The sequence below is a fragment of the Aeromonas sp. sif2433 genome (genome assembly GCF_019218705.1).
Lineage (GTDB): Bacteria > Pseudomonadota > Gammaproteobacteria > Enterobacterales > Aeromonadaceae > Aeromonas > Aeromonas encheleia.
Genome location: NZ_JAHUXD010000010.1, coordinates 57672 through 113943 on the forward strand (window position 1 = coordinate 57672; position 56272 = coordinate 113943).

The 56272-nt window shown below is 63.6% G+C and carries 51 protein-coding genes and 1 riboswitch (2 of these 52 only partly in view); of the genes, 28 read left to right on the forward strand and 23 right to left on the reverse strand.

Annotated features, from left to right (window positions below; translation table 11 throughout):
• The 3 genes from KW825_RS15640 to KW825_RS15650 all read left to right on the forward strand — a co-directional run.
• Positions 1-76: the final stretch of a DUF2956 domain-containing protein gene (locus tag KW825_RS15640; protein ID WP_042654194.1), read on the forward strand. 266 nt of this gene lie to the left of the window's left edge; the window shows 76 of its 342 coding nt (coding positions 267-342); its start codon lies beyond the left edge, outside the window; the stop codon is at positions 74-76.
• Between the two features lie 216 nt (positions 77-292).
• On the forward strand, positions 293-628 hold the full coding sequence (locus tag KW825_RS15645; RefSeq protein WP_042654195.1) for a hypothetical protein: 336 nt from the start codon (positions 293-295) through the stop codon (positions 626-628).
• 113 nt (positions 629-741) lie between these two features.
• Complete coding sequence (locus tag KW825_RS15650; RefSeq protein WP_218329725.1) at positions 742-1608, forward strand: tetratricopeptide repeat protein; 867 nt, start codon at positions 742-744, stop codon at positions 1606-1608.
• Positions 1609-1769: 161 nt separating this feature from the next.
• Here KW825_RS15650 and KW825_RS15655 read toward each other — a convergent pair whose 3' ends face one another.
• Together KW825_RS15655 and fkpA are read right to left on the reverse strand one after the other, a co-directional pair.
• Positions 1770-3173, reverse strand: a complete 1404-nt coding sequence (locus tag KW825_RS15655) for a sigma-54 dependent transcriptional regulator (protein ID WP_218329726.1) — start codon at positions 3171-3173, stop codon at positions 1770-1772.
• A 148-nt stretch (positions 3174-3321) separates the two neighbouring features.
• Positions 3322-4128, reverse strand: a complete 807-nt coding sequence (gene fkpA / locus KW825_RS15660) for an FKBP-type peptidyl-prolyl cis-trans isomerase (protein ID WP_042654197.1) — start codon at positions 4126-4128, stop codon at positions 3322-3324.
• Between the two features lie 119 nt (positions 4129-4247).
• Between fkpA and KW825_RS15665 the strand changes: the two genes are divergently transcribed.
• Positions 4248-5216, forward strand: a complete 969-nt coding sequence (locus KW825_RS15665) for a WD40 repeat domain-containing protein (protein ID WP_218329727.1) — start codon at positions 4248-4250, stop codon at positions 5214-5216.
• Positions 5217-5230: 14 nt separating this feature from the next.
• Positions 5231-5446, forward strand: a complete 216-nt coding sequence (locus KW825_RS15670; protein ID WP_025328072.1) for a SlyX family protein — start codon at positions 5231-5233, stop codon at positions 5444-5446.
• A 66-nt stretch (positions 5447-5512) separates the two neighbouring features.
• Here KW825_RS15670 and KW825_RS15675 read toward each other — a convergent pair whose 3' ends face one another.
• Together KW825_RS15675 and KW825_RS15680 are read right to left on the reverse strand one after the other, a co-directional pair.
• Entirely contained in the window at positions 5513-6154 is a 642-nt protein-coding gene (locus KW825_RS15675) for a peptidylprolyl isomerase (RefSeq protein WP_042654199.1), read from the reverse strand.
• 222 nt (positions 6155-6376) lie between these two features.
• Positions 6377-6583 carry a YheV family putative zinc ribbon protein gene (locus KW825_RS15680; protein ID WP_033130616.1) on the reverse strand — a complete coding sequence of 69 codons (207 nt, stop codon included), beginning with the start codon at positions 6581-6583 and terminating at the stop codon, positions 6377-6379.
• A 39-nt stretch (positions 6584-6622) separates the two neighbouring features.
• On the opposite strand from KW825_RS15680, the gene KW825_RS15685 reads away from it, so the two are divergent.
• The 3 genes from KW825_RS15685 to KW825_RS15695 all read left to right on the forward strand — a co-directional run bounded on the left by KW825_RS15685 (position 6623) and on the right by KW825_RS15695 (position 9405).
• The gene (locus KW825_RS15685; protein WP_218329728.1) at positions 6623-7318 is read left to right on the forward strand and encodes a hypothetical protein; all 696 of its coding nucleotides are present in this window, start codon (positions 6623-6625) and stop codon (positions 7316-7318) included.
• Positions 7319-7461: 143 nt separating this feature from the next.
• Positions 7462-8361 (forward strand): chemotaxis protein, encoded by a 900-nt coding sequence (locus tag KW825_RS15690; RefSeq protein ID WP_218329729.1) that lies wholly within the window; start codon positions 7462-7464, stop codon positions 8359-8361.
• 60 nt (positions 8362-8421) lie between these two features.
• The gene (locus KW825_RS15695) at positions 8422-9405 is read left to right on the forward strand and encodes a hydrolase (RefSeq protein ID WP_218329730.1); all 984 of its coding nucleotides are present in this window, start codon (positions 8422-8424) and stop codon (positions 9403-9405) included.
• Here KW825_RS15695 and KW825_RS15700 read toward each other — a convergent pair.
• Positions 9387-10538, reverse strand: coding sequence for a GGDEF domain-containing protein (locus KW825_RS15700; protein ID WP_218329731.1), 1152 nt, complete (start codon positions 10536-10538; stop codon positions 9387-9389). The genes KW825_RS15695 and KW825_RS15700 overlap by 19 nt on opposite strands.
• Before the next feature lie 89 nt (positions 10539-10627).
• Between KW825_RS15700 and KW825_RS15705 the strand changes: the two genes are divergently transcribed.
• The 3 genes from KW825_RS15705 (at position 10628) to KW825_RS15715 (ending at position 12537) form a co-directional block, all read left to right on the forward strand.
• The gene (locus KW825_RS15705; protein WP_042654203.1) at positions 10628-10870 is read left to right on the forward strand and encodes a YheU family protein; all 243 of its coding nucleotides are present in this window, start codon (positions 10628-10630) and stop codon (positions 10868-10870) included.
• A 251-nt stretch (positions 10871-11121) separates the two neighbouring features.
• The gene (locus KW825_RS15710; protein WP_042654204.1) at positions 11122-11991 is read left to right on the forward strand and encodes a phosphoribulokinase; all 870 of its coding nucleotides are present in this window, start codon (positions 11122-11124) and stop codon (positions 11989-11991) included.
• 15 nt (positions 11992-12006) lie between these two features.
• Positions 12007-12537, forward strand: coding sequence for a DUF4136 domain-containing protein (locus KW825_RS15715; RefSeq protein ID WP_218329732.1), 531 nt, complete (start codon positions 12007-12009; stop codon positions 12535-12537).
• Here KW825_RS15715 and KW825_RS20755 read toward each other — a convergent pair.
• From KW825_RS20755 to KW825_RS15730, 3 genes are read right to left on the reverse strand one after another with little or no spacing between them, the layout of a single operon-like run.
• Positions 12514-12624 carry a Kazal-type serine protease inhibitor domain-containing protein gene (locus KW825_RS20755; protein ID WP_218329791.1) on the reverse strand — a complete coding sequence of 37 codons (111 nt, stop codon included), beginning with the start codon at positions 12622-12624 and terminating at the stop codon, positions 12514-12516. The genes KW825_RS15715 and KW825_RS20755 overlap by 24 nt on opposite strands.
• Entirely contained in the window at positions 12614-12913 is a 300-nt protein-coding gene (locus tag KW825_RS15725; protein WP_042654206.1) for a hypothetical protein, read from the reverse strand. The genes KW825_RS20755 and KW825_RS15725 overlap by 11 nt, the downstream gene beginning before the upstream one ends.
• 48 nt (positions 12914-12961) lie before the next feature.
• Entirely contained in the window at positions 12962-13366 is a 405-nt protein-coding gene (locus KW825_RS15730) for an OsmC family protein (protein ID WP_042654207.1), read from the reverse strand.
• A gap of 358 nt (positions 13367-13724) precedes the next feature.
• On the opposite strand from KW825_RS15730, the gene crp reads away from it, so the two are divergent.
• Both crp and KW825_RS15740 read left to right on the forward strand, forming a co-directional pair.
• Positions 13725-14363: a cAMP-activated global transcriptional regulator CRP gene (gene crp / locus KW825_RS15735; RefSeq protein WP_025328082.1), complete on the forward strand. Its 639-nt coding sequence runs from the start codon at positions 13725-13727 to the stop codon at positions 14361-14363.
• A gap of 128 nt (positions 14364-14491) precedes the next feature.
• The gene (locus KW825_RS15740; protein ID WP_218291769.1) at positions 14492-15292 is read left to right on the forward strand and encodes a putative RNA methyltransferase; all 801 of its coding nucleotides are present in this window, start codon (positions 14492-14494) and stop codon (positions 15290-15292) included.
• Between the two features lie 118 nt (positions 15293-15410).
• On the opposite strand, the gene KW825_RS15745 is transcribed toward KW825_RS15740, so the two are convergent.
• The 6 genes from KW825_RS15745 to KW825_RS15770 form a co-directional block, all read right to left on the reverse strand.
• Positions 15411-17792 carry a M66 family metalloprotease gene (locus tag KW825_RS15745; RefSeq protein ID WP_371315818.1) on the reverse strand — a complete coding sequence of 794 codons (2382 nt, stop codon included), beginning with the start codon at positions 17790-17792 and terminating at the stop codon, positions 15411-15413.
• A 168-nt stretch (positions 17793-17960) separates the two neighbouring features.
• Positions 17961-20630 (reverse strand): carbohydrate-binding protein, encoded by a 2670-nt coding sequence (locus KW825_RS15750; protein ID WP_218329734.1) that lies wholly within the window; start codon positions 20628-20630, stop codon positions 17961-17963.
• 131 nt (positions 20631-20761) lie between these two features.
• On the reverse strand, positions 20762-23362 hold the full coding sequence (locus tag KW825_RS15755) for a glycosyl hydrolase family 18 protein (protein WP_218329735.1): 2601 nt from the start codon (positions 23360-23362) through the stop codon (positions 20762-20764).
• A 110-nt stretch (positions 23363-23472) separates the two neighbouring features.
• Positions 23473-23559, reverse strand: a riboswitch (cyclic di-GMP riboswitch).
• 228 nt (positions 23560-23787) lie between these two features.
• Positions 23788-27261 (reverse strand): PAS domain-containing hybrid sensor histidine kinase/response regulator, encoded by a 3474-nt coding sequence (locus KW825_RS15760; RefSeq protein ID WP_218329736.1) that lies wholly within the window; start codon positions 27259-27261, stop codon positions 23788-23790.
• A gap of 88 nt (positions 27262-27349) precedes the next feature.
• The gene (locus tag KW825_RS15765; protein ID WP_218329737.1) at positions 27350-28492 is read right to left on the reverse strand and encodes a 3-phenylpropionate MFS transporter; all 1143 of its coding nucleotides are present in this window, start codon (positions 28490-28492) and stop codon (positions 27350-27352) included.
• Positions 28493-28762: 270 nt separating this feature from the next.
• On the reverse strand, positions 28763-30856 hold the full coding sequence (locus tag KW825_RS15770) for a TonB-dependent hemoglobin/transferrin/lactoferrin family receptor (protein WP_218329738.1): 2094 nt from the start codon (positions 30854-30856) through the stop codon (positions 28763-28765).
• A gap of 188 nt (positions 30857-31044) precedes the next feature.
• Here KW825_RS15770 and KW825_RS15775 point away from each other — a divergent pair, with 188 nt between their 5' ends.
• The 3 genes from KW825_RS15775 to KW825_RS15785 are packed head-to-tail and all read left to right on the forward strand — an operon-like array spanning position 31045 to position 33046.
• Positions 31045-32022, forward strand: a complete 978-nt coding sequence (locus KW825_RS15775; RefSeq protein ID WP_218329739.1) for a ChaN family lipoprotein — start codon at positions 31045-31047, stop codon at positions 32020-32022.
• Between the two features lie 25 nt (positions 32023-32047).
• Positions 32048-32602 (forward strand): cysteine hydrolase family protein, encoded by a 555-nt coding sequence (locus tag KW825_RS15780; protein ID WP_163137114.1) that lies wholly within the window; start codon positions 32048-32050, stop codon positions 32600-32602.
• A gap of 39 nt (positions 32603-32641) precedes the next feature.
• Entirely contained in the window at positions 32642-33046 is a 405-nt protein-coding gene (locus tag KW825_RS15785) for a hypothetical protein (RefSeq protein WP_042654215.1), read from the forward strand.
• 71 nt (positions 33047-33117) lie between these two features.
• On the opposite strand, the gene hutZ is transcribed toward KW825_RS15785, so the two are convergent.
• Positions 33118-33675 carry a heme utilization protein HutZ gene (gene hutZ, locus KW825_RS15790; protein WP_042654216.1) on the reverse strand — a complete coding sequence of 186 codons (558 nt, stop codon included), beginning with the start codon at positions 33673-33675 and terminating at the stop codon, positions 33118-33120.
• Positions 33672-34184 carry a heme utilization cystosolic carrier protein HutX gene (gene hutX / locus KW825_RS15795; RefSeq protein ID WP_218291762.1) on the reverse strand — a complete coding sequence of 171 codons (513 nt, stop codon included), beginning with the start codon at positions 34182-34184 and terminating at the stop codon, positions 33672-33674. Before hutX ends, hutZ begins: the two co-directional genes overlap by 4 nt.
• 167 nt (positions 34185-34351) lie before the next feature.
• On the opposite strand from hutX, the gene KW825_RS15800 reads away from it, so the two are divergent.
• The 3 genes from KW825_RS15800 to KW825_RS15810 are packed head-to-tail and all read left to right on the forward strand — an operon-like array spanning position 34352 to position 37029.
• The gene (locus tag KW825_RS15800) at positions 34352-35191 is read left to right on the forward strand and encodes a hemin ABC transporter substrate-binding protein (RefSeq protein ID WP_218329740.1); all 840 of its coding nucleotides are present in this window, start codon (positions 34352-34354) and stop codon (positions 35189-35191) included.
• On the forward strand, positions 35188-36219 hold the full coding sequence (locus tag KW825_RS15805; RefSeq protein WP_218329741.1) for an iron ABC transporter permease: 1032 nt from the start codon (positions 35188-35190) through the stop codon (positions 36217-36219). The genes KW825_RS15800 and KW825_RS15805 overlap by 4 nt, the downstream gene beginning before the upstream one ends.
• A gap of 15 nt (positions 36220-36234) precedes the next feature.
• Entirely contained in the window at positions 36235-37029 is a 795-nt protein-coding gene (locus KW825_RS15810; protein ID WP_218329742.1) for a heme ABC transporter ATP-binding protein, read from the forward strand.
• A gap of 131 nt (positions 37030-37160) precedes the next feature.
• On the opposite strand, the gene KW825_RS15815 is transcribed toward KW825_RS15810, so the two are convergent.
• Entirely contained in the window at positions 37161-37769 is a 609-nt protein-coding gene (locus KW825_RS15815) for a YitT family protein (RefSeq protein WP_218329743.1), read from the reverse strand.
• Positions 37770-38074: 305 nt separating this feature from the next.
• Here KW825_RS15815 and KW825_RS15820 point away from each other — a divergent pair, with 305 nt between their 5' ends.
• Together KW825_RS15820 and KW825_RS15825 are read left to right on the forward strand one after the other, a co-directional pair.
• Positions 38075-39418, forward strand: a complete 1344-nt coding sequence (locus tag KW825_RS15820) for a UDP-glucose/GDP-mannose dehydrogenase family protein (RefSeq protein WP_218329744.1) — start codon at positions 38075-38077, stop codon at positions 39416-39418.
• Positions 39415-40413, forward strand: a complete 999-nt coding sequence (locus KW825_RS15825) for an NAD-dependent epimerase (protein WP_218329745.1) — start codon at positions 39415-39417, stop codon at positions 40411-40413. Before KW825_RS15820 ends, KW825_RS15825 begins: the two co-directional genes overlap by 4 nt.
• Before the next feature lie 67 nt (positions 40414-40480).
• On the opposite strand, the gene KW825_RS15830 is transcribed toward KW825_RS15825, so the two are convergent.
• From KW825_RS15830 to KW825_RS15840, 3 genes are all read right to left on the reverse strand, one after another.
• Positions 40481-42160 (reverse strand): glycosyltransferase family 39 protein, encoded by a 1680-nt coding sequence (locus KW825_RS15830; RefSeq protein WP_256353879.1) that lies wholly within the window; start codon positions 42158-42160, stop codon positions 40481-40483.
• Positions 42150-42515 (reverse strand): lipid-A-disaccharide synthase N-terminal domain-containing protein, encoded by a 366-nt coding sequence (locus KW825_RS15835; RefSeq protein WP_218329746.1) that lies wholly within the window; start codon positions 42513-42515, stop codon positions 42150-42152. Before KW825_RS15835 ends, KW825_RS15830 begins: the two co-directional genes overlap by 11 nt.
• Positions 42516-42722: 207 nt before the next feature.
• Entirely contained in the window at positions 42723-43463 is a 741-nt protein-coding gene (locus KW825_RS15840; protein ID WP_218329747.1) for a glycosyltransferase, read from the reverse strand.
• Between the two features lie 393 nt (positions 43464-43856).
• On the opposite strand from KW825_RS15840, the gene KW825_RS15845 reads away from it, so the two are divergent.
• The 4 genes from KW825_RS15845 to KW825_RS15860 all read left to right on the forward strand — a co-directional run bounded on the left by KW825_RS15845 (position 43857) and on the right by KW825_RS15860 (position 48752).
• Complete coding sequence (locus KW825_RS15845) at positions 43857-44663, forward strand: lytic transglycosylase domain-containing protein (protein WP_218329793.1); 807 nt, start codon at positions 43857-43859, stop codon at positions 44661-44663.
• 332 nt (positions 44664-44995) lie between these two features.
• Positions 44996-46663 carry an energy-dependent translational throttle protein EttA gene (gene ettA / locus KW825_RS15850; protein ID WP_042654228.1) on the forward strand — a complete coding sequence of 556 codons (1668 nt, stop codon included), beginning with the start codon at positions 44996-44998 and terminating at the stop codon, positions 46661-46663.
• A gap of 146 nt (positions 46664-46809) precedes the next feature.
• Positions 46810-47145: a hypothetical protein gene (locus KW825_RS15855; protein ID WP_218329748.1), complete on the forward strand. Its 336-nt coding sequence runs from the start codon at positions 46810-46812 to the stop codon at positions 47143-47145.
• Between the two features lie 263 nt (positions 47146-47408).
• The gene (locus KW825_RS15860; protein ID WP_218329749.1) at positions 47409-48752 is read left to right on the forward strand and encodes an NCS2 family permease; all 1344 of its coding nucleotides are present in this window, start codon (positions 47409-47411) and stop codon (positions 48750-48752) included.
• Positions 48753-48827: 75 nt separating this feature from the next.
• Here the strand turns inward: KW825_RS15860 and djlA are convergent, their stop codons facing one another.
• The 3 genes from djlA to KW825_RS15875 are packed head-to-tail and all read right to left on the reverse strand — an operon-like array spanning position 48828 to position 51365.
• Entirely contained in the window at positions 48828-49646 is an 819-nt protein-coding gene (gene djlA / locus KW825_RS15865; protein WP_218329750.1) for a co-chaperone DjlA, read from the reverse strand.
• A 19-nt stretch (positions 49647-49665) separates the two neighbouring features.
• Positions 49666-50340, reverse strand: a complete 675-nt coding sequence (gene murU, locus KW825_RS15870) for an N-acetylmuramate alpha-1-phosphate uridylyltransferase MurU (protein ID WP_218329751.1) — start codon at positions 50338-50340, stop codon at positions 49666-49668.
• Positions 50337-51365 (reverse strand): aminoglycoside phosphotransferase family protein, encoded by a 1029-nt coding sequence (locus KW825_RS15875; RefSeq protein WP_218329752.1) that lies wholly within the window; start codon positions 51363-51365, stop codon positions 50337-50339. The genes murU and KW825_RS15875 overlap by 4 nt, the downstream gene beginning before the upstream one ends.
• A gap of 174 nt (positions 51366-51539) precedes the next feature.
• Here KW825_RS15875 and lptD point away from each other — a divergent pair, with 174 nt between their 5' ends.
• The 3 genes in view from lptD to pdxA are tightly spaced (at most 50 nt apart) and all read left to right on the forward strand, a layout consistent with a single transcriptional unit that may run on beyond the window.
• Positions 51540-53951 carry an LPS assembly protein LptD gene (gene lptD / locus KW825_RS15880; RefSeq protein WP_218329753.1) on the forward strand — a complete coding sequence of 804 codons (2412 nt, stop codon included), beginning with the start codon at positions 51540-51542 and terminating at the stop codon, positions 53949-53951.
• Positions 53952-53981: 30 nt separating this feature from the next.
• Positions 53982-55274 carry a peptidylprolyl isomerase SurA gene (gene surA / locus KW825_RS15885; RefSeq protein ID WP_042654235.1) on the forward strand — a complete coding sequence of 431 codons (1293 nt, stop codon included), beginning with the start codon at positions 53982-53984 and terminating at the stop codon, positions 55272-55274.
• A 50-nt stretch (positions 55275-55324) separates the two neighbouring features.
• Positions 55325-56272 carry the 5' portion of a 4-hydroxythreonine-4-phosphate dehydrogenase PdxA gene (pdxA, locus tag KW825_RS15890; RefSeq protein ID WP_042654326.1) on the forward strand. It continues 48 nt past the right edge of the window, so 948 of the gene's 996 nt are visible here — the first part of the coding sequence; it begins with the start codon at positions 55325-55327; its stop codon lies off the right edge, out of view.

Here is a 56272-nt window from a genome sequence, read left to right on the forward strand (position 1 = left end):
CCAGCATCCCTTGCCCTGGATCCTGTTGCTGCTGAGCTGGCTGGGCTTTGCCGCCGCCTGGTTCTGGCTGCGCTGATCCCACTCCAGGCAAAGGTTTGCCTGGGATCGGCTTCACAGCCTGGGGCCGACAGGCTGGTCATGTCCCGCGCCGGCTGATTAAATCCCGCCTCCCATCGTCCTGGGGCCGCGCTGTCCCTGCCCCGTGCAGCGCCGAGGCCACGCCTGCCTGCCGCCACCGGCAGGACGATGATGCACTCGGCCCCACTCATCCACCGTCTGGAGACCCTCTATCATGAACCCGGCCCCGCTCTATCTGTTGGCCCCCCTGGTACTGTTTATCGTGACCCTGGTGCTCTATCGCATCTCGCCGCTGCGGGCCGTCGCGGCCGGCAGCGCCCGCTGGTTCATCCTGCCCGCCTTCACCCTGTTCATTCTGCTCATCGTCATCAATGGCGCCGCCGATCCGGCCCTGCGCAGCCCGGGCTTTCACTGGCTGATGCCCGGGCTTGGCTTCGCGCTCTGCCTGTTCCCGGCGCTGCCCAAGGCGCTGGTGCCCCGCCTCGCCATCAAGGAGGGCGCCTTCGCCGCCCTCGGTCTGATGCTGATGAGCCTGGCCATGGTGTATTGACAGCAGAAAGTGGTGATATCTGACGGACCAAGAGGCGCCCTGTGACGGGCGCCTCTTGTACAAACAATGGCCTGCAGGCATCTTGGTGGGCGGATAACCGGCAAGGAGGCCAGATGGACAATGCATCCGATTTCATGGCGCAGTGGGATTATCAAGATCCCGCCGCCACCGCCCTGCGTTTTCACGCGCTTCTTCCTGCGGCGCGCGCTGTCGACCTGCAACTCGAGCTGGAGCTGCTCACCCAGATAGCCCGCACCCATTCGCTGCAACGCCAGTTCGACCAGGCCCATCGGCTGCTCGACGAGATAGAACCCCGCCTCACCGATGCCACCCCGCGGGCCCGCCTTCGTACCCTGCTGGAGCGAGGGCGGACGTTCAACTCCGCTGGCGACAAGGCCCGTGCCAGAGCCCTGTTTGAACAGGCCTGGCAGCAGGGAGTGAAGCACGAGGAGCGCTATCTGGCTATCGATGCGGCCCACATGGTGGCCATCGCCGCCCCGCTGGAAGAACAGAGCCGCTGGCATCAGCTGGCGATGGCATTGGCCGAGCGCAGCCAGGACAAGCGGGTGCGCGGCTGGCTCGCCACCCTCTACAACAATCAGGGTTGGACCCTGTTCGAGCTGGGCCGCATTGACGAGGCCATCGTCTGCCAGCAAAAATGCCTGGCCTGGCACGAGCAGCACAACAACCAGGCCAAGGCCTTCATCGCCCGCTGGAGCCTGGCGCGCCTGAGTCGGGCCCAGGACCAACATGAGCGGGCCATGGCCGAGCTGACGCAACTGCGGGACGACATGGCCGCAGCCGGCGTCCCCGAGGATGGCTATGTGTTTGAAGAGCTGGGGGAGAATGCGCTGGCGCTGAATGATCCTGCGGTGACCGAATACTTTGCCCGCGCCTGGTTTCTGCTGTCACAGGATGGCTGGCTGCAGGCCAACGAGGCAGAGCGGCTGGCCAGGCTCAAGCGCCTCGCCAAGCTCTAGCAATAACACAGCGGGGCGGCCAGTTGGCCGCCCCGCACACAAGCGCATCTGCCCAGGATGACGGATGCCATCCCGCCCCCCGCCTCAGGCTATGTTCGCCTCTTCCCAGCCCTGCTTCTTGCGATAGATAGAGGTTGAGCGGCTGATCTTCAATCAGCTCTTCAGAGCTGGTTCGCCTCTTCCCAATTCTGCTTCTTGCGGTAAATGGTGGAGGGACTGATCTCCAGCAGGGCCGCGGCCTTGGGAATGTTGCCATCACAGCTGGCGATGGCCTGCTCTATGGCCTCCTTCTCCACCAGCCAGAGCGGGCGGATGGGGGCATTGAGCGGCGTTGGGGCAGCCGCGTCTGCCTGGGTCGCGGTGACCAGCGGCACCGGGCCGCCCCGGCGGCCGTTGAGGGGCGGCGGCAGTATGTCCGTGCTCACCCACTCCCTGTCGTTGAGCACCACTATGTTGCGCACCACGTTCTGCAGCTCGCGCACGTTGCCCGGCCAGGGGTAATCGAGCAGCACCCGCACCGCATCGCCATCGAAATCCCGGAAGCGCTTGTTCTCCTCCTTGGCATAACGCAGCAGGAGGTCGCGGGCCAGCAGCAGTATGTCCTCGCCGCGCTCGCGCAGCGGCGGCAGGCTGAGGGGGATCACGTGCAGGCGGTAGTAGAGATCCTCCCGAAAACGCCCCGCCTTCACCTCCACCAGGGGATCCCGGTTGGTGGCGCAGACGAAACGCACGTCCACCGTCTCCAGCTTGCCGCTGCCGACCCGCTGCAGGGTGCCGGTCTGGATGAAGCGCAGCAGCTTGCTCTGCAAGTCGAGATCCATCTCGCAGATCTCGTCGAGGAACAGGGTGCCGCCGTCGGCCAGGCTGGCCGCCCCCTTGCGATCCCCCTGGGCGCCGGTGAAGGAGCCCTTCACGTGGCCGAAGATCTCGCTCTCCATCAGATCGTGCGGGATGGCGGCGCAGTTGAGCGCGATGAAGGGTTGCTCCCGGCGCGGGCTGCATTGATGAATGGCCTCGGCACACACCTCCTTGCCGGTCCCGCTCTCGCCGGTGATGAACACGGTCGCCTTGCTCGGCGCCGCGCTCTCGATGATGCGATACACCGCCTGCATCGGCATGGAGGCACCGATGAAGCCGGCGAAGGAGCTGCGCTCGAAGTTCTCCCTGTACTGGGCCACCAGCGAACTCAGCTGCTGATGGGTCAGGGCATTGCGGGCGGTGGCACACAGCCGCTTGCTATCGAACGGCTTGGTCAGGAAGTCGAAGGCCCCGTGGCGCATCGCCTCCACCGCCACGTCCACCGAGCCGTGGGCGGTGATCACCACCACCGAGCAGGGCAGTTGCTGCTCGGTGATCTGCTGCAGGATCTCCATGCCGGACATGTCGGGCAGTTCCAGATCCAGCAGCACCACCGGCGGCGGGCTGGCCAGCAGCTGTGCCAGCGCCTGCTGGCCACAGTCGGCCAGCAGCACCTCATAGCCATCCTGGGCCAGGTACTGTTCATAGACGACAGCCAGACTGCGGGTGTCTTCCACCAGCAGGACGCGAGGTTTGCTTTCAGCCACGGGATCCATCCTTGCGATTGATTTTGTTGTCTATTCTGGGGGTTAGCCGCCACACACTCAAGCCGCGGCCAGCCTCTTTCTCCCGCCGACGGCGAGCGACACAAGTAAAAACGGCTCCCTGAGGAGCCGTTTTTGTGCAGTATCCTGCTTATTTCTTGGTGTTGTCGGCTTCGGCAGCCGGCTTCTCGATGGCCAGCAGCTCGACGTCGAATACCAGCACGGCGTTCGCCGGGATGGAGCCTGCACCGTGCTCGCCATAGGCCAGCTTGGACGGCAGGAAGAACTTGAACTTGGAACCGACCGGCATCAGCTGCACGCCTTCGGTCCAGCCCGGGATCACCTGGTTCAGCGGGAAGGTCGCCGGCTCGCCACGGTCGACGGAGCTGTCGAACTTGGTGCCATCGGTCAGGGTACCGGTGTAGTGCACCTTGACGATGTCGGTGGCCTTCGGCTTGGCGCCGTCACCCATCTTCTCGACCAGGTATTGCAGGCCGGACTCGGTGCTCTTCACGCCTTCTTTCTTGGCGTTGGCGGCCAGGTACTCTTCACCCTTCTTCTGGTTTTCCACGGCATCTTTGTCAGCCTTGGCCTTGGTCAACTCGTTGATCTTGGCGTCGTACTGCTGCAGAACCTTCTGGATCTCCTCGTCAGTCATCTTGGCGTCTTTGCCCAGACCGTCGGTCACCCCTTTGAGGATGACGGAGTTGTCCAGCTTGATGCCAAGCTCCTGCTGGCGCTCCAGCGTATTGGCGATATAACGACCCATGGAGAGGCCAATTGCATAGCCGGATTGCTCTTCAAAGCTCTTGGCTTCAGCCTTGGGGGCCTCTGCCGGCTTGCTGGCTTCTGCCTTGACCTCTGCGGTGTTCGCAGCGGGCTTCTCATCTTTTTGGCAAGCAGTCAGACCTACGGCAACGGCCGCAGCCAACAGGGACACCTTCAGAAAATTGTTCATCAGTTTCTCCAAAACTCTAAATACCGCTCTCGGTTCCTTCGTGAAATGAGAGGTTTATCGTGATAAGCGCCTTATACTAACGCCGTGATCGCAGGTAACGAAAGCATGAGACAGGAAAAATGATCAAAAGTGCCATTTATCTCATCGCTATTTGTCTGATGCTGACAGGTTGCGAACAGAGCCCCCTTCCTAGCCAGCAGATCCGCGTCGCCAACCAGGGCTTGCTGAGTGCGGATCTGACCGCTGACGGCAAGCTGGCCATCGTCTCCAGCCTGAGCCAGGGCACCGTCGTCTGGGACCTGGAACAGGGCAAGGAACTCTGGCGCTGGCGCCAGTCCGATGACCAGAACGACTTCGTCACCCTCACCCGTTTCTCACCGGATGACAGCCATGCCATCACCGCCTCCCAACACCGCTTCGCCATCTGGCGTCTGCAAGATGGCCAGTCCCAAGGCTACTATTCGCTTCCTGAATCCAACCTGAGGGATGCGGCACTCTCGGCGGACGGTCGCCAGGTGCTGATCGGCCGCGAAGATGGCAAGGCCGAGCTGATCGATACCCAGAGCGGGCGCAGGATCCAGTTTCTCGGCCACACCGAGCAGGTCAATACCGTGGATCTCTCCGCCAATGGCCGCTACGCCCTCACCGGCGGCAACGACTACAGCGCCTACCTGTGGGACACCCGCTCCGGGCAAGTAGTGTGGCGCTTCAACCACGGCGGCAGGGTGGTGATGGCCAGGCTAGATCCCGCCGGGCGTTTCGCCTTCACCGCCGACAGCCGCCAGGCCAGCATCTGGGATCTCAAGACCGGCAAGGAGCAGAGCCGGCTGAGATTCGATCACCGCTTCGAGGTCCATACCAGCGCCCGCTTCGCCAACGACGGCAACTGGCTCATCACCGGCGCCCCCTCCCGCCAGCTCTCCCTGTGGCGGGTCAGCGACGGCAGCCTGCTGCAGAGCTGGCGCGTCTCCCCCCATCCCAAGGTGAAACCGCCGAGCGCTGTGGTCTACGGCGTGGCTTTGCGCGACAATAGTCACCTCGTCAGCGCCAGTTCCAGTGGCCTGGCCGAAATCTGGACAATCAAGTAAGGACCAAAAGGCCCATGAGTCAGCAACTTAACGATCGCCTCGAGACCCTGGAAAGCCGTCTCGCCTATGCCGAATACACGGTGGAGCAACTCAATGAGGAGGTGACCACCCAGGGCCGTGAACTCGATCGGCTCAAGCATCAGATCCAGCTGCTGGTGGACAAGCTGCAGAGCGTGCAACCCAGCCAGATCGCCAGCATGGCCGAAGAGACGCCACCGCCCCATTATTGAGCCGCTGCCGGCCCATAAAAAAACCCGCGATAGACGCGGGTTTTTTTATCAAGCCAGAGGCTGAACTCAGTGCTGGTGACCCTTGCCACCGCAACCGCCACCACCGCAGCAACCGCCGTGGCCCTTCTCCTCACCATGGTCGTGACCGTGATCGTGGCCATGGCCACCACCGCAGCAACCGCCGTGGCCATGGTCATCACCATGGTCGTGATCGTGGTCATGGCCATGATCGTGACCGCAGCCACCGGCACCGTGAACGTGGCCGTGGGCCAGCTCTTCGGCGGTCGCGGCACGCACGTCCTGGATCTCGACCTTGAAGCCCAGGGTCACACCGGCCAGCGGATGGTTGCCATCCACCTTGATGAACTCTTCGGAGACCTCGATGACGGTCACCGGACGGTGGCCATCGTCGGTCTCGGCAACAAAAGTATCCCCTTCAGACACTTCCATGCCATCGAACAGCTCGCCGGGCACTTCCTGCACCAGAGTCTCGTCATACTCGCCGTAGGCCTGGCCCGGCGTCAGGGTGACGTCGAACGCCTCGCCCACACTGCGACCTTCCAGCTCGGCTTCGAGGCCGGCGACCAGATAACGGGTACCGTGCAGATACACCAGAGGCTCTTTACCGACAGTGGTGTCGATGACTTCACCGTGTTCGTCGGTGACCGTGTATTCCAGCGTAACCACGCTCAGGGGAGCTACTTTCATGTCAGGGATCCTGCGGATAGAAAAAAACGGGCCCAGAATACCTCAAAAAGGTGGCCAAGCATATGATCTGCCCCGCTCCGGCATGCTGAAAAAGTCAGCAGTCCAAAACGAGCCTCGTCTCACCCCGGGTATATAAGAAGGCCCCTCACTCGGGACTCAACAGCCAGAGCCCAGGTTTGGCCTCGCGGATGGCCTCGCCCACTCCGGCCATCCGGCTCGCCTTTACTCGGGGCGGAACACCCCTATCACCTGCTCGGCCTCGCGGGTGGCCTTGTCTACCTCGGCCTGGGTCTGCACCTGGGTATCCCCACAGTCGACACAGGTCACCTTCTCGACTCCATGCTCCATATACAGCATCATGGTGTCCATCTTGCCGCACGCCGGGCAAACTGCACCGGCAATGAAGCGTTTTTTACGTCTGGTTTCCATTTGCGTTACCTCCAGGCAGCATCATATCAGGATTTTTACATGCATCACGCCATCGAATATCAGCATTTTTCCACGCCTCATCTGCAGGTCGGTGCCCGCAAACGTTCCCCCCTGGGTCAGTTGCTGCGCGTCACCCGGGGAGCGGCGCTGCTGAGACTCGGCTCCCATGAGCTGCTGCTGACGGCGGGCAAGCAGTTCTGGCTGTGCGCCGATGCCCTCGCCGCCTTCACGCCCCTGGCGGGCTGCCGTTACGATCGGTTGACCTGCTCCCTGCGGGTGGCCCAACCCGCCCAGGCGGGCTGGTTGCAGCCTACCCCGCTGATGGATGCCCTGCTGGACAGCCTGGCCAACTGGTCTAGGCCCATCGACTGGCAGGGCGCCCACGGTCATCGCCTGCAGGTCATCCTCGACGAGTTGCAATACTGCCCCATCCAGTCGCAGGCAGACCAACCGCTGCAGGCCGCCTGGCGGGCGCTGGCGAGTGGGCAACCGGATGGCGATGCGGCCTGGCAGGCCTGCCTCGCCCAGCGTGGCATCGAGGATCCCGCCCTGGCGGCCGATGCCCTGCGCCCCCAGTGGCAGTTGCTGCAGGCGGTGCGTCTGCTCAGAAGCGGCAGCAAGCCCGCTCAGGTGCTGGCCAAGCTCGGCTATCGGGATGAGACGGCGCTGGACGGCGCCTGCCAACGCTGGCTCGGACTGGCACTCGACACCCTGTCGCAGCAGCCCGCCCAGTAAGCCGGATGAGGAAACAAATAATGGTGAAAGCGATCCAGTTTCATGGCCGGCGGCCGTTAATAACAGGCAGCTCATCGCTTTCATCATCCTCTATGCTGAATGCCAAGCCGACCGCCACCGTTTAGTTCAACAGGACATCCGCCATGACGAGCAAGGCCAACCAATCCCAGGGCATGTTGCTGTTTCACCTCTCTGCCCGACAATCCTTCGCCATCGGTACCCTCAAGGTGAAGGAGATAGTTCCCTACACCCAGCTCACTGCCATGCCGCACTCGCACCCGACCGTGCTGGGTGCCGCCAGCATGCGCGGCACCACCATACCGGTGATCGACATGGCGATGGCGGTGGGTTACAGGCGCATCGCCAGGGAAGAGATGGCGCAGTGCTTCATCATCATCACCGATTGCCGCCGCACCCTGGTGGGCTTCCTGGTGCGCGGCATCGACAAGATCACCGAGTGCAACTGGCGTGACATAGAGCCGCCGCCCCCCTCCCTCGGCCAGAACGTGTTCGTGACCGGGGTGACCAAGCTGGGCGAGCAGCTGATCCAGCTGCTGGACGTGGAGCTGATTTTGTCCCGGGTCTATCCGGACGATCCCAGCCATCTCTATCCCGTGCTGACCGATGTGCAGCGTGAGCGGCTCAAGCCGATGCGTATCCTGCTGGTGGACGACTCCTCCGTCGCCCGCCGCCAGTTGATGGCGGCCCTCGATTACATCAACATTCCCTACGAGGTGTGCACCAACGGCCGCGATGCCCTCAGCCTGATGCAGGCCAGGGTCGGCCAGGGCAGCCCCATCGACATACTGGTGAGCGACATCGAGATGCCGGGGCTCGACGGTTACGAGCTGGCCTTCGAGGTGCAGAGCGACGCCAAGCTGGCGGAGGCCTACATCATCCTGCACACCTCCCTCTCCAGCGAGATCAGCGTGGAGCGGGCCCATCAGGTCGGGGCCCATGAGGCGCTGACCAAGTTTGAGGCCAACGAACTGATCCAGGCCATGCTGCGCGGCGCCGAACACCACGACCGCCTGCCCGCCTGACCACTGCGGCGAGCAGAGAGCAGAGGCTCGCCGCCCGCTACTTAGAGCCAGAGCCGTCTCATGCTGACAGAAAGCCACTTCCACGCCCCCTGGTGGGCCCGCAATCCCCATCTGCAGACCATATTGCCGAAGTGGCTGCGCCGCACGCCGGCGCGCTTCGTCGCTGAGCGGTTCGAGCTGGCGGATGGCGACTTCGTCGATCTCGCCTGGAGCGGGCCCATCAGCCAGGATGCCCGGCCGCTGCTGGTGCTGTTTCACGGCCTGGAGGGCAGCATCCACTCCCACTATGCCAAGGGGCTGTTTGCCCACCTTCAGCGGCAGGGGGATGAGGCGGTGCTGATGCATTTCCGTGGTTGCAGCGGTGAGCCGAACCGGCTGCTGCGGGCCTATCACTCCGGTGCCATCGAGGATGCGCAGGCGCTGATCGCCGAGCTCGGCCGCCGCTTCCCCGGCAAACCGATGATCGCCATCGGCTACTCCCTGGGTGGCAACATGCTGGTCAATCTGCTGGCGCGCGGCTGCCCGGGCGAATTGACGGCCGCTGTGGTGATCTCGGCGCCGCTGCAGCTGGCCAGCTGCGCCGATCGGGTCAATCAGGGGTTCTCACGGGTGTATCAGCGCTACTTGCTGCGCACCATGCGCGCCAACCTGCAGAGCAAGATCCGCCACCAGGGCGCCGCCGGCGCCCGCTGGCAGCCTGAGCAGGTGAGTCGCATCGCCACCCTGCGCGACTTCGACGAGCAGGTCACCGCCCCCCTGCACGGCTTCGACAGTGCAGATCACTACTACCGGACCTGCTCCGGCCTCAGCCTGCTGGCCCGGATCCCCATCCCGACCCTGGTGCTCCATGCCGCCGACGATCCCTTCATGTCCCAGGCGGTGATCCCGCAACCTGAGCAACTCTCCCCCATGGTGCGCTACGAGCTGAGCCGGCGCGGCGGCCACGTGGGCTTCCTGCACGGCACCCCCTGGCGGCCCCGCTTCTGGCTGGAGGAGCGGATCAGCCTGTGGCTGCGGGAACAGACTCAGGGCGCGAGCCGGTAGCAGTTGCGCCCCTCCCCCTTGGCTTGATAGAGGGCGCCATCCACCCGCTCGAGCAGCATGACCAGGCTCTCTCCCTGGTGCCATTGGGCTATGCCCTGACTCAGGGTGAGATGGGGCGCCACCGCTGACCCCTCATGGGGCAGGGCGCGAGCCGCCAGGGTATGGCGGATGCGCTCGGCGACCCGCTCGCCACCCGCCAGATCCGTGTCTTGCAGCAACACCACAAACTCCTCTCCGCCGTAACGGGCCACCAGATCGCCGGACTCGCGCGCGCTCTCTTCCAGACACTCGGCCACCAGGATCAGACACTCATCGCCGGCCTGGTGACCGTAGTGATCGTTGTAACGTTTGAAGAAATCCACGTCGAGCAGGATCAGCGTGAGCGGCGTCTCCAGGGTCGTGCCTTGTGCGATGGCGTTCTTGCAGACCCGATCGAAGTGACGGCGGTTGGCGAGCCCGGTCAGGGGGTCCCGATTGGCCATGGCATCCAGCTTGCGGGCCAGCACCAGATTCTCGTGCTCCCGCGACACCGCCAGCTCGAACCAGCTGTTGAGCATCCGTCGCCCGGTCTCCAGCACGATCAGCAGCACCCCGACCACAATAAAGTTGAGCATGACGAACTGTTCGGGGCTCCATGAGGCTCGTGCCAACAGAAAAGACAAGGGGGCCGCCGCCAGCGTGTAGAACAGCCGCACATCGCAATAAGAGGCGATGAGGCCAGTCAGCAGCAGCAGGCTGATCATGTTGAAGATAAGGTTGAAGCCCCCCTTCAAGTCGACGATCGAGATGGTATACCCCACCGACGCCCAAGCCATACCCCAGCACAGGCCGCAGACCCACAGAGAGGGTTGCCAGACGGCATGAGGTTGTCGGGAGAGCCATAGCCACCCCATTGGTAGCAGCAGACATACGCAAGCCATGGTGATGAGCTGCCACTCATAGGACCAGGGCAGGGCGTTGACGAGCAACAGGTGAGCATCCCGAAAAATGTAGAAACGGGTCAGCAAGAACAGGATGGCGATCAGATTGATGACCCAGTACCAGCGCAGCCCGGCTTTCAGGGCGCGCCGGCGCGCCTCGTTCAGGTGCTGATCGAAATGACTGGAGAGGCGGCGCTGTTCAGCAGATAGCATAGACACTCCCGCTTTTGGCCACACAAATCCCTTGCGATTGCGGGCGAGACGCAGACAATATCCACACGCGCGTCACTGAAGATGAAACCATGATTATCCCCTGGCAAGAGCTGGATCCAGATACCCTCAACAACCTGCTCGAGCATTTTGTCTTGCAAGAAGGCACCGAATACGGTGAACAAGATGTCAGCCTGGCCGACAAGGTTGATGAGGTCAGACAACAATTACTACAAGGTAGTGCCGTGCTCGTCTACAGCGAGCTGCACGAGAGTGTCAACGTCGTGCCCAAGGCGACCCTGAGCGGTGCACCACGGGAAGACTACCCGGAATAACGCCTATCCTGTTCTCAACCGGGACATGGATGGAGGCAGCCAGCGGAGGCTTGATGTCAAACCGGGAATGATACCCTGCCGACACCGGGAGCGGGCCATGTCCGGCGCAGGCTGCGACAACCCCTGACTCCATTGCCGCGGCCAGGAAGCTGGCCCCGGGCGGCCAATGCCTGCGGCCGGGCATCGAAGGCGCACTTGACCGCACTCCGGCCCTGCCCTTATAACGGAACTCCCAAGGAAGAGAGAACGCTATGTCGGCCAAGCATCCCATCATCGCGGTTACCGGTTCGTCCGGGGCCGGCACCTCCACCTCCACCAATGCCTTCCGATCCATGTTTCATCAGCTGGGTTATCAGGCGGCCGTGGTCGAGGGGGACAGTTTTCATCGCTATACCCGACCCGAGATGGACGTGGCGATCCGCAAGGCGCGCGAGCAGGGGCGCCACATCAGCTATTTCGGCCCCGAGGCCAACGACTTCGGCCTGCTGGAGTCCTTCTTCCAGGAGTACGGCCAGAGCGGCAGCGGCCAGTATCGGCGCTATCTGCACAGCTTCGACGAGGCGGTGCCCTTCAACCAGATGCCGGGCACCTTCACCCCCTGGCAGGATCTGCCGGGGGAGACAGATCTGCTGTTCTATGAGGGCCTGCACGGCGGCGTGGTCACCGGCGAGCACAACGTGGCACGCCACGTGGACTTTCTCATCGGCGTGGTGCCCATCGTCAACCTGGAGTGGATCCAGAAACTCATCCGCGACACCTCGGAGCGCGGCCACTCCCGCGAGGCGGTCACCGACTCCATCGTCCGCTCCATGGATGACTACATCAACTTCATCACGCCGCAGTTCTCCCGCACCCACATCAACTTCCAGCGGGTACCGACCGTCGATACCTCCAACCCCTTCAGCGCCAAGGTGATACCCAGCCTGGACGAGAGTATGCTGGTGATCCGGTTTCGGGGCATCAAGCAGGTGGACTTCCCCTACCTGCTGTCGATGATCGATGGCGCCTTCATGTCCAGGATGAACACCATAGTGGTGCCGGGGGGCAAGATGGGCTTCGCGATGGAGCTGATCCTGCGCCCCCTGATCCAGCAGCTGTTAGAAACCGGCAAGATCACCTGAGCCAAGGAGCTTACGATGCGCGGTGCACTTCTTTCATTCATGTTGGCCAGCCTGCTGGCGGGTTGTAGCACGGGCCCCGCCGCCCCCGCCGTCGAGACGGGCACCATGGTGGTGCGCCCGGCGGACAACTGGCGCTACGGGGCGACGCCGCGCTATGCGCTGGCCGAGCAGTTCCAGTATGCGAGCAACAGTGCGGCGGGCTGGCTGGAGCCGGTGCAGCAGGCCGTCAGCCGGGATCTCAACGGCAAGGGCTGGCAGAGCGTGCCGCTCGATGAGGCCGACGTCTGGGTCGCCATCGGGGTGGCGGGCAGCAAGGACATGAGCGATGGCGAGATATTTTCCCGTCTCGGCATGACACCTGGCCTGCAGGCCGGCGCCGATGCACGCAAGGGCACCCTGGCCATCATGCTGCTCGATCGGCAGACCCAGCAGACGCTGTGGAGCAGCGCCATCCAGCTCGCCAGCGACACCCCCATCGACGACGCGACCCGCCAGCAATTGAGCCAGCAGCTGGCCGAGCAATTATTGGGCGCCCTGCCCCGCTGATGCCGTTCGCCTCATAGCACAACGGCCTGCATGTTGCAGGCCGTTGTTGGCACACACTGGCTGATACCGATGACGGTTACTTGAGATCGCAGCTGAGCAGCGTCACGCCTTTTTGCACCAGGGTGGCATGCTTGTCCTGATGGGAGAAGGTGGTCACCCCATCGGAATAGCTGGCGGTATCTTTGGCCGACTCGATGCGACCCAGCTTGTGATACACCCCGGCGTAAGGGAACTGCACCATGTCGGCCTGGGCATCATAGGTGATGGCCAACATCTCTTCCCCACACTGATACTGACTGTATTGATACTGGGTCGGCTGCGGCATGCTGCAGGCGGCCAGTCCGAACAGGGGAAGCAACATTATCATCTTTTTCATCGCACTTTCCTTATGTCATGGCGTTATCGACGGGACAAACTACAACTATCAAGCTTCAAGAATTTGATAACTATGAGTAATTTCGACCGCTTTTTCCAACATCAGGGAAACTGAGCAGTACTTTTCCATCGACAGGTCGACCGCGCGGGCCACCTGCTTCTCGGCCAGCCCCTTGCCGGTCACGACGAAGTTGAGATGGATCTTCTCGAATACCCTGGGCACCGACTCGGCCCGTTCCCCGGCAAGCTCCACGTGGCAGGCGGTCACGGACTGACGGGCCTTCTCCAGAATGGAGACCACATCGATGGAGCTGCAACCACCGACCGCCAGCAGGATCATCTCCATCGGGCTGGCACCTTCGCCCGGGTTGGCGCCGTCCAGAGTCACCTGATGACCGGACTCGCTCTCGCCCACAAACTTCATGCCTTCCACCCAGCTGACCTTGGCTTTCATCTCACATTTCCTCTCAATGACAACGGTTCTAACGCTCATAGCATACCTCAGCCAGGGTCCGAGTGGCACAGTCGATTCTCTTGCACAGGGTCAGATCTCTCGTCAGATCGCAGCTTGCGCCGAAAGCTCGACAGACCCTGTCGTAAATAGATCGAAATCAACATCCAGCCCCCTCATCTTGCCTAGAATGACCGGGATGGCGCAGCAGAACGAAGCAAGGGCGACGGGCAAAAGTCCCCAAAGCCTTGTCAGCACAGACAAAGGCTCTTATCCTACTGCGACCCAAACAAGGAATGGCAAGACTGGCAACTTGCCTGGACGCACGAGTCCATAAAAAAGACACTACAGAGGAAGTCTCATGATCATTGGCAAACCGCAAAGCGATCCCACCCTGGAGTGGTTCTTGTCGCATTGCCACATTCATAAGTATCCCGCCAAGAGCACCCTGATCCACGCCGGTGAGAAAGCGGAAACCCTCTACTACATCGTCAAGGGAACAGTCGCAGTCCTGATCAAGGATGACGAGGGCAAGGAGATGATCCTGTCCTACCTGAATCAGGGGGATTTCCTGGGCGAGATGGGGATGTTCGAAGAGAACGAGAATCCGGAACGTTCCGCCTGGGTACGTGCCAAGGGAGCCTGTGAAGTCGCCGAGATCTCCTACAAGAAATTCCGCCAGCTGATCCAGGTCAACCCGGATATCCTGCTGCGCCTCTCCGGCCAGATGGCCAAGCGCCTGCAGCACACCAGCCAGAAAGTCGGCAACCTCGCCTTCCTGGACGTGACCGGCCGGATCGCCCAGACCCTGCTCAACCTGGCCAAGCAGCCGGATGCCATGACCCACCCGGATGGCATGCAGATCAAGATCACCCGCCAGGAGATCGGCCAGATCGTCGGTTGCTCTCGCGAAACCGTCGGCCGCATCCTCAAGATGCTGGAGGAGCAGGAGCTCATCTCCGCCCACGGCAAGACCATAGTGGTGTTTGGTACCCGCTGATCGGATCCAAGGCTCCGTCCAGAGCCGTCAGATAAAAGGCTGCCACGGCAGCCTTTTTCGATCATCTTCCCCTATAATCCCGAACGCCCTCCCGTTTCATGGCCTTCGCCAAGAGAGTACCTACGCCTATGCATCTTCAATGCCCCCTGTGCCGCAGCCCCCTGCATCTTCACGAAGCCTCCCGCGGGGTCTATTGCGACAACAAACACCATTTTGACCCGGCGCCCGAGGGTTATCTCGACCTCATCCCCGGCAAGAAGGATCCCAAGGACAGCGACAGCCGCATGCTGATGCGGGCCAAGCGCCACTTCCTGGAACAGGGCCACCAGCTGCCGCTGATCGAGGCGATGAGCGCCCTGCTGGCACCGCTCGGCACTCATGAGCTGATCCACCTCGGCTGCGGCGAAGGCTATTACTGCCGCGCCCTGGCCGAGCGCCTGCCCGGCTGGCGCTTCGGCGGGATCGATCTCGCCAAGAACGCCATCTTCGCCGCCAACAAGGCGCAGCCGGACGGCCACTTCGTCATCGCCGATCCGGCCCGCGCCCCACTGCAAGCCGGCACGGCCCAGGTCCTGCTGGTCAACGATCTCAAGGTCAAGACCGAGCAGCTGGTCAGCTGGCTGGCACCGGGCGGCTACCTGCTCTACCTGCAGCCGGGCCCCCGCCACCAGTGGCAGCTGAGGGTCAGCCTCAACCCGGTGAGCATGGAGCACCCCCTCAGCTGGCCGACCCTGGCGGGCCTCAACCCGGTTGAGCAGCAGCGCTGCCAGTTCTCCATGACCATGGATCAGGGCCTGCGCGGCCACATCCTGGAAACCAGCCGCCTCGGCTGGCGGGCCGGCGGTGAGCAGCGTCACGCCTTCACCCACCAGGGACCGGATGAGCTGGAACAGGATGTGTTGCTGGGCCTGTGGCAGAAGCCGCTCTAAGCGCATCCCCTCCCCCATGAAAAAAGGCCCTGACGGGCCTTTTTTATTTCACGGGCATGCACATCGACAGCGCCGCTGACACAGGCAGCTCCCCACGGGAACGAGGAGAGATACGCCCTTACTCGAGGGGACGCCCGTTGACGGTGAAGGTGAGCGCCTCGCCCACCGCCGGGATCGACGCCTGATCCAGCACCTGGCCGGCGCAGAGCACGGCGGCGCTGCTCGGCTCGCTGGCCGTGGGCAGGTTGACGTGGAACTTGTTCATCACGCCGCCATTGAGGCGGTGATTGGCCAGCCGGAAGCGCAGCAGGCCATCGCGGGTCTCCACCTGCAGCTGGCAATCGCGCTCCGCCACCCGCCCCGTGTCATCGCCATAACTGAAGCCATAGGCGCCGTGCAGCGCCGGATAGAGGTAGCTGGGCAAGAGCCCGCGCGGATCGTAATAGCCCACCAGGGTGGTCACCGGCACCCCGAACGCCTGCGGCTTGCGCGGCACCCGCAGATCCACCAGCGGCCCCTCGTTCCAGCGGCTGCCGTCCGAGGTGTAGCTCTTCTTGAAGCCGCGGGAGACGGTGATCTGCTGACCGTTGATGAAGAGGGTGCTGTTGTAGGCGGCGCCGTGCTCGACGGTCAGGATGCGCCCCGCATTCCCGGCCGCCGCGGGCGGCATCTGGATGTTGCGCGTCCAGTTGCCATCCCCCATGGCGACCCTGACCAGATCGTACTCCGCCAGCAGGGCCGTCAGCTTAGCCTCGCTCAAGTCGCTGACCGGCGCGGTGATCTGCTCCAGCAGATCGACCCTGTGCTGGTAGGGCTCCATCCTGGCCGTGGCGGCATTCCACTTGCTGAACCCGGTCGGCGAGCCGGCATCGAACACCGCCTTGCTCTCGAGGAAGCGCTGGATGATGGCGGCCGAGTTCGGGCTGTAGAGGGTGAAGCGGTTGAAGCTGGAGAAGGGCGCCCCGCCCGCCATGGCGTCGAGGCCGAACGGGTGCTCGTCGAAGGGGGCCTGGCACTGACCGTCGAGGCAGGTGCTCTGGCCGGTGCGGGTGGCCCCGAAGTTGGGGATGAAGCGGTTGCGATCCCCATCCCAGCCCCAACTCGAGTTGACCGCCTCCGCGCTGCGGTGCACCGAGCCCAGGAAGCCGCCGACATAGTGGCCGAGGCCATAGTTGTGACCCACCTCGTGGCTGAATTCGTTGCCGAGCGAGCTGTCCAGGGTGACGATGCCGCCCCCGCCCGAGCCACCGTGCACCTGCACCCCGTTGGCGTACTTGCCACGGCTGTTGTGGGCCGCCAGCTGCGCCACCACATAGGGATGACTGCTCTCCCCCTCGCCGGCGGTGCTGTTGATGCCGTAGTTGGCGTTGTCGATGCCCAGAGAGATGAGCTCCTTGCCGATGCGCTGGCGCATGGTGCCCTCGTGCCAGCCGCCCTGGCCGGGATCGAAATCGGTGAGCAGGGTGCCATCCGGCAGCATGACTTCAGGCAGCGACAGCGGGGCATACTGGCTGACGATCAGCCGGCTGGTCGGCACCGTCTGGAAGTACTCGCGATGGGCCTCGGGATCCTTGGCGAAGGCAAACTGGTCGCGCGGTGTGGTCAGCATGCCGAGGTCTATGGTGTGAATGATCAGCTCACTCGGGGCCCCGATCTGCAGATCCGTTAGCTCGCCACTGAGGGCCCCCTGGCTGAGTTGCAAGGCCAGGCCTGGCCGGATCCAGTCGGCGGGCAGCACGGCGCTCCAGGCGTCGCTCGCATAGCGGATGCCGTTGTTCTCAAGCTCCCCGTCCCGGATCCACTGGCCCCCGACGAATTTGAACTGCAGGGTCTGGCCACGGGAGAGCGTCACCTGGCGACCGCTGTAGTAGACGGTCGAGTTGTAGCCGGCATTGGAGCGGGTACGCACCATCTTGCCCTCCAGCGCCGCCCCGCCCGGCAGCCGCATCTCTTTGACCCACTGGCCGTCGGCGGTCTGGATCTCCACCAGGGCATGTTGCCCCAACCGCTCGAGCAGCAAGGCCCCGGCCGGATCGCTCAGCCGGGCCAGCTCGGCGCTGCTGCGAATGACATTGGTGGTGCCGGCCCCAGGGGTGAAGTCGACCCCCTCCTCCGGCGAGCCGTCGAGGTAATAGGCCGTCTTCGGCAACTGCTCAGGCGGATTGAGGGCCAGGGTGCCGAGCGTTTGCCCCGCGCCATCTCGCGCCGTCACCGTCATCGGCACGCCGCTCTCGGCTTGCAGGGGTCTGACCAGCAGCAGGCTCTTGCGCTGGGCCGTCAGCCTTGGCTGGTTGTCCCCCTCGACGGCATGGGCCGGCAGGATCTGGCTCTGGGCAAACTGCACCTGCGCCGCCAGCGTGCCTTGCAGATCGTTGAGCGCGGGCTGGGTATTGAATAGCTGAACCGTGGGTGCCTGAACGGTAGGAGCCTGAACCGCGGCCAGCAGGGGGCCGCTCGCCAGCGTCGTCATGATCAGGCTGGCTATGTGGGTTATTTTCATTGTCGTGGTGCTCATTGTGATGGGGCATGTCCACATGCCCTGTTGTAGGAATCTTGCAAGCGAAGGGGTCACCCGCCACATCCGTGCCCCGTGCGGGAGCGGCCTGAGGGCGCTCTTGCCGGGATGCCACGGTGGGGAAAGGGGTATGCGACGCACACCCCCTGGGGATCAGGGGCAGCTGGCCGCCCCCAGATCTTGCCAGACAGCGTGCCGGCCGGGCTCGTTGCCCTTGGTCCAGTACCTGGCTTTCCATTTGCGGCCGTTGTGGGTGCTGAGCTCTCCCCCGCCGTAGGCCACGCCGGCATCCCAGCCGAGCTGTACCTGGCTGAGCAGCGCCCACTGATCGGCGGCGCGGCGTGGTTCGTTGCCCTGGGTCCAGTACTTGGCCTGCCACACCAACTGGTTGTGGCTAACCCTGTCGCCGCCGTTGTAAACCTTGCCGCTCTGCCAGGCGGGCCAGTTGGCCGCGTCTGGATCGGTGCCGTTGCACTCGCCGCCACCGCCGAGCGGCGTCACGGTGAGGCGGGTCTGACCCTGGGCATCCAGGGCGCCATCGGTCACGGTCACAGCCAGGTCATAATCCGTGTTGGCCGTCACGCTCGGGGCCGTGACCACCAGGGTCGCACTGTTCTGACCGGTCGCGGTGAGGCCGGCCGGCACAGTCCACTGGTAGCTGAGCGCATCACCGTTGGGATCTGTGGCGCTGGCGGTAAGGCTCAGCTGCTGGCCCGCCTGCACCGAGGCGGGTGCCAGCGCGGCCAGCACGGGCGGCAGGTTAGGCGGCGGCGCCTGGTGGCTCACCACCATGCGATCCACGGCCGCCAGCCCCTGCTCGTCGGTGACGCGCAGCTCGAACGCCAGCTGGGTATCCTGAGCGACTGTGCCCAGGCTCAGCCTGGCTTGCGCCTGCTCGGCATCCCTCAGCGACGCCTGCGGACCGGCGACCTGCTGCCAGTGGTAGCGCAGGGCACCGTTCTCCGGATCCCTGGAGGCGGCGCCGTCGAGCACCAGCTCGGCCGGGCCCCTGGTGCTCAGATCGCCGCCGGCGTTGGCCAGGGGCGGCAGATTGATCGCAGGTGGCGGCAGCTCGGGTTCGTCATTGCGCTCGCTCACCCCGGCATCGCCGGCCGCTATCCTCGCCTCTATGGTCTGGTGCATGGTGCGCCACTGGCTGGCGAAGAAGACCCCCTCGAAGCGGCCTCCGGTCATGAGGTTGCTCTCCCGATAAGGCTCGTCTCCCGTGTGCCACAACCCCAGGTTGTGGCCCAGCTCGTGGCTCAGGGTGATCGACTGACCATAGACGGCATGGTTGCCAGGGCAGGCGCTCCGGTAGCCCGCGCGCGGCGCACCGCTGTCGGCGCCCATGCCGATGGAGGAGGCCCCTCCCATGCTGCTGCACACCCTGGCGTCATCCTTGTAGGCGCGCAGCACATAGAGGTTGGAGAAGACCCGATCCGCATTCGGGATCCAGCCCTCGTTAAATGGGGCCTCCTTCTCCGAGCGGTCGGCCTCGTTGGACTGGCCATTGCCATTCTTGTCCCACTCGTGCACCAGCACGCCGTTGTCTACCCAGCTGAGGCTGATGTTGTAGGGGGCATAGCGGCGGCTCATGTCCGCCATGATGGTGGCGCCGTCGTCCCACAGGTGGCTCTGGCGCTCGCCGGGGAAGGCGATATAGCTGTAGGAGACGCTGACCTCCTTGGGGGCTGTGATGAACAGCCGCACCTGCTCCACCAGCCGATAGTCTGCCAGGATCTCGAGCCAGGTCTCCCCCGCCGCCAGCCCCTGCAGTTGCAGCCGATCCTGGGTCTCGCCCTGCACCAGCTGCAGGCTCGCCAGCGCGGGGTTGGCGATGCGATAACTCAGGGTCACCGGCTGCGGGCCCGGCACCTTGCCGATCAACAGCGCCTCCGGCTCGCCCCGGCTGCTGAGCAGCTTCTGCTTCATGTCAGAGCCCAAGCCCGGGTCGAAGGCCAGCTTGTTGGCAGGATCGGGCAGCACCTGGGCATAGGGGTTCGCCTCCCGCGTCTGCTGCCCCTCGGCCGTCAACCAGAGCTCGTTCTCCTCGTTGGCACGAAAGCCCTGTTCGCTCGGGCCGGAGACATAGGTCAGGCGGAACTCATAGTCCCGATCGGCCCGCAGCTTGATGGGGGCGGTCGGGGTCAACTGCTTGCCTGAACCGAGCAGGACGCCGCCCTCGTAGGCGAGTTCGCCGCTCTCCTTGTCGGTGAGACGCAGGCTGAACTGACGGTTGTTGCCGCCCCAGAGCCCCTCCTGCACCCTGAACAGGGTGATCTCCAGCGCATCCCCACTCAGGGGATGCCCGGACGAGGCCACCTTGATGTCCCGGCTCAGGCTCTGGCCGGGACCAAGCTTCAATATGCCCGCGGCCATGGGGGTCTCCTGCCAGAGGGTACCCAACTGCTGGGTTTCGCTCGGGATGGCCACGGCGGGATCATAGACGGTGACGGGCAATGAAAACGTGGTGGTGCCTGCCCCCACACCCACATAACCATTCCCATCGGGCAAGCCGTTATCGCGCACCTCGTACTTGGCCAGATAGTTGCCGACCTGCTGGGTGTTCACTGTGCCGAGCTGCTTGATACGGGCGCTGAGATCGCCATCGTTCTCGTCCCAGGCGGTCATGTGGGGGGCGAAGGTCGCCCCGAGCGGCAGTTGCAGGGCGAAGTTATTGACCCAGGCCTGCTGGTTGTAGATCCGTGGTGGCGCCTGATCCATGCGCCACTCCCCGGTGATGGAATTCTGTTGTGCCATAGCGCCGGTTCCCACGGCCAGCATGGCGAGCGCCAGGCTGTTCATTTTTCTTGTTTTTATCATTGCATACATCCTTCAATTTCGACCGCAGCGCACCCTGGTGCCTGCGGCGCAACGCAGCCGATCCGCCGATGGCGAACCGCATCCTCGTTGCGATGGGAAAAAGGGGCGCGCGGCGCGCGCCCCTTTGTGGATCAAGGGCAGCTGGCTGCGCCCTGATCCAGCCAGACATCGTGCTTGCCGGGCTCATTGCCTTTGGTCCAGTACTGGGCCTTCCACTTGTGACCGTTGTGGGTGGTCAGGTCGCCGGCGTTGTAGGCCACGCCGGCATCCCAGCCGAGCTGTACCTGGCTGATCAGCTTCCACTGATCCGCGGTGCGGCTAGGTTCATTGCCCTGGGTCCAGTACTTGGCCTGCCACACCAGCTGGTTGTGGCTCACCTTCTCCCCCCCGTTGTAGGTGGTCGCGGCCTTCCAGGCGGGCCAGTTGACCGCGTCCGGATCGGTGGCATTGCACTCGCCGCCCCCGCTGACCGGGGTCACGGTGAGGCGGGTCTGACCCTGGCTGTCCAGGGCGCCGTCGGTCACAGTGACGATCAGCTCGTAATCCGTGTTGGCCGTCACGCTCGGGGCCGTCACCACCAGGGTCTTGCTGTTCTGGCCACTGGCGCTGAGACCGGCCGGCACAGTCCACTGATAGCTCAGGCTGTCACCGTTGGGATCGGTGGCGCTGGCGCTGATGCTCACCTGCTTGCCCGCCTGCACCGAGACCTTGTCCTGCACCGTTACCACGGGTGGCAGGTTCGGCTGCGGCGCCTTGTTGGTCAGCACCACCTGATCGCTGGCCTTGAGGCCCTGATCGTCGGTGACGGTCAGCTCAAACACCTGGTTGATGTCGGCGCTGACCCCATCGAGCACCACCCGTGCCTTGGCCTGAGTGGCGTCGAGCAGGCTGGTCTGCGGGCCCGAGACCTGTTTCCAGCTGTAGCCAAGCAGCCCGTTCTCCGGATCATGAGAGGCGCTGCCATTGAGCGTCACCTCGGCCGGACCCGTGGCGCTCAGATCGCTGCCGGCATTGGCCACCGGCGGCTTGTTGACCGGTGGCAGGGTGCCGCCGTCCCCGTTGCCGAGCCCCTCGTGCATGGCGTTGAGGATGTCGCCGTTGTCGGCATCGATCTCCCAGGCAAACAGGCCGCCGAGCTGGTTGGCCAGCACATACTGCCCCTTGGCCTTGACCGAGCGGTCGTTGTCGAAGCTGATGAGCTCGCCGGTGCTGGCCTTGAAGACGTAAGGCGCCTCGGCCGTCTCGTCATAGCCCTGCTCCCAGCCGGCGCCCATGCGGTTGTTGACGATGTCGCGGTAATCCACCACGCCATTCTCCCAAGTGCCCTTGATGGGGCCGGTGGCACTGCCGGTGAAGGGATTGCCGGCCTGGTAGCCGTTCACCCCGCTCCAGCCACGGCCATACATGGCCGCCCCGACCACTATCTTGCCCGGGGTGACCCCCTGGCCGAGCAGCGCCCTGACGCCCTTGTCGGTGGTGTACTTGGTGTTGGCATCCCAGCTGGATGCGAACAGGTTGGTCTGGTGGGCCAGGTTCTGCAGGTCGAAGGCGCCGCTGAAGTCGTAACTCATCAGGAAGATGTGGTCCATGTACTGCTGGGCCGCCTGATAATCGACCTTGGCAATCTTGTCGCCACCGGCGCTGATGGCCGAGGTCAACTCGTATTGACGACCGGTGCTGGCCTCCAGCTCATCAAGCATGGCGCGCAGCTCCTTCATCAGCGCCACATAAGTAGCGCCATCGTTCGGGCCACCCAGGCTGGGGTTGGCCCCCTGGCCACCCGGGAACTCCCAGTCGATATCCACCCCGTCGAAGAACTTCCAGGTTTGCAGGTACTCCTTCATGGACGCCACGAAGAGGTCGCGCTTGCTCTTGTCACCGAAGAAGAAGAAGGGGTCGGACAGGGTCCAGCCCCCCACCGAGGGGAGGATCTTGAGATCGGGGTTGGCCTTCTTGAGCGCCATCAGGTTGCCGAAGTTGCCCTTGTAGGGCTCGTCAAAGGCGGAGAGGCTGCCCTGCGGCATCTGGATGGCGGCCCAGGGATCGTGGATAGAGACCTTGAAGTCCTCCCGCCCGGCACAGGAGCGCTGCAGCGCCTCGAAGCTGCCGGAGATCTCCTTGAGGCTGTCGTTGATGCCATTGCCGCCGCAGATGGGGGTGAAGCCGTAGAGGATGTGGGTCAGATTCTGGGCCGGGATCTTGTCCACGGTGAACTTGCGGCCATAGACGCCCCACTCCACGTAGTAGGCACCGACCACCTTGCCGGACTTGTTGGCGTAAGGCTTGTTGTTCTCCTGCAGCGGCGCCTTGAGCGGCACCAGGTGGCTGCCATCGGTGTCGGCCACCAGGATCTCTTTCTTGTCTGAGAGGGTACAACCCTCGGCGTTGCAGAGCGCGATCTGCATCTGATAGCGCCCCCCCTTGGTCACCTTGAAGTTCGCGGTGCCGGCGGCAGAGGCCGCGCCGGACCAGACCTCGTTGCCATCGAGCAGCACCTTGGCGGTCTGGCCCAGCTCGCCGGACCAGAGGTTCCAGCTCACGCTGACCGGGGCGCCATCGGCGTGGACCTTGACCAGCTTGTTGTAGGAGGTGGCGGCTTGATCCACCTCGACGATGGCGAACTTGGTTTCGCCCCAGCCGATGGTGGGTTTGCCGGGGAGCGCGGCAAAGGCGGAGGTGGTGCAGAGCCCCCCGACCAGGAGCGCCAGCAGGGAAGGTTTTGGACTTAACATAGGTGAACATCCTTTTTCGTTTTTGGAATAAACAACGAAAAAAGGCAACGCAACCGGCCAGGTAACGCAGACGACATCGCACCATGGCTTGGCCCATGGACGAAACAACCTGTGGTGGCCCCGCTATCCTAGGTACTCTGACCCTTAGACCGGAGGCTTTGCGTCCCGGACTTTCATCCGGTTTGCCTTTTTTGCACAACTTGATTTGCGATGAAAATAATCGCCGAATGACTATAGATGAGCGCGTGACCCGCGCCACCTAGTAAAAATGACAGTGAATGGGACTCACTATTGCCAGTTGGCCGCGATTATGCAGAGAACCGCCCGTAACACCCCCAATAAGTGGATGAAGTGATTACTCCCGATCCGGCCTGTCGGCGATTAATTCTGTGAGTTGGCTCACTGTCTTGCCCCCGACAATCTGATCAGCGTACAGGTAACAGCAAGCTGTTCATCAGCGCCCGCAGCTTGAGCGGCTTGACCGGTTTGCTGACATAGCCGTAACCGTGCTCGCGGATCTGCGCCTGCAACTCGCTCTTGCGATCCGCGCTGATGATGATGCCGCCGATGCCGTTGCCATGGGCCAGCCGGATCATGTGCAGCGCCTGCAGCCCGGTCTTGCCGTCATCCAGGTGATAATCGGAGAGCACCAGCTGGGGCTGGAAGCCGTCGGTGATGAGCGCCTCCGCCTGCACCAGGCTCTGGGCGCAACGCACCTCGCAGCCCCAGCGCCCCAGCAGGGAGTGCATGGCGGTGAGGATATCGTCCTCGTTGTCGATGCAGAGGATCCTGACCCCCTCCAGCTGGCTGTCGCGCGGGGCGGGCGCCGCCACCAGCGCGGGCATCACAGGCCGGGTCGCGAGGTTGAGGGTGATGGCAAACACCGAGCCCGCCTCCGGCCAGCTGCGCAGGGAGAGTGGGTGACCCAGCACAAGCGAGATGCCGCGGGCGATGGCGAGCCCCAGCCCCAGTCCCTGCTCCCTGGCGGTGCGCGAGTGATCGAGGCGGGAGAACTCGTCGAAGATGGCCTCCTGCTTGTCGACGGGGATGCCGGGGCCGTTGTCCCACACCTCGATGCGCACCTTGTCCCCCAGCCGGCGACAGCCGAGCAGCACCCGGCCGGCCGGGTTGTAGCGAAACGCATTGGTGAGGAAGTTCTGCAGCACCCGCCGCAGCAGGCGCACGTCGCTGTACACGGCCAGCCTGCTCTCCACCACCGAGAACTGGATGTCGCTCGCCTGGGCCAGCACCCCGAACTCCGCCTTGAGGTTGTCGAACACGTCGCTCAGGGCGAAATCGAGCTTCCTGGCCTTGAACTTGCCCGCCTCGAGCCGCGAGATGTCGAGCAGATCGGTGATGAGATCCTCGGTCGCCCCCAGCGCATCGTCGATGTGGCGGGCGATGCGGGCCTGCTCCCCCGCCTGGGGCAGCATCTCCAGCAGCGACGAGGTGAACAGCTTGGCGGCGTTGAGGGGCTGGGTCAGATCGTGGCTCACCGCCGCCAGGAAGCGGCTCTTGGAGTGATTGGCCCGCTCCACCTGCTGGTTCACCGAGAGCAGCTGACGGTTCAGCTCGGACAGCTCGTGGGTGCGCTCGGCCACCCGCGCCTCCAGGTGCTCGTTGGCTTCGCGCAGCACCCGCTCCGCCGCCCGAAACGGGGTGATGTCGGTGAAGGTCATCACGAAGCCGCCGGCCGGCATGGGGTTGCCCTGCATCTCGATCACCCGCCCATCCGGCCGCTCCCGCGCCGAGACATGAGGGCTGCCACGCTGCATGAAGGCGACCCGCCGCGCCACATGGGCCTCGATCTCACCCGCGCCGCACAGCCCCTGCTCGGCGTTGTAGCGGATGATCTCCTCGATGGAGCGCCCCACCTGGATGAGGCCGATCGGGTAGTGGAACAGCTCTATGTAGCGCCGGTTCCAGGCCACCAGCTTGAGCTCCCTGTCCACCACCGAGATGCCCTGTCCCATGTGCTCTATGGCCCCCTGCAGCAGCCCCCGGTTGAAGCGGAACACGTCGGAGGCCTCGTCCACTATGGTGGCGATCTCCTCGAGCTGCATGTTGCGCCCCTGCAGGGCCGAGGCCAGCACCAGCCGGGCGGACGAGGTGCCGAACACCCCCGCCAGCAGCCGCTCGGTGTGGGCGATCAGCTCCGCCGACGCCTGCATCTGGGGCGCCAGGGTGCCGCCGCGCTCGCCGGCGAAGCGACCGAAGGCGCGCTTGACCCGGCTCGAGCCGACGAAGCGGGCCGCCAGCATCTCCAGCTCCTTGACCGAGACCCGCGCCTGATAGAGCGCCGTGGTATCCCGGCTCGGCTTGCCGACGAAGTTCGCCGCCTGCAGCCGCTCGCTCACCGCCGCCCGCGACAGCAGGGAGCCCGCCACGTAGCCGAGCAGGTTGAGCAGCAGGCTCAGGAAGATGCACCAGGCACCCAGGCTCAGATCCCGGAACGCGGGCCAGTCGGGGGGCGCCAGCAGCGCCTCCAGCGGCGAGCCCGCCAGCAGGCCGCTCTCCGCCAGCAGGGTGATGAACCAGAGGCTGACCCCGAGCGCCAGGCCAAGGTAGACCCCCTTGCGATTGCCGTGACGCCAGTAGAGGCCGAGCAACAGCGCCGGGGCGAACTGGGCCACGGCGCCAAACGACAGGTAGCCGATGCGCGACAGGCTGGTGAGATCCCCGAGCCAGAGGTAGAGCGTCCAGGCCGCCAGCAGGATCAGCAGTATGGCGCCCCGGCGTACCTGCAGCAGCAGCCGCACCAGCCGCTCGTCCCGCCCCTGCTGCCAGAAGCGCCGCAGCAGCACAGGCAGCACCAGATCGTTGCTGACCATGATGGCCAGGGCGATTGTGCAGACGATCACCATGCCGGTGGCCGCCGAGGTGCCGCCGAGGAACGCCAGCATCGCCATGCCGTCGTAGCCGAGCGACATCGGCAGGCTGATGACATAGGTATCGGAGGCCATGCCGGCCCCGACCCACTGCTTGCCCGCCAGCGCCAGCGGCCAGATGAAGAGCCCCATCAGGAACAGATAGAGCGGGAACAGCCAGCGCGCCCAGTGCAGATCCTGACCCTGGTTGTTCTCCACCACAGTCACATGGAACTGGCGCGGCAGACAGATGACGGCGCACATGGCGACCAGGGTATAGATGGCGAGCTCCAGCAGGCTCCCCGGTGTGACCGCCACCACGGCATCGAGAAAGTCGTCGGTCACCTGGCTGCGGACCGGGCTCGGCTTAGCGATGATGAGCCAGAGCGCGAAGCCCCCCACCCCCATGAAGGCGAGCAGCTTGACCACCGACTCGAAGGCGATGGCCACCACCATGCCGCGGTGATGCTCGGTGGCATCCAGATTGCGGGTGCCGAACAAGATGCTGAACAGCGCCAGCAACAGGGCGACGCCGAGGGCCAGCCCGGCGCTGCTGCTGGCGGTCGATCCCAGGGTACCGACGGGCACAGAGTTGGCCATCAGCAGATCCAGCCCGGTGACGATCGCCTTGAGCTGCAGCACCAGGTAGGGAAGTATCCCCATGATGGCGATCAGGCTGATCACCATGGCGAGGCGCTGGGACTTGCCATAGCGGGCGGCGATGAAGTCGGCGATGGAGGTGATGTGCTCGCGCTTGGCCACCAGGATGAGGCGGGCCAGCAGGCGCCAGCCAAACAGGAACACCAGCATGGGGCCGAGGTAGATGGGCACCGGCGACCAGGGGGATTCGCTGGCCTGGCCGACGGTGCCGAAGAAGGTCCAGGAGGTGCAGTAGACCGCCAGCGACAGGCTGTAGAGCAGGGGCTGCCCCTTGAGGCGACGGCGCTTGTTCTTGTCCGCCACGAAGGCGATCAGGAACAACAATCCCAGATAGGCGAGCGACAACCCGATCAGCAGCCATCCTTGGTGCATCTACATACTTCCCTTGTCCAGATGTGTTGAAAGCCACGCCAGTCTAGAGAGACGGCGGACTCCTGTCATGCTCCGCGGCGAGCGTCACTCATGCCGGCGTCCCCTCGGCCGGCCCGCGCAGACGCAGGACGAAGACCGGCAGCACCACCAGCACCATGATGAAGAAGATGCCGCCTCCCAGCGGCTCGAACAGCAGGCCGCACAGGGTCATCAGCGCCGCCACCGTCATGCCGAGCCCGAGCGCGGCATAGAGTGCCTGGGCGGGGATCAGCTGTTCGGCGGGCAGCTGGCGCGTCATGAAGCGTACGGCGCCGAGGTGGCTGACGCAGAAGGTGACCGCGTGCAGCAGCTGGCCGAGCACCAGCACCAGCAGCTCGCTGGAGGCACCGAGCAGGCTCCAGCGCACCACGCAGCCGACGGCCCCCACCAGAAACAGGGTCTGGGCCCCGAAGCGGTTGAGGAAGCGCTTGTCCGCGGCAAACATGCCGATCTCCGCCACCACCCCCAGCGCCCACAGATAGCCGATGGTGGTGCCGCTATAGCCCGCCGCCTTCCAGTAGATGGCGCTGAAGCCGTAATAGGCGGCATGGCTGCCCTGCAGCAGGGCGGTGATGAGCAGGAAGCGGCGCATGGGAGTCGATCGCAGCGTGTCCCGCAGCGACGCCTTGGCCCGCTCTCCCTGGCGATCCTGGGGCGCCGGCTGCAGCGGCAACCAGCTCAGCACCAGCATCGCCAGCAGCCCCGCCACCATGGAGTGCAACACCCAGTCGCTGCCGAAGTTGCCCACCAGGGCGCCGACCAGGGTGGAAGCGACGATGAAGGCAAAGGAGCCGCACAGCCGTACCTTGCCATAGTCGAGGTGGGCCTGCACCACCATGCGGGTGGCCAGCGCCTCCCCCACCGGCATCAGGGTCGGGTAGATGAAGTTCGCCACCAGGGTCAGCGGCACCAGCCACCAGAGGCTGTGACTGAGGTAGAAGCCGAGGAAGGCCAGCAGGCTCAGCAGACAGAGCAGTCGGGTGACCGGCAGCAGGTGGCTGGCCCCCTTGATCTGGCCCATCACCAGCAGGTTGCCGGCGAAACGGATCGCCATCCCGGCCCCCAGCAACAGCCCGATCTGCTCGGCGCTCACCCCTATGCCCTCCAGCCAGAGCGACCAGAACGGCAGATAGGCGCCGTAGACGAAGTAGAAGGCGCCGAAGAACAGGGCTAACCAGGAGAAGGCGGGCATAGGGACTCGACCAAGGTGCATGGGGGACAAATGATAACCGATTTTGGCGCGGGGATCCCCTGGGGTCGCGGGCAGTAAAAATCATAAATATCAATAAAGTTGAACCTTTGTCACATACCCCGGTCTACTGAATAACACCTCCTCCTGGTTAGTGTTGCAATCCTTCTACCCGCCCCGTGCGGGTTTCTTTTTTGTGGCGGGCACGGCGCCGTTTTCGTCCATAAAAAAAGGGGCCATCCGGCCCCTTCTTCATCACTGTCACTTTGCGTATCAGAACACGTACTTGACGCGGGCGCTCAGGTTGCGGCCCGGCTCGGTCAGGTTGCTGGTGCTGCTGGTGGCGCTCAGGCCGGTGATGCTCTCGTAGCTGGCGTACTCCTTGTCAAACAGGTTGAAGACCCCGACGTTGAGCTGCAGATCCTCCATCGGCTTGAACTGGGCGAAGATATCCACCACGCCCCAACCGGCACTCTTGATGTTGTCGTTGCCTCTGGCATCCTTGCGCACCTTGTCCATGTCATCGGCGAAGCGCAGGGCGGTGTTGATGTTCCAGTTCGGCTGCTCCAGTCGCACACCCAGGCTGCCGTTGAGCGGGCTCAGGCTGTTGATGTAGTTGCCATCCCCGTCCTTGCCGTCGATATAGGCCAGGTTGCCCCACAGGTTGACCACGTCGTTCAACCAGTAATCGGCCTTGACCTCGGCCCCCTTGGTGGTCGCCTTGTCCAGGTTCTGGTACTGGTAGATGGCGGTGCGCCCTTCCGAGCCGATCTGCACCATCTCGATGAAGTCATCAAACTTGTTGTAGAAGGTCGCCACTTCGTAGCTGAAGCCGCCGGCGCTGCCACGCACCCCCAGATCGATGCCGTCGCTGCTCTCGGGTTTCAGGTTCGGGTTCGGTTCGATGCGATAGCCGTACGCCTGATGGTTCAGGGTCGAGAAGGCGCTGTCATACATGGGCGCCTTGAAGCCGTGGCTGTACTGGGCGAACAGGTTGGCCGCCTCGTGCGCCTTGAACACCAGACCCAGCTTGGGGGAGAACTCTCCCTCGGAGATCTTCTGCAGGTTCTCGCCGGTATAGGCAGGATCCTCGTCCGGGGTCATCCGGTAGTAGTCGTAACGGGCACCCGGGGTCAGCACCCAGCGCTCGCCAAACTTGATCTCGTCGAAGGCCCAGAGCGCGCTGCGCTCGCTGGTGGTGGAGGGGAAGCTCAGCTCGCTGTAGCCGACGAAGTCGCCCGGGGTGGCCGGCGCCTTGAAGCGGGTACGCTCGTTGTCGGTGTGCTCATACTCGACACCCCAGGCCAGGCGCTGGCTGTCGAGCGCCTTGCTGAACTTCACCTGGGCACCCAGGCTCTCCTGCTTGAAGCCGTTGTGATCCAGGGAGGTCTTGGTCACATAGGGGTTGTTCGGCTTGACCGGGTACTTGGAGGAGGCGTACTGATCCAGGGTCTGCTTGGTGCGGGTGTAATAGAGCTTGCTGTCGATGCGATCGGCCCAGGCGGTGTTCAGGGCCAGGCCGTGATCCAGCACCAGGGAGAGGTTGTCGGTGTCCTTGTCGGTGATCGGCTGCTTGAAGATGGAGCCCACCTTGGTCAGGTCGACGGCATCCGGATCCTGCCCTTCGGTGAAGTAGTCGACGGTCAGCTTCAGGAACTGATCGTCGCTGACATTCCACTTGCTCTTGAACAGCACGGCCTGGCTGAGAATGTCGAACTCGTCCTTGTCGCCGTCATAGTTCTGGGTCACACCACCATCACGCCAAGTGTAGCGCAGCAGATTCTCGAACTCGCCGGTGCGCAGGGCGCCGGTGAAGCCGGCCATGTTCTGGTGGCTGCTGGAGGCATAGCCAGTGGTGGCATCCAGATAGCTGTCCCTGCCCTTTAGGAAGTCGCCGGCATCCTTGGTGGTGATGGCGATGACGCCACCCAGCGCATCCGAGCCGTAAGCGGCGGAGGCCGGCCCCTTGGCCACCTCGACCTGCTTGATCATGTCGGTATCGAAATAGGTCTGGCCGACCCCGCCGTTCTTGTAGGCGTCGTTCTGGCGCACCCCATCCTGCACTACCTTGACCCGGTTCTCGCTCATACCACGGATGGTGAAGGTCTGGGCATCCCCCGCCCCGCCCTGCACACTCACACCCGGCTCGTAGCGGAACAGGTCGGCGACGTTGCTGACGACCTGTTCTTCGATCTGTTCGGCGGTGATGACGGCAATGGGACCAGAGACATCCTCCAGCTTCTGCTCCATCCTGGAGCCGCTGACGACCATGACTTCATCGGCTTTCTTGTCTGCGGCGAAGGCCGGGGAAACGAGGCCGGCCGCCACGGCGAGGGCAATTAGTGAGGGGGTGTTGTTGTGCGCCACTGCAAAGTCCTTATTGAGAATTATTATCAACCGTGGGCATATTACTCAGCCAGCGACAAAGATCAATAATAAAGTGAATCATTCTCATTTCACTTTGTCTCAGTTAGGTTTTACACTGGCCCCCTCTTTTTTCCTGCTCGCCATGCTGCCATCGTATGGCACAGCGCCTCGTCCACTGTGAGATTGCCATGACTCGACGACTGCCCCTGCTCGCCCTGCCCCTGTTGCTGGCCGCCTGCGCCACCCCACCGCAGAGCGAGGCGCCCCGGACCCTCTATCACTATCAACTCAGCGAAGGGCAGAGCGAGCAGCCACTCAGCCTGGCGCAGGCGCTGGAGCGGGTGGCAGATGCCGACATAGTGCTGGTGGGCGAACTGCATACCCACCCGGCCGTGCACCTGTTGCAGGCGAATCTGCTGGCGGGTCTGGCCGAGACATCCCGGACCGATGGCCGGGCACTGGTGCTCTCCATGGAGCAGTTCAGCCGCGCCGATCAACCCGTGCTGGATGCCTATCTGGCCGGGCGCATCGGTGAGTCCACGCTGATCCGCGAGGGCCACGCCTGGCCCAACTACCCGAGCGACTATCGCCCGCTGGTGGAGTTCGCCAAGGCGCAGCGCCTGAGCGTCATCGCCGCCAACGCCCCCAAGCCGCTGGTCAGCTGTGTCGGCCAGGAGGGCCCCGAGTGGCTCGACAAGCTGCCGGCCAGCCGCCGCAGCCAGCTCGCCCGCGAGCTCACGCTCAGCGATGATCCCTACCGCCAGAAATTTATGGCCTCGATGCACCATGGGGACGCCGACGGCAACGCCCGCCGCTTCGCCGCCCAGACCAGCTGGGACGACACCATGGCCGAGAGCATGGTCGATTATCTCAAACAGCACCCCGGCCGGCGCATCATGCACATCGCCGGCAACTTCCACGTGGAGAGGGGGCTCGGGATCGCGAGCCGCATCGCCAGCCGCAACCCGGCGCTCAAGGTGGCGCTCATAGTGCCGGAGACAGGATCGCAACCGGATGACAAGGTTCCCGCCGGGCGCAGCGCCGAGATCAGGGTCAAGATCTCTCCCCTGCCGGAACGCTGGCTAAATGCCGATGAAATGAAGCAAGATATGGGGGCGCTGCATCAATCCCGCAGCCGTGACTGCAGCCAATGGCTGCAACCCTAATCTTTCAGGATACGGCGGGTAAAATATGGATGTGTTACTGATCATCGATGTGCAGCAAGGGGTCATGAAAGCGACCCATCACCAGCAACCACAAGTACTGGCCAACATCAACCGGGCCGCGGCCCATGTCAGACAGCATCATGGCCGGGTCATCTACATCCAGCATGACGACCTGCCAGGCGACGAGCTGGAGCCCGGTAGCCCGGGCTGGCAACTTCACCCGGGTCTGCAACCCGCCAAGGGGGATAGCCGGGTACGCAAGACGGCGTGCGACAGCTTCCTCGAGACCGAGTTGGCCTTCCTGTTGGCCGAGCAGGCCGTCGACCGGCTGATCCTCTGTGGCAGCAACACCGATTTTTGCGTCGATACCACGGTACGCAGTGCCGCGGCTCATGGCTTTGAGGTGCTGGTGTTGAACGATGGTCACACCACCGCCGATCGTCCCCACCTGAGCGCGGCCCAGATCATCGAGCACCACAACTGGATGTGGCAGCACCTCAGCCTGCCAGAGGGCAGAAGCGTGACCCTGCTCACCACGGATCAGTTGCTCGAGGCGGCTCAGCCTGCGCTGGCGTGCTAAGCTGCCCGCCTTGAAGTGATCACCTGATTGGAGTCTTGTGTGCGTCTATTGTCTGCCGTTGCCCTTGTGCTGTTGTTACCGGCGATCACGGCCTGCTCCGGATTGCCGGGGGTGGCACCGGATGGCCCTGCGCCCCTGTTTCGCACCCATATCAACGAAGAGGGGAGCAAGCGCTTCACCTTCGAGGCCGCCCCGTTCGAGGAGTTGCCGAGCCGGTTGCAGGACGATGACAGCCGGCTCAGCCGCAACAGCAAGAGCCTGCTGGAGCGCCGCGAGGCCCTGCAGGACGAGCAGCTGACCGAGACCCTGGCCGAGCGCAAATATTGCCACAGTGGCTACATAGTCCTCAGCCAGACCTCCTGGAAGATCCGGGGCGAGTGCAACGAGACCGCCACCCAGGCCGATCGGCTCGGCTTCCCCAATCTGGCCTCCTGGCAAGACTGAGTCAGCACGGTTCAAACCCATAAAAAAACGGGCAGCCCAGGCTGCCCGTTTTGCATCTCGTGAGTCCAGCATCAGACCGGTGCGTCGGTCTCGCTGGTCAACTCGGCGCCGTTGTCGACGCGCTTGTGGCCTTCCACCAGGTGTACGAAGTCCACCAGCTCGTCGCCGGAGACCCGGAACGCCTGGCCGAAGCCCTTGACGAACAGGCCCTGCTCGGGCTTGAGGCGGAACAGCACGAAGTCCTTGAGGTTGGACAACCCCTTGACGATCTCGCCGAAGCGCCCCTCCAGGGCCGCAATCGCCTGGCTCCAGCGCTCGTCATCCCGCGCCACCACCTCGGCCACCGCATCGAAGGTCAGACGCTTGCGGGCGAACAGCTCGCGGGCACCTGTCTCGTCCTCGATCAGCATCAGCGATACCTTGGGCACCTGTTGCAGGTTGCGGGCATGGCGGGCGATCTCGGAGATCAGCACATAGTAACCGTCCTCCTGCAGCACGAAGGGGGCGTAGCTGGCATTGGGGTTGCCTTCGCTGTCCACGGTCGCGAGCTGCAGGGTACGGCAACCGTCACGAAACTCGCGGATCTCCGGTTGCAGACGGTTCTGCAGACGTTCCTGACGTTCACTCATGCTTTGACTTCCTCTTGATACTGGCGGCGCAGGGCCATGAAACGCTCCACCTGAGCCGGCAACAGCTGACGCTGTTCGTCACGTCCCAGATAGACCTTGAAAATGCAGCGACCGCTGTGGCCGAAGAACTGGAAAGAGTGCCCCTCCTTGCCCATGAACAGCTTGCTGACCAGGGCCACCTGGACCACGTTGTCGAGCTTGAGGTGGCCGTGCATCTCGCCATCGCGGCCCATCAGGTTGTAGTAGCCACGGGCCGTCTTGCCCTTGGGGAAAGGCGCCTTCACCTCGAAGATGGAGCCGTCGGACTCGACGATGGTGGTCACCTGACCCCAGCTGGCCAGATCCGCCAGCAGGGCCTCGGCCTGCTCGCCCGGTACCAGGGTCACCAGCTCGGCGGGCAGGTGGCGCACCACCTCCCATTCGCTGACCGCCAGCTGGGCGGCAATGCTGGAGGGATGGGCGCCGGGATCTTGTGCCAGCAGCTCATGAATGCGTTGTGCAATGCTCATCGGTTCTCCCTTGGATGATCTGATTCTTGTGCTCAGTCTCGCGGCGAATACTGTAATAAAGCAGAGCCTCAAGTGCAATTGATAATCGCTTTCATTATCAGTGCATTTTCCATCTAGGCTTGATATTCTCGGCGGCAATTCCACTTCATTTACCCTTCGGAGGTCGCATGGGCCGTCGCCTTGCCCTCGCACTCAGCCTGCTGAGCTGCGCCACCCTTTCCCTGTCCACCATGGCGCAAGAGCGCATCGTCAGCGTCGGCCCGGCCACCACAGAGCTGATCCTGGCGCTCGGCGGCGAGTCCAGCCTGATCGCCACCGATGTCAGCAGCCCCGAGCCCAAGGGACTGCCGAAGGTCGGCTATCACCGCGCCCTGGCCGCCGAAGGGATCCTGAGTCTGGCACCGACCCGTTTGGTCGGCAGCGACGAGATGGGCCCCAACTCTACACTGGATCAGCTGCGCCGCGCCGGCGTCAAGGTCGAGGTCATGGCCACGGCGCCGACGCTGGATAACCTCAACCAGCGGATCGATACCCTGGCCCAGTTGCTGGACAACCCGGCCGCGGGGGCCAAGCTGAAGGCCGAAATCGCCAGCCAGAGCGACCAGCTGGCGGCCCAGGCCAGACAGAACAAGCCGCTCAGGGTCGCCTTCCTGCTGCTGCACAAGGGCCAACCCACCAGCATCGCCGGGGGCAACACCACCGCCAGCGCCCTGGTGACCCTGGCCGGCGGCGTCAACCCGGTGGCCCAGCTGCACGACTACAAGCCCGTCTCCACCGAATCCCTGATCGAGCTGCAGCCGGACCTGGTGCTGGTGAGCGGCCGTGACTGGCAACAATATCAGAACGTCGACAGCGTGCTGGCCCAGGTGCCGGCGCTGGCCGCCACCCCGGCGGGCAAGAACAGGGCCATCCACGCCATCGACGGTCATGCCCTGCAAGGGGGCCTCAGCCTGCGCTCCCTGCAACAGGCCAACCAGATCGCCCAGTGGATCCGGCAGGGTTCATGATGCGTCTGCCACTGCCCTGGCTGCTCGGCCTCACCTGCGGTGCCCTGGCGCTACTACTGGTCGGCTCGCTCGCGACCGGGCCCATGTCCCTGTCGTTAGCCGAGAGCCTGCAGGCCCTGTTCGCCGGCGCAGAGAGCGGGATAGAGGCGCACAAGCTGCTGATAGTGCAAGAGATCCGCCTGCCCCGCACCCTGCTGTGCATCGCGGTGGGGGGCATCCTCGGTCTCTGTGGCGCCGTGATGCAGGGGCTGTTTCGCAACCCCCTCGCCGATCCCGGCATCATAGGGGTCTCCGGTGGTGCGGCGCTGGGCGCCGCCCTGGCCATAGTGCTGCTGGCCCCCCTCGGCCAGCAGCTGCAGAGCCTGCTCGGTCTCGGTCTGCTGCCCCTGCTCGCCTTCCTCGGCGGCGCCCTGACCACCACGCTTGTCTATTTGCTGGGCACCCGCGAGGGAGGCACCTCGGTCACCGTCATGCTGCTGGCGGGGGTCGCCATCACGGCTCTGTCCGGTGCTGTGATCGGGCTGCTCACCTACCTGGCCGACGATCAGATGCTGCGCAACCTCAGCCTGTGGCAGATGGGCTCCCTGGCCGCCGGCAAGCCGGTGGACGTGGCGCTGGCGCTGGCGACCCTGGTCGCGCTGCTGCTGCTGTTCATGCGCGACGCCAACCCCCTCAATGCCCTGCTGCTGGGCGAGGGCGAGGCGCGCCACCTGGGAGTGAACGTGCAATCCCTCAAGCGGCGGCTCATCCTGCTCACCGCCGCCGGGGTCGGCGTGGCGGTGGCGGTGGCGGGCATGATCGGCTTCGTCGGCCTGGTGGTCCCCCACCTGGTGCGACTGCTGGCCGGCCCCAACCACGTCCGGCTGCTGCCGCTCTCGGCCCTGCTCGGTGCCGCCCTGCTGCTGGGGGCGGACATGCTGGCCCGCACCCTGCTGGCCCCGGCCGAGCTGCCGGTCGGCATCATCACCGCCCTGCTCGGCGCCCCCTTCTTCATCTGGCTCTTGGTCAAGAGTCGCCAGACGCTGTAACAGGAGACTGTCATCTTGCCCGGATCATCCCCATCGCCCCTGCTCGACTGTCAGGATGTCAACCTGTGCCGGGGGGGGCGCCCCATCCTGGACAGGCTCAGCCTGTCGCTGCAGTCCGGTACCCTGACCGCCCTGCTCGGCCCGAACGGGGCGGGCAAGAGCTCGCTGCTCAAGTGCCTGACCGGCGAGCTGGAATATGGCGGCGAGATCCACCTGTTTGGCCGCGCCCGGCAGGCCTGGGCTGGCACCGAGCTGGCCCACCGGCTCGGGGTGCTGCCCCAGAGCTCGTCCCTCAGCTTCCCGTTCCTGTGTGAGGAGGTGGTGGCCATGGGGCGACTGCCCCACGCCGAACCCGGCAGCCGTCGTGACGAGATAGTGCAGGCCGCCATGACCCATGCGGGGGTCGAACACCTGGCCGGCCGCCTCTATCCCGGCCTGTCGGGCGGGGAGCGCCAGCGAGTGCAGTTTGCCCGGGTGCTGGCCCAGATCTGGCAAGCGCCGGACGAGCCACAGGCCCCCCGCCTGCTGCTGCTCGACGAGCCCACCTCGGCACTCGATCTCAAGTACCAGCATCAGCTGCTCACCATGGCGCGCGCCCTCGCCGGCCGCAACACCGCGGTGCTGGTGGTGCTGCACGATCTGAACCTGGCGGCCCGCTACGCCGATCGGCTGGTGATGCTGGAGCAAGGCCGGCTGATGGCAGACGGCGCCCCGACCGAGGTGCTCACCCCCGAGCTCATCGCCCGCCTCTATGGCTACCCGGCCCAGGTGCTGCACCACCCTGACACCGGCCTGCCCATGGTGGTGTGACCGCTAATTGCCAGCGAAATGCAGAAACAAACAGAGCGCCTTTGGGCGCTCTGTTTGTTTCTGCTGATGGGGCTGATCTGGCGATCTGGTGACGACCCGACTTGTCATTGCACGTCAGCCTTGATGTCTGCTCAGGCGATCTGGTAGCGGCCCGGCTTGTGATTGAGTGTCAACACCAGGTTACAGATGATGGCCGCGACCACCGAGAGCCCCAGCAGCCAGGGGGAGACCACGAAGAAGGAGCCGATGACTATGGTGCAATCCAGCCCCATTTGCAGCTTGCCTGCCCGGATGCCGCACTTGTCCTGGATGAACAACGCCAGGATGTTGAAGCCACCCAGGCTCGACTTGTGGCGGAACATGATGAGCAGCCCCATGCCGATCAGGGTACCCCCGATCAGCGCCGCGTAGGCGGGGTCAATCTTGCCGATCTGCAGCACGGCGTTGAGGTGATCCGTCATGAAGGAGACCGCCGCCACCGAGGCGAAGGTATTGAGGGTGAAGCGTGGCCCCATCCTGAGCCAGGCCAGGGCATAGAACGGCAGGTTCATGCCGAAGAACAGCAGGCCGAAGCTCAGGCCGGTGACCTGCTGCAGCAGCAGCGCCAGGCCGGCGGTGCCGCCGGTGAGCAGCCCGACCTGGTGAAACAGGAAGATGCCGAGTGAGACGAAGCCTGCCGCGGTCAGCAGGGCGAGCACATCCTCATAGAGCGGATGCACGGAGCGGGGGGTGTTATCCATAACCGGTGTCCAATAGCGAAGTGAAAAGAGTGTCTTCTGGCCCAGTCTGGCGGGCGCGAGCCCAGTGGTCAGGGCTTCGTTATGGCCACAGTGTCCATTTTGAGTGAGCCAGATCACAAGAGCGGGCTCGGACGCCCCAAAATGGTGCGCGTCAGCGCTGCGTTACAACCCTTGCACCAAAATCCCCCACTCCCCTGCCCGAGCCTGACTCCAGCCTGAAAAACCAGACACAAGCCGCTGCCCGGCGCCCTGAATCGTTCTAGAATGGATGCCTTGCAACTGCCTGCATCAAGGAGCAACAGCAGATGAGAGTCGCCGTATTCGGGATAGGTTATGTGGGGCTGGTTCAGGCCGCCGTGCTGGCCGAGATGGGTCACCGGGTGACCTGTGTGGATGTGGATGCGGCCAAGGTCGAGCGCCTCAAAGAGGGCATCATTCCCATCTTCGAGCCGGGCCTCGCCCCCATGGTGCAGGCCAACCATCAGGCCGGCCGCCTGCACTTCACCACGGATGTGGCCGAGGGGGTGGGCTTCGCCGAGCTTATCTTCATTGCGGTCGGCACCCCGCCGGATGAGGACGGCTCGGCCGATCTGCAGCACGTGCTGGCGGTGGCCGGCACCATAGGCCGCCTGATGCAGGGCAGCAAGGTGGTGGTCAACAAGAGCACAGTGCCGGTCGGCACCGCCAGCCGGGTACGCCAGCATATCGCCGGCATACTGCGCGAGCGCGCCGTCGACTTCCCGCTCGAGGTGGTCTCCAACCCGGAATTCCTCAAGGAGGGGGCCGCGGTGGCCGACTGCCTGCGGCCGGATCGCATCATCATAGGTACCGACTCCGCCCATGCCCTCTCCCTGCTGGAGGAGCTCTACGCCCCCTTCAACCGCAATCGGGATCGCATCATCCACATGGACCTGCACAGCGCCGAGCTGACCAAGTACGCCGCCAACGCCATGCTGGCCACCAAGATCTCCTTCATGAACGAGATGGCCAATCTGGCGGAGAAGCTGGGGGCCGACATCGAGTCGGTGCGCAAGGGCATAGGCGCCGATCCGCGCATCGGCTACCACTTCATCTATCCCGGCTGCGGCTACGGCGGCTCCTGCTTCCCCAAGGACGTCAAGGCGCTGATCCACACCGCGGGCGAGATCGGCTGTGATGCGCCCCTGCTGCGCTCGGTGGAGCGGGTCAACGATCGCCAGAAACACAAGCTCATCGAGCGCCTGCAGCAGCACTTCGGCGCCGATCTGACGGGGCGCACCTTCGCCCTCTGGGGACTGGCCTTCAAGCCCAACACCGACGACATGCGGGAGGCGCCGAGCCGGGTGCTGATGGAGGCGATCTGGGCCGCCGGCGGCAAGGTACAGGCGTTCGATCCCCAGGCCATGACCGAGGCCCAGCACCTCTATGGCCTGCGCGACGATCTGACCCTGTGCGGCACCCAGGAGGCGGCGCTCAAGGGGGCGGACGCCCTGCTCATCTGCACCGAGTGGCAGCAGTTCCGCGCCCCGGACTTCGAGCTTGTTCAGCGTACCCTGAAGCAGGCCGTCATCATCGACGGCCGCAACCTCTATGATCCGGCCCGCCTGCACCAGCGCGGCTTCACCTACTATGCCATCGGCCGTGGCGACAGCCTGGAGCAGACACGATGAAGTATCTGGTCACCGGCGCCGCCGGCTTCATCGGTTTCCATGTGGCGCAGCGGCTCTGTCGCGACGGCCATCAGGTGGTCGGCATCGACAACCTCAACGACTACTACGAGGTCAGCCTGAAGGAGGCGCGGCTGGCACTGTTGCTGCCACTGCCCGCTTTTCGCTTCGAGCGGTGCGATCTCGCCGATCGCCCCGTCATGGCGGCGCTGTTTGCCCGCGAGCGGTTCGATCGGGTGATCCACCTGGGGGCCCAGGCCGGGGTGCGCTATTCGCTGGACAATCCGTTCGCCTATGCCGACAGCAATCTGAACGGCACGCTCACCATCCTCGAGGGCTGCCGTCATCACGGGGTGCAGCACCTGGTCTACGCCTCCTCCAGCTCTGTCTACGGTCTCAACGAGCAGATGCCGTTCAAGACCTCGGACGGGGTGGATCACCCCGTCTCCCTCTATGCGGCGAGCAAGAAGGCCAACGAGTTGATGGCCCACTCCTACTCCCACCTCTACGGACTGCCCACCACTGGCCTGCGCTTCTTCACCGTCTACGGCCCCTGGGGACGGCCCGACATGGCGCTGTTCAAGTTCGTGCGCGCCATCCTGAGCGATGAGCCCATCGACATCTACAACCAGGGTGCGCTTAGCCGGGACTTCACCCACATCGACGACATTGTGGAGGGGGTGATCCGGGTCGCGGACAGGCCTCCCCAGGGCGACCCGAGCTGGCAGGGGGCGGCTGACACCAGCCCGGCCCCCTACCGCCTCTTCAACATCGGCAATGGCAGCCCGGTGCGGCTCATCGACTTCGTTGAGGCTATCGAGGCGGCGCTCGGCAAGCGGGCCATCCGCAACCTGCTGCCCATGCAGCCCGGGGATGTGCTGGCGACCTGGGCCGATACCGAGGCGCTGTTCGATGCCACCGGCTACAGGCCCCGCGTGGCACTGCCTGAGGGGGTCGCCAGCTTCGTCGACTGGTACAAGGCCTACTATGGGGTCTGACCGCGAATCAACGGGCTGAAAATGAAGAGGGGCTGCCACTGGCAGCCCCTCTTGCTAGGTCCCGGCCTCAGGGATAGCTGAACGGTTCCAGCTTGGGGGTCAACCCCTGGCATGCCGGCTTGATGGCGTCCGCGCCCGCCAGCAGCCAATCGGTGCGATGGCGATTGCCGAGGTTTTCCATCTTGTTGGGCTCGAAGCACAGCACCATCAGATCGGCGGCCCCCAATATCCAGCGTCCGGGAGCGGCCGCCACCCAGGCCGCCGCCTCGCGGGCCTGCTCCCCGTCCGGCATCTGGTAGGAGTAGTGGCGCAGCGGCTGTTGGCTGAACAGCAGGTGCTGCTCCTTGAAGCCAGCCAGCAGCAGCTCGTCGCCCGCCGGCACCTTCTGGGCCGCCAGTGCCATCACCCCTTGCGGCGTGCGCATGTCGTTGAGCCGCACGCAGATCCAGGTGGAGTAGATCAGCCAACCCACCGCCAGCGAGCAGAAGATGGCGCTGAGCGGCGCCCGCCGCAGCAGGGCGTTGATCAGCAGCAGGGCCACCCCCAGCGCCAGCAGGGGGATCCAGGGGGCGGGCCCCAGTTCGCCCAGCTTGCTCGCCAGCTTGTCACTGAAGGCCAGTGCCAGCGCGCCCCCCAACCCTACTATCCCCAGCAACCAGCCGAGCCCGCCCAACAGGCGACCCGGCCAGACCCGCGTCAGCAGAGTGCCGATGAAGGGGGCGGTCAGCAGCGCCAGCGCCGGGGTGCCCGGCGTGACATAGACGCCGCGCTTGCCCGGCGACAGGGAGAAGAACAGCACCACCAGCACCAGGTAGCCGAGCAGCAGTATGATGCGCCTGTCCTGCCCCTGCACCGCCTTGCGCCACTCCAGCACCAGCCAGGGCAGCAGCAGGGAGAGCGGCAACCAGAACGGCGGGATCACCGAGGTGAGGTAGTACCAGAAGGGTTTGACGTGATGCCAGGCGTTCGCGTAGCGGGTCACCGTCTGGCGCAGCAGTATGTTGTCCCTATAGGCCTGCAGTATGGGATCCCCGCTCTGGGCCACGGCGAGCAGCATGGGTACCAGCCACAGGCCGATGGCCAGCAGCATGAACAGCGGCCCCGCTAGTGCCTTCAGCCAGTCGGCACGGGAGGCGGCGCGGATCTTCTCCCTGTGGGTCCAGATTGCCGGGAGCAGGATCAGCAGGGCCACCAGCCCCACCCCCTTGGTGATGATGCCGAGCCCGGCGGCAAACCAGCCGAGCCAGTACCAGCGCCAGCCGCCGTCACAGAGCAGGAAGCGGACGAAGCCGTAGACTCCGAGGGTGATGAAGAAGGTCACCAGCGCATCGATCTGGGCCGTCTTGGCCTGCAGGGTGAACTGGACGGTGAACAGCAGCAGCAGCCCGGCCATGAAGCCCGTCGCCGGGTTCCACAGGCGGCGGCCCATGTCCCACACCAGCAGTATGGTCAGCAGACCCGCCAGCAGGGAGGGCAGCAGAAACGCCACCTTGATGGAACCGGTCAGCAGATAGCCGATGGCGATGCCCCACATAAACATGGGGGGCTTGTCCGGATAGATCTCGCCGCCACGCATGGGGAAGAGCCATTGGCCGCTCTCCACCATCTCCTTGGCGATCAGGGCGAAGCGCGGCTCGTCGGCGGGCCAGGGGTCCCGCAGGCCGAGGCCGGCCCCCAGCACGATCAGGGCGATCAGCAGCAGCCAGCCGAGGGAGCTCTGATTGAGCAGTGAGCGGTCATTTACCATGGCGGATCTCATTGTCATTGACGAGCTTGTCCCGCTTCCAGCCCCGGTGCTGGATATCCAGATAGAGGCTGTAGAGGGCGGTGAAGGTGGGGAAGAGATTCTGCAACACGCCGACGGAGTCCTGCTTGGGCGAGAAGACGAAGTAGCTCAGGGTCATCAGACTGCCGAGCACGCTCATGTACCAGAACATCCGGGGGATGACGGGTCGGCCGGCACGTTTGGAGGCGACGAACTGCACCAGCCAGCGGCCGCCAAACATCAGTGCCCCCGTGTAGCCGATGATCTTCCAGCCGGTGACATGCAGACCGGTCCAGTCAAGCCAGTCCAATTGCATCGAGAGCAGGGCATCGATCATATGAGGCACTCCCGCCAGGGATCTTCAATGCGGTTCAAGCCGGCCAGATGCAGTCCGGTGCCATTCACCAGCCAGTCCAACGGCATCGAAAGCAGGGTATCGCTCATATGAGGCACTCCCGCCAGGGATCTTCAATGGGATGCAAACCGGCCAGATGCGGTCTGGACCCATTGCACCAGTCCAACGACATGAAGAACAAGGTAGCCATCACTCGAGGATCTCCCTTACCTCGACCACCTTGGAACGGCGTTGCAGCCACCAAACGCCGACCACGTCCACCAGCCCGACCCAGAGCCGGTTCCAGACCCCATACTTGGAGACGCCCGCCTGGCGCGGCCTGTGGTTGACCGGCCAGGGTGACATGCGGCCCCCCTGAGCCTGGATCAGGGCCGGAATGTAGCGGTGCATGTGGTTGAAGCCGGGCAGACGCAGATACCAGTCGAGTCGCACCACCTTGAGACCGCAGCCGGTATCCGGGATGCCGTCACGCAGCAGCAGATCGCGAAAACCGTTGGCCAGCCTGGAGGAGAGCCGCTTGACCCAATCATCACGGCGATTGACCCTGTGGCCAATGAGCCCCACCTGGTTCTTGTCTGTCGCGAAACGGCGCTTGGCCTCCTCCAGCATGGCGGGAATGTCGGCCGGATCGTTCTGCCCGTCCCCGTCGAGCACCACCAGCCAGTCACCGCGACCATGGCGCACGCCACTGAGCACCGCCATGCTCTGGCCGACGGCCTTGCCATGGCGAACTACCCGCAACCGGGGGAAGCGCGCCTTCAGCTCGCACAGGACGGCATAGCTGTCGTCTTCGCTGCCATCATCCACGTAGATCAGTTCGTAGTCGTATTTCCCTGCCAGGGCGGCATCAATCTCACCGATGAGGGGAGCCAGATTGTCCCGCTCATCCTTGGCGGGCACCACTACAGATACATCGATTGAATCAACCATATGAGCTTCCCGACTATGACAAAGGATGCAACCCATGCTGTTGCCTGCACCGTGCAAATTGTCTCAACAGCTTAGTTAACATCATGTAAATACAAGGTGTTAGAGGGCAATGATGGCAGTTTATTACCCCGGAACTGATAAATCCATCAACTCTAATAAAGCAACATGATTTCCACCATCGGGCCAGCCTAGCTGCCCGTCATGGCACAACCCGATCAGATATTTTCCTCTTAGCTAAAAGTTCCATACCGTTTTCATCTCTGATGACTGAGCACATAACCACATGTTCCATCCCCTGGCTGGCGGTCACCCCATATCGGACCTATATCTTCCGGATGCCAATACGAGGTATCCATCATGCAGAGACTCTGCACTTGGGGTTGGGGACTCCTGATGCTGCTGACCACGACAGCACCCCATGCCGAGTCGTTTCGCCAGGCCCCCAAGGCGATGGGCGCCTTGCGCCAGGGCGCCGCCATGGAGCGCAGCAACCCGCGACAGGCCATCGCCTATTACTGCACCGCCGCCAGCCTCGGCAACCCGGAAGCCTACTTTCGCATCGGCCGCCTGCTGGCCCGCGGACCACAGGACATCCGCAACACCCGCCACGCCAATGCCTACCTCGCCATGGCCATGCGCCTCGGCAACCAGCAGGCCGCCCGCTATTACAACGAGCGGGTGGGTAATGCGCCGCTCGGCACCTGCGGCGTCGGTGGCGGCGGGGGGGCCCCCTGGATACGCCCCTCGACCCCCTTCGATCAGGATAGCTACCTGGCCAGGCAGTCCATCACCAAACAGCGGCTGGCGGTTCTCATCCGTCAGGCGGCTCAGCGCCACAAGGTCAATCCCCAGCTGGCACTGGCCATCGCCATCGCCGAATCGAATCTGAACAGCCTCGCCGTCTCACCCAAACGGGCGCAGGGCGTCATGCAACTCATCCCCGAGACCCAGCAACGCTTCGGCGTGACCCGGCCGTTCGATGCGGAACAAAACATCCGGGGCGCCATGATCTATCTGAAATGGCTGGAGAAACAGTTCGGCCCTGACTGGGTCAGGATCAGCGCCGCCTACAACGCCGGTGAACAGGCCGTGGTCCGCTACGGTGGCGTCCCCCCTTATCAGGAGACCCAGGAGTATGTGCAGCGGGTGCTCTATTACTCCGGACACAAGCAACCCAAGGAGGCTCGGCCGCCACGCTGATAACGCTCGTCGGAGCGGGGCCGGCCCCATCCGGAGAGGGACTCCACAGTCCAGACCGAATCCTATCGACTCAGGCTTAAGGAAAAATTAAGCCGGTGCTCCAGACCCCTTTCCCAGCGAGCTACCCGCCACAGTGGCACTCCCCCTCCCCCTGCCCCGGGCTCTCCCGCCCGGGAGGGGCAACCGGCTGGCCACTTTGCCGCCCCCTTCCCATTGGTTTACAATCGACTGGTTTTTTGGAACCGGGTTGGCCTGCGCCGACCAGGCCCCACCACGACATCAGTCTGTTAATGCCAAGACATTAAGCTGCTGAAAAGGAAGAGAATTAGCCAATGGCTCAATTTATTTACACCATGAACAGGGTCGGCAAGGTCGTGCCGCCCAAGCGTCATATTCTCAAGAACATCTCCCTCTCCTTCTTCCCGGGCGCCAAGATTGGCGTATTGGGCCTGAATGGGTCTGGAAAATCAACACTGCTGCGCATCATGGCGGGGATCGACACCGAGATCGAGGGGGAAGCCCGTCCGCAACCCGGCATCAAGATCGGCTACCTGCCCCAGGAGCCCAAGCTGGATCCGGAGCAGACCGTCCGCGAAGCGGTCGAAGAGGCGGTCGGCGACGTCAAACGCGCCATGGCTCGCCTGGACGAGGTCTATGCGGCCTACGCCGACCCGGATGCCGACTTCGACAAGCTGGCCCGTGAACAGGGCGAGCTGGAGGCCATCATCGCCGCCCAGGGCGGTCACAACATGGAAAACCAGCTGGAGCGTGCGGCCGATGCCCTGCGCCTGCCGGCCTGGGACGCCAAGATCCAGCACCTCTCCGGTGGTGAGCGCCGCCGCGTGGCCCTGTGCCGCCTGCTGCTGGAGAAGCCGGACATGCTGCTGCTGGATGAGCCGACCAACCACCTGGATGCGGAATCCGTAGCCTGGCTGGAGCGCTTCCTGCACGACTACGAGGGCACTGTGGTGGCCATCACCCACGACCGCTACTTCCTCGACAACGTGGCGGGCTGGATCCTGGAGCTGGACCGCGGCGAGGGCATCCCCTGGGAAGGCAACTACTCCTCCTGGCTGGAGCAGAAAGATGCGCGTCTGGCGCAGGAAGCCAGCTCAGAGGCGGCTCGTCGCAAGTCCATCGAGAAAGAGCTGGAGTGGGTGCGTCAGAACCCGAAGGGTCGTCAGGCCAAATCCAAGGCCCGTATGGCTCGCTTCGAGGAGCTCAATACCAACGACTACCAGAAGCGCAACGAGACCAACGAGCTGTTCATTCCGCCAGGACCCCGCCTCGGCGACAAGGTGGTGGACGTGGCGAACCTGTGCAAGTCCTACGGTGATCGGCAGCTGATCGACGATCTCTCCTTCTCCATTCCGAAGGGAGCCATCGTCGGCATCATAGGACCGAACGGGGCCGGTAAGTCCACCCTGTTCCGCATGATGTCGGGTCAGGAGCAGCCGGACTCCGGCGCCATCACCCTGGGCGATACCGTGGTGCTGGCCTCGGTGGATCAGTTCCGCGACAGCATGGACGACAAGAAGACGGTGTTCCAAGAAGTGGCCGACGGTCAGGATATCCTGCGCATCGGCAGCTACGAGTTCCCGAGCCGCGCCTATATCGGCCGCTTCAACTTCAAGGGCGCCGATCAACAGAAGCGGGTCGGCGAGCTGTCCGGTGGCGAGCGTGGCCGTCTGCACCTGGCCAAGCTGCTGCAGACCGGCGGCAACGTGCTGCTGCTGGATGAACCGACCAACGATCTGGACATCGAGACCCTGCGCGCCCTGGAGAACGCCCTGCTGGAGTTCCCGGGCTGTGCCATGGTCATCTCCCACGATCGCTGGTTCCTCGACCGTATCGCCACCCACATCCTGGACTACCAGGACGAGGGCAAGATCGCCTTCTTCGAAGGCAACTTCACCGAATACGAAGAGTGGAAGAAGAAGACCTATGGTGCCGACGCGGTGCAACCACACCGAGCCAAGTACAAACGCATCACCAAGTAAGTGAGCCTTGTGATGGAGCGAGGTGGCCCAACCGCACCGCTCCAGCTATACAAGTGCATCAGAACGCGTGACAAGGGGAGCCCAGGCTCCCCTTTTTGCTGCCTTTTGCTTACAATCTCCCCGCGTCCCCCTACCGATGCCAACCGATGACCCAGACCAGCCCTACCGCGAAGAGACTCACCATCCAGATCCGGATCGAACCCGGCTGCCTCGGGCCGGATGGCAAGGTACACATAGATACCTTCTGCACCGCCGCCGGCCGGGTCTTCGCCGCCCTCGAGCCCGAGCGGCTGAGCTGGGTGCTGCTGCCGCGCCATGACAAGCAGTTGCCCGAGCAGGAGTTCCTCTTCGAGGGGCGCAAGCTGAGCGAGGCGCAGGCCAGCCTGCTGCTGCAGCGCATGGGCCTGACCCTGGCCACTCTGCAGGAGCGCAGCGATGCCATGCTGGCCCAGCTGGTCGAGCGCTACTTCAAGACGCTCTGAACCTTCCCCCGATGGCAAACGGCCTCTATCGAGTTCCATTTTTTTCGCTCAAATGGCAAACGTTTGAATTTTTGCTCTATTCATTGATCCGTCTCGCAGATCCGGGGTTTGTAAACGGCGCCGCCTGTGTGAAAATGTGCGCGCTGTCACGGTATCAGGACGAGTCTGGTCACTCAGTCGCCAGAAACAGGGCCATTTACCCCGCATGGATGGGATTGGCCGTTCGCCTGCTGCTTATTTCACGTCACCCATTGGAATCCAACATGAATCAACAACACCAAGCTGCCAGCCAGGCCGCCGGGCAAGGATTGCTTGAGCGCCTGTTTGCCCTGCGAGGCCATGGCACCACGGCCCGCACCGAGGTCATCGCCGGCATCACCACCTTCCTGACCATGGTCTACATCGTATTCGTCAACCCGCAGATCCTCTCCAACGCGGGCATGGATACCCAGGCGGTGTTCGTCACCACCTGCCTCATCGCCGGCATAGGCAGCATTCTGATGGGCCTGTTGGCCAACCTGCCCATCGCCCTGGCTCCCGCCATGGGCCTCAACGCCTTCTTCGCCTTCGTGGTGGTGGCTGGCATGGGCTACTCCTGGCAGGTCGGTATGGGCACCATCTTCTGGGGGGCGCTGGGTCTGCTGATCCTCACCCTGCTGCGGGTGCGCTACTGGCTGATCGCCAACATTCCGCTCACCCTGCGGGTCGGCATCACCGCCGGCATCGGCCTGCTCATCGCCCTGCTCGGTCTGCACAACGCCGGCATAGTGGTGGCGAGCCCGGCCACCATGGTGACGGTGGGCAACCTCACCTCCCTGCCCTGCCTGCTGGGCTTTCTCGGCTTCTTCCTGATCTGCATCTTCTCCGCCCGCGGCGTGCACTCCGCCGTGCTGATCGCCATCGTGGTCACCACCACCCTGGGCTGGCTGTTTGGCGACGTGACCTTCAAGGGCTTCGTCTCCATGCCGCCGAGCATCACCCCGGTGTTTGGTCAGCTGGATCTGATGGGCTCGCTGGACATCAGTCTCGCGGGGATCATCTTCTCCTTCATGCTGGTCAACCTGTTCGACTCCTCCGGCACACTGATCGGGGTCACTACCCGCGCCAAGCTGGCCGATGAGCAGGGTCGCTTCCCGCGCATGAAGCAGGCGCTGGTGGTCGACAGCATCAGCTCTGTGGGTGGCGCCTTCATGGGCACCTCCTCGGTGACCGCCTATATCGAGAGCAGCTCGGGCGTCGCCGTCGGTGGTCGCACCGGCCTGACCGCCATCGTCGTAGGCGTGCTGTTCCTGCTGGCGATCTTCTTCTCCCCCATCGCCGCCATGGTGCCGGCCTATGCCGCGGCTGGCGCCCTCATCTACGTGGGCGTGCTGATGTGCTCCGAGCTGACCAAGGTGAAGTGGGAAGACCTGACCGAGGCGGTGCCGGCCTTCATGACCGCTGTCATGATGCCGTTCAGCTTCTCCATCACCGAGGGGATCGCCGTGGGCTTCATCTCCTACTGCGTGATGAAGGCGGGTACCGGTCGCTGGCGCGAGATCAACCCCTGCGTGCTGGTGGTCGCCTTGCTGTTCGTGCTGAAGTTCGTCTGGATCGACGCCCACTAAGCGCCGATGACGCAAACAAAAATGCCAGTCTCTCGACTGGCATTTTTTATGGCTGACGGGCAATGACTCAGAGGGTCAGCGGATGCCGCGCTCCTCGCGGATCCACTCCCAGGCCTGCTGGATCTCCTGGGTCTTCTCCTTCGCCATCTCCATCATCTCCGGCGGCAGCCCCTTGGCGGCCAGCTTGTCCGGGTGGTGCTTGCTCATCTCCTTGCGATAGGCGCGCTTGATGTCCTGATCGCTGTCGCTCTCGCTCACCCCCAGCAGCTGATAAGAATCCTTGAGACGATCCGCCGAGGGGGCCTCCTGCCGGTATTGCTGCTGCCCGCCGCCCTGCTGCTGGCGGTGGAAGAAGTTCATCTGTGCCTCGGCCATGGCCAGGATGCGCCCCAGCTCGATGCGGCTGAAGCCGAGCTCATCGGCGATGGTCTGCAGTATGGCACGCTCATCGGCCTCGACCCTGCCATCGGCGAAAGCGGCCTGCAGCTGCACCTCCAGGAAGAAGCGCAATATGTCGCGCTGGCCGAGGCTGGCGCGGCGAAACTCGGCCAGCGTCTCCCGCAACGGGAAGCCGCTCTCCTTGCCCTGACGGAACGACTCCTGCGCCCGCACCCGCTGCTCGCCGGAGAGCCGCATCCTGTCCATCAGATTGGACGCGACCCGGATCTCATGCTCGGTGACCTGGCCGCTCGCCTTGGCGATGTGGCCCATGACGGCGAAAGTGGCGTGAAAGAACACCGCCTGCTGTTGCTGGCTGGGTGCACGCCGAAACGCCCCCTGGATGCCCATGCCCCGATCGAAGCGATGACCGAGCCAGAGGCCGAGCAGGGCGCCGAAGATGTTGCCGAGCAGAAAACCGAAGAAGGCGCCCAGCACCTTACCCCAAATACGCATGGTTCAAGACCTCATGATGTTAATGAGTGCGTCCTTGCACTTGCAGTTGTTCATCCAGCTCGCGCAACCGATCGACGGTACCGATATCCCGCCATTCACCGGCCAGCAAGGCACCGCCAACGCGGCCTTGCGCCATCCAGTCGCGCAGCAGGGGCGCCAGTTTGCGCGCCCCTGTTGCCAGTCCGGCAAAGGCGGCGGGCCGATAGAGCCCGACGCCGCTGAAGGTCAGCGCCGGTGTATCCAGCACCCGGCCGGCTTGCAGGGAGAAATCGCCCTGAGGATGTTGCGTTGGATTAGGTACCAGCCAGAGGTGAGCCAGATCCTCCCCCAGCGGTTGGTTGACCAGGGTGCGATAATCCAGGTCGAGCCAGGTATCGCCATTGATCACCAGAAACGGCTCGGCGCCGAGCCGCGCCAATGCCTGCACTATGCCGCCGGCGGTCTCCAGCGCACTCTCTTCCGCCGACCACTGGATGCTCACCCCGAATCGGCTGCCGTCCCCCAGCGCCTCGACCAGCTTGTGGCCGAGCCAGGCGTGGTTGATGACCAGTTCGGTCACCCCGGCCGCCTTGAGCCTCTCGATATGGTGCACGATGAGCGGCTTGCCCCCCACCGCCAGCAGCGGCTTGGGTAGCACATCAGTCAGCGGGCGCATCCGCTCGCCACGGCCCGCGGCCAGGATCATCGCCTTCATGGCTGCTCCCCGGCGGCTCGTGCTTCTGCCACTTGGGCCAGGCCCGGCAGCACTATCTGCCGCAACCAGGCGCCGAAGCGGGCCAGCACCGGATAGTCGGCGCCGTGCAGCTCGCACACCTCCACCACATAGCCCAGAGTACGGGGGATATCCTTGAGGTAACCTGACTTGCCATCGCGATGATAGAGCCGGGTGAAGATGCCCGCCGCCTTCAGGTGGCGCTGCATGCCGGTGAGATCGGCATGGCGACGGAAGCTGGCATAATCGAGCCCGCCGAGCAGCCGGGCCTGACTCAGAACGTCGTAACCCTGGCGCATGCCCTGCTCGATCACTTCATCGGGCCAGCGCACGTAGCAATCCTTCAGCAGCGAGACGAGATCATAGCTAAGAGGACCTATGACCATGTCCTGAAAATCGATGATGGCGAGGGTGCTGTCAGCCGGGGTCGGCTCGCCGCAGACCATCAGGTTGCGGCTGTGGAAGTCCCGGTGCATCACCCCCTGGGGCTGGGCCAGGTTGTTGGCGGTGAGGCAGGCGAAGGTATCGTCAAGCAGCTGTTGCTCGTCCCCGTTCAGGGCAAGCTGCAGGTGCTGACCGAGCAACCACTCGGGGAAGATGGCATCTTCACGGGCCATGAAGGCAGTATCAAACGGCTCAAGCGCCAGCTCGACTGCGCAGAGCCGGGGTAGCAGCGCTATGGCCTTGCCGTACCAGGCCTGCACGCTGTGCGCGTCAAGGCAGCCGATGAGCTGGGTATCGCCAAGGTCCGTCACCGCCAGCAGGCCCTGTTCATAGTCTACCGCCCTGACCTCGGGGGCCAGCAACCCCATGGCGTGCAGGGCGGCGGCATTGCGGACAAATTCATGATTTTTTTCGGTTTTCGGATTAGCATCCACCCACACCAGACCACCGCCACGGAAGTAACGGCGAAAACTGGCGTCACCGGAGATCAGGGTCAATTGAAGGTTGGCATCACCGGATATCCGGCGCGCCCATTGCAGTAACAGGGAATTGCGATCATGCATGAGTCGGGGACCAAATTGGAAAGCAGCACTTGGCTGTTAGCCCTGGCCGCAATAATGCTTTATCATTGCCGGCTAACATAAAGCAATGACATGCAATGTCAACTCGATGGATCCTGACATAAAATGCATGCCCTGAATCAACCGTTTTTACCACGGATTGCGCGAGCCTTTCACATGACAAAATGGACACTGGGATCTTCTTATCCCATCGCCCTGAGCATCAGCCTTGTTCCTGCCCTGAGTCCGATCATGGTGCAGGCTGCGCCACTCAACGCGCCACCGGCCACCGGGATCCTGAACAGCCTCTGCTATGACTATGTCCCCAAGATCGAGAAACCTAAGGCGGATCAGGATGCCAACGCCCTGCCGGTCGAGGTGGATGCCGATCGCCTGGAGGCCAAGCAAGGTGGCACCGCTGTCTATGAAGGTGACGTCAAGGTCCGTCAGGGCGTGCGCAAATTCGACTCCGACTATGCCCAGCTGGATCAGAAGAGCCGGGATGTGATCGCCATCGGCAGCATCTATTACAACGACGGCCAAATCACCGTCACCAGCGACAAGACCCTCAAATCCAACCTGGATACCAAAGATTCCGAACTGGAAGAGGGCAAGTACCAGGTCCACGGCTCACCGGTGCGCGGCTTCGCCGACAAGGTGACCATGACCAACAACAACCAGAACATCACCCTGGAAGGGGCCCAGTACACCACCTGCCCACCGGGCCAGGAGGCCTGGACCCTGAAGGCGGGCAGCATCGATATCGATCAGACCGAGGTGTTCGGGGAGGCCTATAACGCAACCCTCTGGCTCTACGACTATCCGGTCTTCTACACCCCTTACATCAATTTTCCGATCAAGGATGAGCGCAAGACCGGTCTGCTTTACCCCTATTACAAGCAGAGTTCCGACAATGGCATGGAGATCACCCAGCCCTTCTACTGGAACATAGCCCCCAACTACGACGCTACCATCACCCCCCGTTTCATGGACAGACGGGGCCTGATGAACCAGGTCGAGTTCCGCTACATGCCGGATCCGGCCCATGTCGGCAGTTTCTATTTCGAAAACCTGGACAACGACAAACAGTACGACGAGACGGCCAGCCTGCATGACAACCTGTCCGATGGGCATCGCTACCTGATCAATGCCCGCCACACCTCCATGTTCATCGACAATGCCCTGCGGGTATCAGTGGACTACACCAAGGTGCGGGACAATGACTACAACTACTTCAACGACTTCGATCCCAGCGTGGGTACTCAGGTCGACAACCAGTTGCAGCAATCCTTGACGGCCGGTTACTTCCAGCAGAACTGGAACCTCAAAACTGAGGTTAGAACCTATCAGATCCTGCTGGCGGGGGCTCAACAGCCTCATTCCATGTTGCCGCGCATCGACCACAACTATTACCAGCAGGGCAACTGGTACGATCTGGCCTGGAACACCGAACTGACCAAGTTTGGCTATGACAACGACGAATCCACCATAGGTGAGGTCTACACAGGCACCCGTCTCTACACTGCGCCCACCCTGACGGTGCCGCTCATCAATGCTGCCGGTTACTATCTGGATAGCCAGTACAAGCTGATGTATACCCACTACAATCAGGAAGTACCGGATGCCAGCAAACTCACCGCCTACTACCGTAACCGCGGCTTGACCGAACTCGATGAGCAGGTCACCCGGGTACTACCCTCGGTTCGTCTCAAGGGCGGCCTCACCTTCGATCGCCAGCAAGATTGGTTTGGCGAGAGCGCCAGCCAGACCCTGGAGCCGGAGTTCCAATACCTCTATGTGCCCTACAAGGATCAGGACAACATAGGTATTTACGACTCCACCACCATGCGCCAGGACTACTACAGTCTGTTCAGCGACCGTCGTTTCGCCGGTCTCGACCGCATCAGCGACTCCAACAGACTCTCAGTTGGTCTCACTACTCGTATCTACGATCCGGCCGGTGATGAACGAATTCGACTGGCCGTTGCCCAAGCATTCGACTTCGTGGCCCCCAAGGTCACTCTCTATCCCAGTGACGAAGCCAGTATCAATACCCGCTCCCCCCTGTCATTCGAAGGGGACGCCAAGATCAATGAGCAGTGGTTTGCCCATGCCGGGGCGCAATATGATATGGAACAAAACCGTATCAGCTCGGCCAACAGCGCGCTGGAGTACCGCCGCGAGAAGCTGATCAGCCAGCTGAGCCATCGCTTTATCCGCGATGCCAACTACGACCTGGACAGCAAGGGCCAAGAGATCACAGACCTCAACCAGATCGGCATGCTGTTGACCACTCCGCTCAACGCTCAGTGGCGCCTCTATGGCGGTTACTATTACGAGCTCGATCAAGGAGTCAAAGTGGATCGCAAGGTGGGCCTGAAATACGACTCCTGTTGCTGGAGCATCAACTTCAACATGGAGTGGGTCAACGATCCGGATAACGTCAATTACCAACCCAGCTCCGAGCGCAGCCTGGGTATTCAGTTTGAAATGAAAGGATTGGGTAGCGTGGGTACCGGCTCCAAGGGCACCTCCCTGGACACCGAAGCACTGCCTTACATTCGTCCGTTTAACCTGCGAGACCAATAACCGGTCTGGCAAACGCCTTGAGAGATGGATATGAAGAAGACGTTGATTTCCCTGCTGACGGCAGGCCTGTTTGGAGTCATGAGCCAGGGCGCCCTCGCCGCTCCCGAGCTGGTGGACAAGGTGCTTGCCGTGGTCAACAAGGACGTGGTGCTGGCCAGCCAGCAGGAAGCCCTGGTGCAGAAGGTGAAGGCTTCCGCTCAGGAGAGCGGCCAGTCCCTGCCCGATGACGCCACCCTGCGCAAGCAGGCGCTGGATCGACTGATTCAGGAGAGCCTGCAGCTGCAACTGGCGGATCGCCAGGGCCTCAAGATCAGCGATACCCAGCTGGAGCAGGCTATCCAGAGCATCGCCGCCGACAACAAGATGAATCTGGATCAGCTGCGTGCCCAGCTGGCCCGGGAAGGGATCTCCTATGCCCAGTACCGGGAAGAGGTGCGCCGCGAGATCCTGATGAACGAGGTGCGTCGCAGCCAGGTTCGCCGCCGTATCAACATCTCCGAGCAGGAGGTGAAGCAGGTGGTCGAGGCGCTGCACAAGCAGGGCCAGCAACAGACCGAGTTCCATGTCGGCCATATTCAGGTCTCCCTGCCGGACAACCCGAACGCCGAGCAGCTCAATGCCGCCAAGAGCAAGATTGAGCGCATCCTGGCCGCCCTGAAAGAGGGGGCCGACTTCCGCAAACTGGCCATCGCCGAGAGCAACGGTCCCAAGGCGCTGGAAGGGGGTGACTGGGGCTGGATGAGCCCGCAGGAGATGCCGACGCTGATGGCCGAGGCGGTACAGGGTGCCAGCAAGGGGGACATCGTCGGCCCGCTGCGCTCCGGTGCCGGCCTGCACATCATCAAGATCTTCGACACCAAGGGTCAGCAGCAGGTCATGATCTCCGAGGTGCGCGCCCGCCACATCCTGATCAAACCCTCCATCATCCTGAGTGAGGAGAAGGCCAAGAGCACCCTGGACGGCATACTGCACGACATCAAGAGCGGCAAGGCCAGCTTCGCCAGCATGGCAGAGAAATACTCCGAAGATCCGGGCTCTGCGGTGCAAGGCGGGGAACTCGGCTGGTCCGATCCCAACGTCTATGTGCCGGAGTTCCGCGACATGGTCAACCGCCTCCAGCCGGGTGAGCTGAGCGAACCTTTCCGTACCAGCCACGGCTGGCACATAGTGCAGCTGGAAGAGCGTCGCAGCCAGGACGCCACCGGCAAGGCCCAGGAGCAGCGCGCCTACCAACTCATCTTCAACCGCCGCTTCACCGAAGAGTCACAGGCCTGGCTGGATGAGCTGCGCGATGAGGCCTACATCCAGATCGAACCCAATTAATGGGCGATGAGCAGATGAACAGCCAGCATCCAGATCGAGTCCAAAAGCAGATGAGCTGTCGTCGTCTCGCCATCACGCCGGGTGAACCGGCGGGCATAGGTCCGGATCTGGTGCTGCAGATAGCCCAGCGGGATTGGCCCCATCAGCTGGTGGTGATCGCCGATCCCGCCCTGCTGCTGGCGCGGGCCGCCCTGCTGGGGCTGCCCATAGTGCTGGAACCCTATGATGCCAGCGCCCCTGCCCACCCGCAGCGGGCCGGCACCCTGACCCTCTGCCCAGTCGAACTCGGCGCCCCCGTGGTGCCGGGTGAGCTGGATGAGGACAACGGCGCCTATGTGCTGGCCACCCTGCAACGGGCCTGTGACGGCAACCTGAGCGGCGAGTTTGCCGCCGTGGTGACCGGCCCGGTGCACAAGGGGATCATCAACCAGGCCGGCGTCTCGTTCAGCGGCCACACCGAATTCTTCGCCCAGCAGTCAGGCACCGCCGATGTGGTGATGCTGCTGGCGACAGAGGGGCTGCGGGTGGCGCTGGCGACCACCCATATCCCGCTAGCCTATGTGGCCGGGGCCATCACCGAGGACCGCCTCGGCAAGGTGATCCGCATCCTGGATGCGGATCTCAGGACCAAGTTTGGCATTCAGCAGCCCCGCATTTACGTCTGTGGCCTCAATCCCCATGCCGGGGAAGGGGGCCATCTCGGTCGGGAAGAGATCGAGGTGATCGAACCCGCCCTGGCCGGCTTGCGCCAGGAGGGGATCGATCTGGTCGGCCCGCTGCCGGCCGATACCCTGTTCCAGGACAAATACCTCAAGGATGCGGATGCGGTACTCGCCATGTACCACGACCAGGGGCTGCCCGTGCTCAAATACAAGGGCTTCGGCAGTTCGGTCAATATCACCCTTGGACTCCCATTCATCCGCACTTCGGTGGATCACGGCACCGCGCTGGATCTGGCAGGCAAAGGCCTGGCGGACTCGGGGAGCCTGATCACCGCG

Bases quoted from the DNA above. Each gene is read 5' to 3' on its own strand.
- KW825_RS15645 (WP_042654195.1), top strand. From the start codon at position 293: ATGAACCCGGCCCCGCTCTATCTGTTGGCCCCCCTGGTACTGTTTATC.
- KW825_RS15650 (WP_218329725.1), top strand. From the start codon at position 742: ATGGACAATGCATCCGATTTCATGGCGCAGTGGGATTATCAAGATCCC.
- fkpA (WP_042654197.1), bottom strand. From the start codon at position 4,128: ATGAACAATTTTCTGAAGGTGTCCCTGTTGGCTGCGGCCGTTGCCGTA.
- KW825_RS15665 (WP_218329727.1), top strand. From the start codon at position 4,248: ATGATCAAAAGTGCCATTTATCTCATCGCTATTTGTCTGATGCTGACA.
- KW825_RS15670 (WP_025328072.1), top strand. From the start codon at position 5,231: ATGAGTCAGCAACTTAACGATCGCCTCGAGACCCTGGAAAGCCGTCTC.
- KW825_RS15675 (WP_042654199.1), bottom strand. From the start codon at position 6,154: ATGAAAGTAGCTCCCCTGAGCGTGGTTACGCTGGAATACACGGTCACC.
- KW825_RS15680 (WP_033130616.1), bottom strand. From the start codon at position 6,583: ATGGAAACCAGACGTAAAAAACGCTTCATTGCCGGTGCAGTTTGCCCG.
- KW825_RS15685 (WP_218329728.1), top strand. From the start codon at position 6,623: ATGCATCACGCCATCGAATATCAGCATTTTTCCACGCCTCATCTGCAG.
- KW825_RS15690 (WP_218329729.1), top strand. From the start codon at position 7,462: ATGACGAGCAAGGCCAACCAATCCCAGGGCATGTTGCTGTTTCACCTC.
- KW825_RS15695 (WP_218329730.1), top strand. From the start codon at position 8,422: ATGCTGACAGAAAGCCACTTCCACGCCCCCTGGTGGGCCCGCAATCCC.
- KW825_RS15700 (WP_218329731.1), bottom strand. From the start codon at position 10,538: ATGCTATCTGCTGAACAGCGCCGCCTCTCCAGTCATTTCGATCAGCAC.
- KW825_RS15705 (WP_042654203.1), top strand. From the start codon at position 10,628: ATGATTATCCCCTGGCAAGAGCTGGATCCAGATACCCTCAACAACCTG.
- KW825_RS15710 (WP_042654204.1), top strand. From the start codon at position 11,122: ATGTCGGCCAAGCATCCCATCATCGCGGTTACCGGTTCGTCCGGGGCC.
- KW825_RS15715 (WP_218329732.1), top strand. From the start codon at position 12,007: ATGCGCGGTGCACTTCTTTCATTCATGTTGGCCAGCCTGCTGGCGGGT.
- KW825_RS15725 (WP_042654206.1), bottom strand. From the start codon at position 12,913: ATGAAAAAGATGATAATGTTGCTTCCCCTGTTCGGACTGGCCGCCTGC.
- KW825_RS15730 (WP_042654207.1), bottom strand. From the start codon at position 13,366: ATGAAAGCCAAGGTCAGCTGGGTGGAAGGCATGAAGTTTGTGGGCGAG.
- crp (WP_025328082.1), top strand. From the start codon at position 13,725: ATGATCATTGGCAAACCGCAAAGCGATCCCACCCTGGAGTGGTTCTTG.
- KW825_RS15740 (WP_218291769.1), top strand. From the start codon at position 14,492: ATGCATCTTCAATGCCCCCTGTGCCGCAGCCCCCTGCATCTTCACGAA.
- KW825_RS15745 (WP_371315818.1), bottom strand. From the start codon at position 17,792: ATGAAAATAACCCACATAGCCAGCCTGATCATGACGACGCTGGCGAGC.
- KW825_RS15750 (WP_218329734.1), bottom strand. From the start codon at position 20,630: ATGATAAAAACAAGAAAAATGAACAGCCTGGCGCTCGCCATGCTGGCC.
- KW825_RS15755 (WP_218329735.1), bottom strand. From the start codon at position 23,362: ATGTTAAGTCCAAAACCTTCCCTGCTGGCGCTCCTGGTCGGGGGGCTC.
- KW825_RS15760 (WP_218329736.1), bottom strand. From the start codon at position 27,261: ATGCACCAAGGATGGCTGCTGATCGGGTTGTCGCTCGCCTATCTGGGA.
- KW825_RS15765 (WP_218329737.1), bottom strand. From the start codon at position 28,492: ATGCCCGCCTTCTCCTGGTTAGCCCTGTTCTTCGGCGCCTTCTACTTC.
- KW825_RS15775 (WP_218329739.1), top strand. From the start codon at position 31,045: ATGACTCGACGACTGCCCCTGCTCGCCCTGCCCCTGTTGCTGGCCGCC.
- KW825_RS15780 (WP_163137114.1), top strand. From the start codon at position 32,048: ATGGATGTGTTACTGATCATCGATGTGCAGCAAGGGGTCATGAAAGCG.
- hutZ (WP_042654216.1), bottom strand. From the start codon at position 33,675: ATGAGTGAACGTCAGGAACGTCTGCAGAACCGTCTGCAACCGGAGATC.
- hutX (WP_218291762.1), bottom strand. From the start codon at position 34,184: ATGAGCATTGCACAACGCATTCATGAGCTGCTGGCACAAGATCCCGGC.
- KW825_RS15800 (WP_218329740.1), top strand. From the start codon at position 34,352: ATGGGCCGTCGCCTTGCCCTCGCACTCAGCCTGCTGAGCTGCGCCACC.
- KW825_RS15805 (WP_218329741.1), top strand. From the start codon at position 35,188: ATGATGCGTCTGCCACTGCCCTGGCTGCTCGGCCTCACCTGCGGTGCC.
- KW825_RS15815 (WP_218329743.1), bottom strand. From the start codon at position 37,769: ATGGATAACACCCCCCGCTCCGTGCATCCGCTCTATGAGGATGTGCTC.
- KW825_RS15820 (WP_218329744.1), top strand. From the start codon at position 38,075: ATGAGAGTCGCCGTATTCGGGATAGGTTATGTGGGGCTGGTTCAGGCC.
- KW825_RS15825 (WP_218329745.1), top strand. From the start codon at position 39,415: ATGAAGTATCTGGTCACCGGCGCCGCCGGCTTCATCGGTTTCCATGTG.
- KW825_RS15830 (WP_256353879.1), bottom strand. From the start codon at position 42,160: ATGGTAAATGACCGCTCACTGCTCAATCAGAGCTCCCTCGGCTGGCTG.
- KW825_RS15835 (WP_218329746.1), bottom strand. From the start codon at position 42,515: ATGATCGATGCCCTGCTCTCGATGCAATTGGACTGGCTTGACTGGACC.
- KW825_RS15840 (WP_218329747.1), bottom strand. From the start codon at position 43,463: ATGGTTGATTCAATCGATGTATCTGTAGTGGTGCCCGCCAAGGATGAG.
- KW825_RS15845 (WP_218329793.1), top strand. From the start codon at position 43,857: ATGCTGCTGACCACGACAGCACCCCATGCCGAGTCGTTTCGCCAGGCC.
- ettA (WP_042654228.1), top strand. From the start codon at position 44,996: ATGGCTCAATTTATTTACACCATGAACAGGGTCGGCAAGGTCGTGCCG.
- KW825_RS15855 (WP_218329748.1), top strand. From the start codon at position 46,810: ATGACCCAGACCAGCCCTACCGCGAAGAGACTCACCATCCAGATCCGG.
- KW825_RS15860 (WP_218329749.1), top strand. From the start codon at position 47,409: ATGAATCAACAACACCAAGCTGCCAGCCAGGCCGCCGGGCAAGGATTG.
- djlA (WP_218329750.1), bottom strand. From the start codon at position 49,646: ATGCGTATTTGGGGTAAGGTGCTGGGCGCCTTCTTCGGTTTTCTGCTC.
- murU (WP_218329751.1), bottom strand. From the start codon at position 50,340: ATGAAGGCGATGATCCTGGCCGCGGGCCGTGGCGAGCGGATGCGCCCG.
- KW825_RS15875 (WP_218329752.1), bottom strand. From the start codon at position 51,365: ATGCATGATCGCAATTCCCTGTTACTGCAATGGGCGCGCCGGATATCC.
- lptD (WP_218329753.1), top strand. From the start codon at position 51,540: ATGACAAAATGGACACTGGGATCTTCTTATCCCATCGCCCTGAGCATC.
- surA (WP_042654235.1), top strand. From the start codon at position 53,982: ATGAAGAAGACGTTGATTTCCCTGCTGACGGCAGGCCTGTTTGGAGTC.